Here is a 57,671-nt window from a genome sequence, read left to right on the forward strand (position 1 = left end):
ACCAGCGACTAAATCAAGGCCTGAAACCTCTGCTGAAGTTGTGGTCGGAAAAGTTTGAATATCTGTTAGGTCATGGTCTACATCGTTGGTGTCGAATGCAAAAAGAGAATAGCCATAAACAACCTGATTGGCAGCAATGCCCAACTCGGAAAATGAAACCGCAACACCTTGTATTACCTGAGCGGTTTGACCCGCGATAACTCCTGTATTTAAAAGAGGAAGTGGATTTTGCCCCACCGTTTGCCGTCTTAAAATCAGGTAGTCGTTATAAACAGCCCCAATTTGAGGCCAATCAGTATCTTCAACATCTACTAAATTACTGTAAGAAGCGGGGTTCCCATTAACATCTAGGGAAGTAATTGCCGCAATTTTTATGTCGTCATTGCCCCCTCTTTCAATTACTGGAAAAACAGCATTGTTCGGTGCACAAGTCACTATTCCTGTATACCAAATCACATCTACACGTTCTGTTTGAGCTTGAATACTGCCAGAAGCTTGATCGTCCACATTTACCAGAATATTGTCATAGCCTGAAATAAGGCTACCTGTTTGATATATCGCATCGGCATCCTCCACTTCTTCTCCATCCAAATTCAGTTCTGTAGTTCCAAAAAGAAATGGGTAATCAATATTATTTAAGGTATACCAAATGTTAACGAAAGTACCGCCATCGGTTCGCTGAAGAATGAGCGTATCGGGAGCCAAAAAGTTGGAAAAAGTACTTGAATTGATCGTATAGCTATTCAGAATATAGTCTGTTCCTATACCATAATTTACAATGTAAGTTTCACCTCCATTAATATCATTTCCAGCATCACTGGGCGCAGTGGCGCTATACGATGAATTGGGAGGGTTCACCGTTGTGACGTTAAAACTCGATATGCCACTTTGGGCAAAAGTTTCTCGTTGATGATCTGTACCTAGTGCTAAAACAACCCACAGAGATCGTAGAAAGCACAACCTTGCAATAGTTCTTATCTCTAACATTGAATTCACATTTTGTGGGTGTGAAAAGCATTGTTAGGTTGAGGTGATAAGATTTTCTAATCTAAAGCAGTAAGGTTTCTGGTTGAGGTTTCTTATAAATGGTTATCGTCCTTTACATACGTATTTTCTACCTAGATCGGTTTCAATAACCATACTTTATTTTGAAAAAATAAAATTCAACACCTCATATCACTATGTAAAAAAGAAATAATCAAAATAATTAGCTTATACTAATCTTAAAAATAGAAAAGGCTACCTCTTTCGAAGTAGCCTTTCTAATGGATTATAATTTCTGAGAATTATTGATTGGCTTGAGCCGCTGCTTTAGCGCTAGCCTTAGCTCTAGCAAACTCTTGCTCTCTTTCTGCAGTTTTAGTCAAAGTGTTTTTGCTCAAATCCACAACAATTGGAGTTGCCACAAAAATCGAAGAATAAGTACCTACAATAATACCTACCAAGAAGGCAAAAGAGAAACCTCTCAATACTTCACCACCAAACAAGAACAACACTAAAACTACAATCAAAGTAGTCATAGAGGTAATCAATGTACGGCTAATAGTGCTGTTGATAGAAGAGTTGAAAGTTCCAACCAAGTCCTTTGAACCTTTAAGCTGAAGCGTTTCACGAATTCTATCGAACACAACCACGGTATCGTTTATCGAGTAACCCATAATGGTCAGCAAGGCACCAATAAATACTTGGTCTACTTCGAAGTTTATACCGAACAAACCAGCAATTGCGAAAGCTGAAAGCACAATCAAAGCATCGTGAACCAAGGCAATGATAGCACCAAGCGAGAATTGCCATCTACGGAATCTAATTAAGATGTATAAGAAGATAGCCAAGATTGAAAGGCCAAACGATTCGATAGACGACTTCTTGATATCATCAGCAATGGTTGGGCTTACTTTAGAAGAACCTCCAATTGTAAATTGACCTGGGCCAACATCCGTAGTTCCATCAATAAACGTTTTACCAGTTGCCTGAGCAATTCCTTCAGTCAATACATTTTTCACTTCTTCGTCTGCTTCAACAAACTCGTCTTCAATTTTGTAAGAAGTGGTTACTTTCAAGGTATTGTTATCGTTGTAAGTTTTCACTTCAATACCCGCGTTTTCAAACACGTCCATTCCAGAAAGTGAAGCTTTTACTTCAGAAGCTACAACAGCCTCATCGAAGCTAACGATATAAGAACGACCTCCTTTGAAATCAACACCTAATCTTAAACCATTGGTTGCCATAAGAATGATACCAATAGCGATTACGATACCTGAAGAAAGGTAAGCCAATCTTCTTTTACCCAAGAAATCGATGTTTACGTGAGTTAACCAACCTTTAGACATTGGCGTATCGAAAGAAAGTTTGCTATCGTTACCCTTTTTGGTCATCCAAGTAATGATTACTCTGGTAATGAATACCGCAGAGAAGAAAGAACAGATAATACCGATCATCAACGTAACGGCAAAACCTTTTACAGGACCTTGACCCAAGAAGTAAAGAATAACACCTGTTAAGAAGGTAGTAACGTTAGCATCGATAATTGAGCTGTATGCTTTCTGATAACCTGACTGAATAGCTTGTAGTAATGGAGTTCCATTACCCAATTCTTCCCTGATTCTTTCAAAGATCAGTACGTTCGCATCAATCGACATACCAATGGTAAGTACAATACCTGCGATACCCGGTAAGGTTAAAGCCGCACCAAGGTTTGCTAAAATTCCAAGAATGAAGAATACGTTGAAAAGCAAAGCTACGTTTGCCACGATACCACCTTTAGCATAGTAGAAAATCATGAAGATTACTACAATCGCCAAACCAGCTAAAATAGAAGTTACACCTTGCTTTTGAGCTTCAATACCCAAGGTTGGTCCAACTACAGCCTCTTCAACTATTTGAGTTGGAGCTGGAAGAGATCCTGCTTTAAGAATATTTGCTAAGTCAGAAGCCTCATCAGGTGTAAAACTACCACTGATTAAAGAGTTTCCGTCAGCAATTTCAACGTTTACATTTGGTGCAGTATAAACGTAATTATCCAAAGAAATAGCTACTCTTCTACCGATGTTAGAAGCAGTAAGGTTTCTCCATTTTTTCGCTCCCAATGCATTCATTTGCATGCTTACAGCTGGCCTCATATATTCGTCTAAAGATTGACGAGCATCTGTAATTACTTCACCAGTAAGTGGAGACTCTCCATTTCTACCTGTTTTAATGGCGTGAAGTTCAAGAAGTTCAGTCTCCTCAAGTGGCTTCACAGACCACATAAACTTCAAGTTTGAAGGGAATAATTTTGTGATCGCTGGGTTCTTTAATATGTTGTTGATTTGAGCTGTATCAGCCAACTGGTAGTAGAAACCAACATATGGCCCCTGGCGCATTAAAGAGAAGAATTTAGACTGACCTGGATTGGTCAAATCTTCTTCAGCATTTGCAGTAGTATCGCCTTCAGCTAATTGTTGCTCAAGAGAAGATTCTTGATCGTTAACTGGCTTCAATTCAGAAGTTAAATCGGTTGAAGAAGCCGTTGATTTTTCAGCAGCTTCGATTTTCAATGAAGTCTCGTTGATTGCCGACAAGGTTGATGAGATTTCTTGGGCGTTGAAAACTTCCCAGAATTCCAACTTAGCCACACCTTGCAAAAGGTTTCTTACCCTTTCTGGGTTATCTACACCTGGTAATTCGATTTGAATTCTACCTGTTCCTTCAAGTCTTTGAATATTTGGCTGAGAAGTACCGAAACGGTCAATTCTAGTTCTTAAGATTTGGAAGGCACGGTCGATAGCGTTGTCAACTTCTTCGTTGATCACGTCCATTACTTCAGCATTTGAAGAACCGAACTCAATTCTACCTCTGTTAGCTGCATTAGCGAAAATTTTGCTCAGCTGACCTCCGTTGGTAACGTCAGTGTAAGCCTCTTCGAAAAGATCAGCGAAAGGCTTATCGCTTCCTTTTTTAGCAGCTTTTGCTTGCTCTATTGCTTGTCTGAATTGAGGGTCCTTGCTGTTTCCTGCTAAACCTTCGATAATCGCTACTGGAGAAACTTCCAAAGTAACGTGCATACCACCTTGAAGGTCAAGGCCAAGGTTCAGTTCGTATTCTTTGATTTCTTGGTAAGTGAACTCAGCGCCAAGAATATTCAATACAGGTTGTCTCCAGATAGAATCAAGGTAAGCCTGTTTTTTAGTTTGGTCTACAACTCCTGCCTCGTCTTTAGCATATTCGAGGGCATCCTTCTGAATACCTCTTGAATAGAAGGTAATTCCAAGATAGTAGAGACACAATGCCGTAATGACGATCGTCAAAAAGACAATGGTATTCTTATTTTTCATTAGTGTTTATAATTTGTATTAAAGATTGTTTCCTGTTAAAGTTTGCTTCAGAATTACATAAGAAGCATTTGTACTAAGTGTTAGCACAGTATTTTCCAAAAAGAGATGCAGAAAAGCACCCAGAAATCAGGGTGCGTTTGGCGATATAATCTGCCGGAAAAGGTTTTTATAGAGTGGCGAATCGTACAAAGGCACAACCGGGTAGGTTTGCTCTATTTCGTTTGATTGCCTGACTACGTCATAAATAAAAACAGGAACAAAAGCCTCGAGCTGAATAGCAGCCGAAGGCAAGGCTAGCTCACAAGTATATTCGTAAACTGCTGATTGTTGATCGTCTGAACTGTCGTCAGTAGCTTGTCCATCGTCTGTGGTTGCTTCAATTTCAGCATTCACCTGATCGCAATGGAAATCGATCACTTCTTGAGAAACCACAAAAGCAGCCACAACAATCCCTAGCACATATAGCAGAGATCTTTTAAGGGCCGATATTTTAGATGTGATACTCATTAAGCGCGTCAAATTTATAGAATAGATTTAGAAATCCATCTATTACGCCTTTATTTTCGATGCAACAAAAGCCTTAACCACTTCTAATGCATTGCCAAAGTCAGTATTATTAGGCACAACAATGTCTGCGGCCTCTTTATGAGGAGCAATATATTTTTGATATGAAGGCATAATGTGATTCTCGTATTTGTAAAGAACATCATCCGCATCGTAGCCACGCTCTACTCTGTCTCGGGTCAATCGTCTTTGCAGTTTGATGTAGTCCTTAGCGTCCACAAAGATTTTCAGATCGATAAGCTCAGCGATTTTCTGATAATGGAAAATAAAAATACCTTCTACCAAAATCACCGGAGCGGCCTTTCTAATCAAGCTTTTCGGCTTTACTGCAGGGTTATTGAAAGTATATTCCTGCTTTTCTACAGATTCCCAATTGCTAAGTGCAGATAAATCACTCGCAAAATGCTCATAATCAATTGACTCTGGACGGTCGAAATTAAACTCTCCGTTTTTATCAACTAATTGATGTTCTCTGGGTCTGTAGTAGTCATCCTGCGATATACTGGTTACTCCCTCATCGAAACTTTCCAACAACGAACGCAAAAAACGCGTTTTCCCCGAACCACTTCCTCCTGTGATGCCGATGATATAAGGCTTATTTTCAGACATTTTGCAAAAATAAAAACCTATCCCGATATACGCTGTCTGGTTTTCAAAAAATTAATCAACTTATCGAAAGCTCTCTTTCTATGGCTGATTTCATTTTTGATAGAAGAAGATAATTCACCAAAGGTTTGATCGTAGCCCACTGGCTGAAAAATAGGATCGTAACCAAAGCCTCCTTCTCCTTGTTTCTGTTTTGTGATTTGGCCTTCTACAATACCATCAAACTGAAACTCTTCTCCGTTTTCGATATAGGTGATCACAGTTCGGAATCTTGCCGCACGGTTATCTTCCGCTTCTAAAGCATGAAGTACCTTCTGCATATTTTTTTCAGAGCTTCTTTCTTCGCCTGCATATCTCGCAGAATAAACACCAGGCTCTCCACCCAATGCATCAATTTCTAAACCAGTGTCGTCAGCGAAAACAGCCACTTTATAATTTACATAGACATGATTCGCCTTCTGAAGGGAATTACCTTCCAGCGTATCCTGAGTTTCTTCAAGTTCTTCTGTGCAACCAATTTCTTCCAAAGAAACCAATTCAAAGGCATCGCCCAGCATTTCAGATATTTCCTTAAGCTTATTTCTATTGTTGGTGGCAAAACAGATTTTCATATTACTTGAGTTTATATATAAAAAAATGGACCGCCAAGGCAGTCCATCTTCGTTTGTTTTATTTCTCTATTAGCGTCTAATATTCAGCACCTGAACTTCAAATTTCAAATTTGCACTAACAGGAATTTCACTTCCGTAGGGTGGGTTTTTGCCATAAGCCAAAACCGAAGGAATGTATAAAGTAGCCACAGCACCCTCGTTCAACAACTTGAAGCCAATATCCCAGCCTTGAATTACGGTACCTTGATTAACAACAAACCAAAAGGATGATCCGCCAACATTGGTATCGAATTCAGTTCCATCAAGCAAATAACCAGTGTATTTAACCTCAACATCATCTCCATAAGCGGCATTTGGCCCCGTTCCTTCTTGATGAATAACATAGCGAATACCGCTAGAATGTACTTGAGCTTCGATGTTATTCTGAGCCAAATACGCTTCAATCAAAGTTGTATCCTGAATAAACTGTTCTTCGCTATCGTAAATCTCATCTTCTTTACAAGCGGAATAGCCCAAAAGGATGATTCCCAACAACATTACCCTACCGAGTGCTTTCATAGAATTTATAACTCTAAATTATTTTACGTCAACTACTTCCAGTTCGAACTTCAATACTGCATTGGCAGGAATTGGGCTACCTGGTCGTGCAGTTGGGCCATAAGCCAAACCTGAAGGAACAAACATAACCGCAGAACCACCTTTGCTCAACAATGGCACTCCAAGGTCCCAACCTTGAATTACGCTTCCTTGACCTACTACAAATTCATAAGGAGCATAAGTTCTTCTTGGGTTTTTAATTCCATTTTCTTCTGCAAGAGCTTCGTTAGAAGTGTCGATCAAAGTTCCGTCTAACAAACGAACCTCATAATCCACCTTAGCCGATTGCCCAACTTCTACATTTGGTCCTGAGCCCTTTTTCTTCATGATGTAGTAAATACCATCTTCAGTGTTTTCGGCTTCTAGGTTATTTTCTTTCAAATAATCTTCGATAATCTGCTTATCCTTTTCAAGTTGCTCGCTGTATTTTCTTTCAGCTTCTGCTTGAGCTCTTTCAATAAAAACTTCTTGCTTATCAACGTCTAAAACGCGGATGTTCATATAAATTGATTCGGTAGTATCCATGCCCATAGTTGGCATGCCCGTAAGCTGAGAATATTGCATAAGGCTAAATTTAACCTGAACGCTATCGCCTACTCCACAATTCACTAATACATCGCTAAGCATTGGAGGTGTTCCTTGTCTTGGGTCGATGATGAAACCACCTTCTTGACGAGGCTCTGCAATCACAGAATCTTTATAAACACTTTTAAGCTCAATCATCATGGCGTCACCTTCCGCAGGTTTTTTGCCATCGCTATCTTCTAATTTTCTGTAAGAAAGGCCAGAATCGAGCTTAACGAATGGCTTATCGGAAGAACATGCCGACACGACAGCCACCATTAACATTACTATTACAATATTTTTCATAGTCTTCATCTTAGTTTAAGTTGAGTTATTAACTCTTCAGTTTGGTTATTGAAACGGCAATATTAATTAGAATTTGATTCTATATCCAACTGGGTTTTATAGTCTTTTAGAACTTCTTTGAACTTATCGACCGTTTCGGACAAAGTCCATTCTGTTCTACCACCAGCTGCGTTTCTGTGGCCTCCACCATTGAAGAAATTTGCCGCAATTTCGTTGGCGGGAAACTTGCCTATAGACCTGAAGGAAATTTTAATGCCTTCCGCACTTTCTTTAAATAAAGCTGCCAGCACAATGCCGTTTAGCGACAGCGCATAATTTACAATACCTTCTGTATCACCGGTTTTAGATTCAAATCTCCCCAACTCTTCTTTAGTAATGGCAAAGAAAGCGGTATGGAATTCAGGCATTACTTCCAGCTTTTCGCTCAAAGCAAAACCCAAAAACTTCAACCTATTGAGTGAATTTTTATCGTAAACGTATTTGGAAACCTTAGCATTGTCTGCTCCGAGGCCAATCAATTCTGCCACAACTTCGTGAACATTCTTAGTGGTGTTCGGATGTCTAAAGCCTCCCGTATCCGTCATGATACCGGCATAAAGGCATTCGGCAATATCTTTATCAATTAAGGTTTTATCTCCCAACTGAACGATCAAATCATAGCACAATTCACAGGTGGAAGCCGCATGAGCATCCCACAAGCGATAATCGGCAAAATCTTCCGGATCAAGATGGTGATCGATGTTAACCTTGAAAGCCTTGGCCTCTCTAACCATTTCGCCCAATTCGTTAATTCTACCGAGGGTAGAGAAATCGAGCGTAACAATAGTATCGGCTTCGCTAATAAGCTGAGAAACTTGAGCTGATGTTTCGCCTGAAAAGACCAGGACATCATCGTTACCTTTCATCCAATACAGAAATTCCGGATAATCACTTGGCGTGATAACCTGAACAGAATGTCCTTTTTTGATGAGGTAGTTGGCCATACCCAAAGAAGAACCCAAAGCATCAGCATCGGGCTTGTGGTGAGTGGTAATCACCACTTTGTTGGGTGTTTTTAGCTGGTTTATTAAAGAGTTTATATCCCGCATTAACAACAAATACTGCCGAAGCAGTATGAAAGTCAGTCGGCAAAGTTGAAAAGAATAAGATTCAAAAACAATCATTTTAACGGGCTTTAACGTAATGTTAAATCGGTTAAAATATTAAGAATCAGGTTAGAGCAATTGGATTAATCTTCTATTTTTGCAGCCGAATTTTGAAAACACTAATATTTATTAAATAGAATGGCAACAAACAGAACGTTTACAATGATTAAGCCTGACGCAGTAGAAGCAGGCAACATTGGTGGAATTTTGAAGATGATCGAAGAGGCGGGATTTAAAATTATCGCCATGAAATATGTTAAACTTAGCGCTGATATTGCCGGTAAGTTCTATGAAGTACACAAAGAAAGACCTTTCTACGGAGAGCTTTGCGAATACATGTCTTCTGGACCAATCGTAGCGGCTATTCTTGAGAAAAACAATGCTGTTGCTGATTTCAGAACCTTGATTGGTGCTACTAACCCAGCTGAAGCTGCTGAAGGTACAATCAGAAAAATCTATGCTAAGTCTATCGCGGCCAATGCAGTTCACGGATCAGACTTTGACGAAAATGCTCAAATCGAAGGAAGCTTCTTCTTTAGCCAATTCGAAAGATTCTAATTGCAGAACAATCAAAATATGGAAAGCGGCTAAATGCCGCTTTTTTTATTTCTTCTCTCCGATCTCTATTTCATTTTCCACCTCTTGTAGCCATTCTGAAAGCACCGCGTATTCTATAGAAAGCTTTTGAATGGCATTCATTCTAGCCTCAAAGCCACTTGGACTGGTCGTTGATAACGAAGTGTTTAAAAGCAGCACATGATCATCTGTTTTAGTCGCCCTTAACTGTGCAACCATTTTAGCAGCATCCCAATAGGCATAAGGTTTTCCGCTTAATTCTGCCGTAAACATCATTCGCGGGTAATTCTGGGCTTTAATATTCTGATAAGGCGAATATTCCATCATGGAATTAAAATCCTTTTTCTTGTCTACACTACCCCATTCTATATGTTCCGATGAAGACGGTGGATACAATGCATCTAAAAACAAACTTGGCAAATCCATTATGGCTGCGTTAATAAAGGCACCTGCAAATAAGTCTGGTTTTCTATTGATAACATCGGCCACAAGTACACTTCCGGCATGTTCGCCCTTAGCAAAATACTTTCTTGGGTTGCCTATTTTTTCTTCTTTGAAATACCCAACCGCATCTTCAAAATCATAAATGGAAGTTTTCTTATTCAAACCCTTAGCTTGATTACTCCAATCTTCACCCAGTTCATTCCCCCCTCTCGTATGTACAAAAGCGAAAATAAATCCAGCATTGATCAATGGTGTTATTGCTTCATCATATTTAACCTGAACGCCATTTCCATAAGCCCCATATGCCTGAAATAAAACAGGGCGTTCTTCCAACGATTTCATTTTGGGACTACCCATATAAACTATTGAAACTGGTATTTGAGCTCCATCGCGAGCCGTTGCCCAAACCAACTTAGTTCTGGAAAAAATCTGGCTCAAAATCATTCCGGCAGTCAATGATTTATCTTCCTTGAAATCTCTAGTCCGCATATTGTACCTCTTCAGTCGAGATGATTTATGAGGCGATGCCTCCGAAAAAACGAGCGTATCTGAATCAAATTTATAGTTGCCATTTAACTCATAAACGCCTAATGTTCCGATCAAATCCTTAACACGATGAACTTCTCCTGAATTGAGGTTTTTCACTTCAATGTATTCCTTCATTTGCTCCGATTTGTGAAGGACTAACCAATCTTTAAACACTTCATAACCCTTGAGTATCACCTGATCGGTTGAAGCAGCTACTAATTCCAGTTTGGAAAGATTAAAATCAGCAGTATCTGCCACCATAAGTTTTCCATTTGGTGATTCATGATTGGTAAAGACATACATTTTATCATCAACTGGATTAAATCGATAGTACGGTGCACCCGTTGTTGACTCATGGATTAACTTAAACCGAAATGGCTTCTCATTTCGCGCTACATAGATTTTAGCCTCTTCTAGACCTTGATTTATAATGAAGATAAAATCTTGATTTTTAGACCTAACCACCGACAGTTGCCTTGACCTATCGGGTTCGATCATGAAAGAACTGTCATTCACAAATTCGGCCCCCAATTCGTGATAATAGATAGCATATCTTCTGCCTGACTGATTTTTCAATATGTAGAAAAACCCTTGTGAATCGTTAGACCAAATAACGTTGTTGATATTGCTGATGGAATCTTTCAGCACTTCACCAGAAGAAAGATTCAAAATGCTGGCTCGTGTTTTTCCATCACCAACCGTATCCATATTTAAAAGCAGATATTGATTGTTATGGCTGAATGAAAATTGATTGAATTGGAAAAACTCAACACTATCGGCTATTGAATTTAAATCCAGCACTTTTTGTGGCTTTGCTTCTGGCCTATCCCTTCTTCTATATAGCGTTTTTTGCGAATTTCCTTCTTCGTAAAGGGACCAATACCAATAATCTCCATTGAGCACAGGCACAGATTCCTCTTTTTGGTCAGAAGCATTCCAAATTGAAGCCGAAATGTTCCTGATATTCTTCTTCAAAGGAATCAGGTAATTTTCCAGATACTTATTTTCGGCTTGCAGATAATCCATAATGCGAGCATCTGATTTAGGATTTTTATTTATGAACCAGCCGTAATTATCTTTCATGCTGATGTCATGAATCTGCAAAACATCTGGATCAATTGGTGCAACTGGCGGCTTCAGATTCTCATCACGCATATGCTTCATGGAAAACTGTTTTTCCAAAGTGTTTTCCTCTTCCATATCTTTTCTGATACTGGCATCGATTTTCGCCACTGGATTTTCTAACTCATATTTCTTCCAAAAGTCAGGGTTGTATTCTATGGCATAATCGTACAGAAAATTTGAATCGTAATTCGAAAAGCTTTCGCGTTGAGAAATGGACTTTGTTTCAGAAGCCGGATTGGTTACGAAAATTTCTGCAATAGTAGCGTAAGGAGTAGTTTGATTTTGAATGGTGTCTTTATAAATAAACTCGTCAATTCTAGAAAGCTTATCTAAATACCAGTGATCCTTTCCTTCCTTAAAAGAAACATCGATGGCATATCCGTAGTGCTTGATTTCTTGAGCTCCCAAATTACAGATATGGCGCCTGTATTTCTGATCGACATGGTAAGACACCCTTTTGATTGCGAAACTTTCTTGATCGATATGAATAGTGCCCGATAAAATATACGTTCTACTGAACCGCTTACCCTGCTCTTGATACTGCTGTATTTTCTCCAAACTAAAGGGTGGAATAGTAGGCTCAAATGTGACTACATAATCCCAAGTGCCATCTTCATTCAAGTTTTCATGAGCTGAATATTTATAAAATTCATCATTCTTTTTGTCCATAAAATAACTAAGGTACCTTACCACATCTTTGCTCAATGTACCCAGTGGCCCAGCCTCGATATTGGCCTCCATTGATTCCTTCGTCAGATTTAAACTTGACCTTGCATCATGAATCTTCACCTTATCATTCCTGTCCGTTCGATGCCCAAAATGATCATGCAAACGTGATCCCCAATCTTGATTCATGATCATTAGGCTAGAGATAACACCCATATTTCCGCCTTTGCCACCCCCCATAATCACGCTGCCACCATATTGTAAAAATCGCTTTCCTCGGTAACCTGTTTGCTCGAAAGTGAGAGCCGCATCGGCAAATTTTATGGTTGCTCCGTTTTCAATCAGGCGCTCACGATAGTAAGCATCAAACGTGTGGGTTTTCTTATCATAGTTGCTTTTAATCTTCCGAATAGCCTTCCTAAGAATCTTTTTTGCATCAAGTTCCTTCCCATTTGAAACGACTACATCGTCTAAGGATTCAACATGGAATTCCAGAAAAACCTGATTAGGTTCTGAAGTTGAAAGTGTGGCAATGGCTATCTCTTTGGTGTTGTAGCCTACACACGAAAACTGAAGGGTATCAGAACGATAATTCCTCGGTATTTTTACAGAAAAACTGCCGTCCTCTTCAGTGATTGTCCCCAAATGTGTACCCTTTATCCTAAGAGTAGCAAAAGGAATAAGTTCGTTCGAGCCCTGTTCAAAAACCTTCCCTTTCAGATAAAAGTCACGCTGAGCCAGCGCTGAATGGGGTATGATAATGAGACCAAGAAAAGAGATAAATACAAAAGTTATTGACCAATAAAACTTCATGATTTAGATTTTACACATAAGTATAATCCTTTATGAAATAAATATTAGCCTATTTAATCCTTTTTAACTTATTCTTTCTTGATTGCATCAGCATGATGCCCAAAAATCCTCTTGATCCAGGCAGGTAAAATTAGAGCTCCGATAATTAGGTAGGGATAGTAGGTGATAAACCTCCATACTAAACTTGCTCCGAAGGAATAATTGCCCAAAAATTGCTCGAAGAACGCAGGAAATATATACTCTGCTGTACCCGCACTGCCTGGGGTTGGGGAAACCAACATCATTACCCACATGGTTAAATGCCTGCCCATTATTAAAATGTGATCATCGAAGGTTAAGGGTACAAATCCAGCAATTATAATATTCAATACAGCAAATTTGGTAAGCCAAACCGCGTAGGTTATCAGCACTAGTTTAATCCAATAGCCCATTTTTCGATGTCGGAATTCCTTGGAAGCCTCCAGAAGTTCTTCTGCTCTATGCGTCAAATTGAGTTTCCACCTTCTTAAATATCTCCAATTGGCAATTTTGATCAAAAGCCGATTGATAAATGAAGGGAAGATCAGCAAAGCCAGCATCATGAACACAAAATAGAAGCAAGAAACCCCAATGCTTAAATAAAAGAAGTAAGACAGGCTGCCTCCTAATTCAGCTTGAACTTTCGCAGAATTGGGCAAAGCTGCGCCTTCTGTGAGGTACATAAAAAGAGGAGAAGCGGTTAAAAAGAAGAAGTTATCCAACAAAGCCAAAAGCATAGCAAAGGCAACGGCCTTTCCTATTCCCACACCATGTTTATGAATAATGAAAATTACAACGGCAATGGGGCCGATTAGTGGGGGAACAACCGCCAAAGCGAACTCCCAGAGAAAAACGATTCGTAATGACTGGGAAAGACTAAAAGATTCCGCTCCTAAGGTTTTCACCCGAAGGGTATTCATAAAATCTTTGAAAAGAAGGCACACCAGAGCTGCGGCCAAGGCAAGTCCGGAGATTTCTCCAATAGCCAATAAAGATTCTTGGTTGATGCTATCATCGCGCAAAGCGATAAAAACCACGATTCCTAAGCCCAGTATAATCGGGATCCAGACTTTTCGGGGGTTCAGCGTACGTAAGGCATGTTTTGGGTCAATGGCCATTATTGGTCGACAAGCTCTTCTTCAATTTTCTCTATCCAAAAATTATTGAAGCCTTCACCCAAATGCATGGTAATTACCCGCATTTGCAAAAGATCCAATATGGAGAGAAAATTAAAAATCACGGCAATTTTATTGGGTTCAAACTCTATAAGCTGTGTAAAGGACAAGCGAGAGTTTTCCTCCAACTTATTAAGCACAAACTCCCTTTGCCCTGAAATTGTGTAAGGGTACTGAACCACTTCATGCTTGGGCTTACTTTGCTCCAATTCATAACGGCTCAACACCTTTTGATACACCCTTAACAATTTATAGAGGTCAAGGTTTTGAAGTTCCGATTCCACATTATTGCCTTCTGCCAGCTTTTTGAGCTCCTTAACCACGTTGCCACGGCTTTCCATTTCCATGCGGTCCGACTCCATTTGGCTTAGCGTTTCCACAACGGACTTGTATCGCTTGTATTCCAACAAATGCCTTACGAGTTCTTCCCGAGGATCTAGTTCATTTCCTTCTTCATCTAACACCGGGCGAGGTAAAAGCATTTTGGCTTTGATGCGCATAAGTGTAGCCGCAACCAAAATAAATTCACTGGCCACCTCCACATTCATCTGCTCCAAATGGTGCATGTAGTCTAAAAAGTCCTTGGTTATTTTATGAATGGGAATATCATGAATATCAAGCTCATCTCTTTGAATGAAAAAGAGCAGAAGATCGAAAGGACCTTCGAAAAGCGGTAATTTTATTTCGAAACTCAAAGTTTGGCCTAGCTTGTTGATCAAATATAGAAGCTTTGGCTCAATAGGGCAGAGGAACTGGAATAATTTTCTAATTTTGTACTCTTGAAAAAATCCGGCTAAACAATTGGCACGTATTTATGTTTTTTAGTCATTCATTTCAAATCGTATGTTAATCGAACCCGGACCGCTGCTCAGAAACATTGATTCTCCTGAAGACCTCAAAAAGCTGGATCAGGCCAGTTTAGTCCAGGTTTGTGATGAATTAAGGCAATATATCATAGATGTTGTATCCGTTTATGGCGGCCATTTTGGCGCTTCCTTAGGCGTGGTAGAACTCACCGTAGCCCTACATTATGTATTCGACACCCCTAAAGATCAATTGATTTGGGATGTTGGCCATCAGGCTTATGGCCATAAAATTCTTACAGGAAGAAGAGACAACTTCATTACCAATAGAATTTACAAAGGCCTTTCAGGTTTCCCGAAAAGAAAAGAAAGTGAATATGACACCTTCGGTGTTGGGCACTCTTCTACCTCAATTTCGGCAGCCTTGGGTATGGCCATGGCCAACCAGTACAAGCAAGAACAATCGCCAACATATTGCAGTAATTGGTGACGGTGCCATGACTGGCGGATTGGCTTTTGAAGGCATGAACCATGCAGGCGACACCAATGCTAATTTATTGATTGTATTGAACGACAACTGCATGTCGATTGACCCAAATGTGGGCGCTTTAAAAGACTATTTAACAGACGTTACTACTTCGCACACTTACAACAAAGCGAAGGATGAAGTTTGGAAAATGCTCAGTAAGTTTTCCAAATTCGGCAAAAGTGCACAAGAAGTAATTTCAAAGGTTGAGCATTCAATGAAGTCTTTGTTATTGAAGCAAAGCAACTTGTTCGAATCTTTGAATTTAAGATATTTCGGCCCTGTTGACGGCCATGACGTTCACCACTTAACCAGTGTAATGAACGATTTGAAAGGCATTCCTGGCCCTAAAATTCTTCACTGCGTAACCGTAAAAGGTAAAGGCTACAAACCTGCAGAAGAAGGAAACGCTACGAAATGGCATGCCCCAGGTAAGTTCGATAAAGTCACTGGTGAGGTTTTCAAAAAGATAATTGACAAACCTGAGCCACCTAAATACCAAGATGTATTTGGACACACTTTGGTAGAATTGGCCGAAAAGAACGACAAAATCATGGGAATTACGCCAGCAATGCCGTCTGGTTCTTCCATGAATATTATGATGAAGGCCATGCCCGATCGTGCTTTCGATGTAGGTATTGCCGAACAACATGCCGTTACATTTTCTGCTGGATTAGCTACGCAAGGATTGATTCCTTTCTGTAATATTTACAGCACCTTTATGCAAAGGGCTTACGATCAGGTAATTCACGATGTATGTATCCAAAACCTACCTGTCAATTTCTGTTTAGATAGAGCTGGTTTTGCCGGAGCCGATGGCCCTACTCACCATGGCGCATACGACATTGCCTATATGCGTTGCATCCCCAATATGATTATCGCTTCTCCAATGAACGAAGCTGAATTGAGGGATATGATGTACACTTCTCAGTTGCCAAGGGAAGGTGAAGCCTTTACCATTCGTTATCCACGAGGACAAGGCGTTATGCCTGAATGGAAAACTGAAATGGAAAAAATGACCATTGGAACAGGAAGAAAAATTGCAGACGGTAAAGAAGTCGCGATCCTAACCATTGGCCACATTGGAAATTACGTATTTGATTCTAGAGCACTTTTAGAGAAAGAAGGACTTACTCCCGCGCATTACGACATGCGTTTTGTAAAACCTTTAGACGAAGAGCTTCTTCACGATATTTTCAAGAATTTCAAGAAAGTAGTAACCGTAGAAGATGGCTGCATAGTTGGTGGTTTTGGCAGCGCTATCTTAGAATTCATGGCAGAAAACGGATATCAAGCCCAAATCAAAAGGCTGGGAATTCCAGATGCTATCGTGGAGCATGGCACTCAAGAACAACTTCATTCAGAATGTAATTTCGATGCTATTGGCATTGCCAATGCAGTTAGAGATTTAGCAGGAGTAAAAGCAGCCCCAACTGCTTATGCCAAAAATTAAAGCATCGATTCAAGGAAGCGGCTTTCCGGTGGTTTTCATTCATGGGTTTTGCGAGAACAAAGCTATGTGGTACCCGTTTGTAAAACCGCTTGAAGAGCATTATCAAATCATTTGCCCTGATTTACCTGGTTTTGGAGATTCCGAGATTTTGAAAGAAGGTTTTAGCCTAGAAGATATTGCTGACGAACTTGCTTCATTTCTGACTTCAATCAATATTGAAAAAGCCATCTTCATTGGGCATTCTTTGGGAGGCTATGTAGCCCTAGCTCTAGCTGAAAATCACCCAGAAATGACACAAGGTTTGGGGCTATTCAATTCAACAGCCTTTGCCGATGATGATGAAGGCAAACACCGAAGAGACAAAGCCATTTTGTTCTTAGATAAACATCCCGTCCCAAAATTCATTGAACCATTCATTCCCTCTCTTTTCTATTCTAAAAGAAAGGATGAACTAGCCGAAGAAATTCAAAAAGCTACTGAAATAGGCCTAGCCAGCGACAAAGATGCCATTGTGGGTTATACCCTAGCAATGAAGCATAGGAAAGACCGCTTTGAGCTCTGGAAAAACATTTCCGCCCATTGTCTATTTATTGGTGGCGCAAACGATAGCCGAGTGCCTTTACAAATGGCTGAAGAACACATTGAAGAAAGGACGAATGTAGATGGCTACATTCTACCCGAAACCGCGCACATGGCAATGCATGAACGACCAACGGAAAGTCTTCAAATGATCAAAGACTATCTGTTGAAAGTTTGCTGATGATGCGAGTTAAATAGCTTGATCTAATAAAGAAGAAAGGTCGCGATTAGTCATCACTCCGGCCCTTTTCCACAATTCCTTCCCTCCTTTGAAAAGCATCATGGTTGGAATACTACGAATGCCAAAACGTTGAGCAATCGGCTGGTTTTTATCCACATCGATTTTAATGATTTTCACTTTGCCATCATACTTAGTCGCAACTTCTTTCAGCACCGGAGCCATAGCCTGACAAGGCCCACACCAATCAGCATAAAAGTCTATCAAAACTGGAGTTTCCTGAGAAATAAGGGTGTCGAATTTTCCTTTCATGGCTTAAAATTTACGCATATAAAACTCCAAAAATAATCGAAATGTTCCTCAGTTGCTTTCAGCGATAATCACCAAGCATTTTTCTGAATTCTCGAAAATTATTCTTTCCGTTTGGAACCATTCTTTGAGGGTCAAACGTTTGTTTAAAGATTTTAATTAAACGTTTGTTTAATTTTTGAAATCACTGAAAATTTGCAGTATGGAACTGAATGAAAAAAAGGTCAAAATCCTGGAAGTTGCCGAAGAGCTTTTTGCTCAAAACGGCTTTTCAGGCACTTCAGTGAGAGAATTGGCAAAAGCCTCTGGTGTAAACATCGCCATGATTAACTACTACTTCGAAAGTAAGGAAAAGCTGCTCATGGCCATATTTCATTACAGAAGCGACTATTTGAAAAGCCGAATCGAAGATTTAATGAATGATTCTGTGCTTTCGAATTGGCAAAAACTAGACTTCCTTATTGATGAGTACATTCTGAAGTTCACCAGTAATAAATCGCTTCATCGCATTATTCTTCGCGAACAAGGTCTTGGCAACAATCAGGAGCTCATGGACTTCATCAACGAGCGAAAATTGAAGCACTTCCATATCATTTGCGACTTCATTAAAAAAGGTCAAGAGAATGGTGATTTCAAAGCAGATGTGGACACTGTAATGCTCTACACCATTCTGCCCAGCATCACCAAACATATGATGTTTAATGAAGATTTTCTTCAATCGATACTAAAACAAGAAACTGGCGAAGAACCCGCTGAAGGAGAACTCGCAGATAAAACCAAAAACTACATTAAAAAGCTATTCCGACTAATTCTTGAGAAAAATTAAAATGAGAATATTTTACATAAGCATTTTGTCCATAGGGCTGTTGAGCATCCAACTAAACGCTCAGCAAGTAAAAAACCTAAGCTTATCCGAGGCGATAAGTTCTGGACTAGAAAGCAGTAAGCAAGTAAAGTTTGCGCTTTCTAAAATGAGAGGAGCCGAAGCGAACACGCTAGAAATGAAGGAAAAAAGACTTCCTGATTTTGCCTTATCGGGTCAATATCTTCGGTTGAACACGCCAAACGTATCCATTAGCAAAGGCCTTTTGGGCGATGATAATTCTGGCGGAGGAAGTGGAAGCGGAAATGGCAGCAATAGCATGGTAACGCCAAAATACGTAATGCTGGGCTCCGCAAACATGACTCTTCCCCTATTCACCGGTTTCAAATTGAAGAATGGGCTTGAGTTTGCTACATACCTAGAAAAAGCTGCTGCTTTAGATGCTGAATCACAACAAAGTGAAGTCATCAACAACATTGTTCAGGCTTACATCAACTTATACAAGGCCCAAGCCGCTGTTGACATTGTGAAAGAAAATTTGGAGCGTTCTAAGCAGCGAGTTAAAGACTTCACAAACATGGAAGCCAATGGAGTAATGGCAAAAAATGATTTGTTGAAAGCTCAGTTAATGGAGTCAAATACTGAATTGGCTTTGATTGAAGCGGAAGACAACGCAAGCATTGCCAACTTCAACATGAATTTGCTTTTGGGTTTTGACGAAAACACCCAGCTTCAACTGGATGCATTATCTGATTTAGAGATGCCATTGGCTGCAAATCAAACAGAATGGCTTTCTGATGCCATCGCCAATAGAGATGACCTTAAGGCCGCAGAGCAAAGAGAAAAAGCAAGTCAAACTGCTATTAAAACAGCAAAAGGAGCATATTATCCATCGGTTGCTTTAACCGGAGGGTACATTGCCGCTGATTTGGACAATATGCTTTCGGTTACCAATGCGCTAAACATTGGATTGGGCATCAGCTTTAACATCACGGATATTTTCAAAGCAAAAACCCACATTAAGCAAGCGGAAGAACAGCACTTGCAATCGCAGCTCGCTCAAGAGCAAATCACCGATCAAATCAAAAGCCAAATATTTAAAACACTTACGCTGTATCGTCAAAGCATTCAGCGCATCGATGTTTACACAACGGCTATTGATCAAGCTGAAGAAAACTACCGAATCGTGAAAAACAAACACGATAACAATTTAGCCACTACCACAGAATTGCTAGATGCCGATGTGGAGCAGTTTCAGGCTAAGCTGAACCTTAAATATGCAAGAGTGGATGCCATTGCCGCTTACACTCAGTTACTACAAGCTGCCGGTCAACTGGACGTGGAATCTGCCAACAAGCTGACCCAGCAATAATTACGAATACCATGGAAAGAAATACAAAATCTGATAACGAAACATTAGCCAACGGCACAGGAAATATGGAAGCTCAAACCCAAAAGAAGAAAAAGAATAAAAAGTTCGGAGTTGTTCTCCTGATTATAGTCGTAGTTGGAGGAGCTGCTGGCTACTACTTCTACCAACATTCCCTTCGTCATGAAACCACCGAAAACGCACAGATAGAAGCTAATATTAGCCCTGTAACTTCAAGAGTTTCTGGCTACATAGAGAAAGTATATGTGCAAGACAACCAAAGAGTAAAAGAAGGCGACACACTTATTGTGTTAGACAATCGCGATTTCCTTATCAAAGTAAGAGAATCTGAAGCTGCTTTGGAGATAGCTAAAAGCAATTTAGAAGTAGCAAAAAGAGGCGTTACTGTGGGCAGAAGCCAGAACAATACTGCAGATGCTTCTATTCTAGCAGCCGATGCCAATATTGAAGCTGTGAAAGTTGAATTGTGGAGAGCCGAGAAAGATTACGAGCGCTACGCGAACTTGTGGAAAGAGCACAGCATTACTGAACAGCAATACGAGCAGGCATTAGCAGCAAAACAATCTGCTGAAAAGCGTTTGGATTTACTTCAAAAGCAAAAAGACATTGCCCTGAAGCAAAGCAAAACCAGCGGTTACCAAACCAACGTAACTGCCAGCCAAGTTGCCGTTGCTGAAGCAAACATTAAACAACGTGAAGCTTTGTTAGAAGAGGCAAAATTGAACCTTTCCTACACTGTGATTACAGCCAAAATGGACGGTCAGCTTTCTTCAGTAGATATTGAACCTGGTCAATTGATTCAAGCGGGACAATCGCTATTCAATGTGGTAAACACCGATAACTTTTGGGTTGTGGCCAATTTCAAAGAAACCCAGTTTAGCAGAATGGTGCCTGGTCAGGAGGTAGATGTAGAAGTCGATGCCTTACCAGGCCATTCATTCAAAGGAAAAGTAAGCTCATTCTCGCCTGCTACAGGAAACAAATTTGCGCTTTTACCAGCGGATAATGCTACAGGTAACTTCGTGAAAGTGGTCCAGAAAATCCCAGTAAAAATCACGTTCGAAGACAATCAAGATCCATACTTGGCCAAACTAAAAGCAGGTATGAATGCTGAAGTAGACGTTCACATTGAACAATAAAAAAAGCACGCATGACAAATGCTGATTCATTAGTAGAGTACGGGTGGAAGCGTGTGATTATCACAATCACCGCTATACTCTGTGCGCTGCTCGAAATTGTAGACACCACCATTGTTAACGTTGCATTGAATGATATGCAAGGTAACCTTGGCACAACCATCAGTGAGTTGGGCTGGGTAATTACCGCATACGCCATTGCCAATGTTATCATTGTGCCTATGACCAGCTGGCTTTCGCAGCAGTTTGGGCGTAGAAACTATTTTGCGGCCTCCATTGCCATATTTACCATAGCTTCATTTCTCTGTGGTAATGCAACGAACATTTGGGAATTGGTAGCATTCCGTTTCATTCAAGGTTTAGGCGGTGGAGCTCTTTTGGTTACCGCGCAAACCATTATTACGGAAACCTATCCTCCTGAAAAAAGAGGAATGGCGCAAGCGCTTTACGGTATGGGTGTAATTATAGGACCAACACTTGGGCCTCCACTTGGCGGTTATATTGTTGACCATTTCTCTTGGCCTTATATATTCTACATCAACTTGCCATTGGGAATTATTGCATTTTTCCTTACGCTTCAGTTTGTGAAAAGCCCAAGATATTCCGCAAAAACGACAGCCAAGCAAGTAGACTGGTGGGGTATTATTTTCTTGATTATTGCAGTAGGATCCCTTCAGTTTGTACTTGAAAAAGGTCAAGAAGAAGATTGGTTTGAAGATAGCATGATTGTATTCTTCTCCGTGACCGCTTTCTTAGGATCGTACCTGTTTATTTGGCGCGAACTCACCTACGAACATCCTATTGTGAATCTTCGGGTTTTGAAGAACAAGAACCTAAGTGTCGGTACCATCATGACTTTTGTACTCGGTTTCGGACTGTTTGGTTCAACCTTCATTATACCGCTATATACGCAGTCGGTTATGGGTTGGACAGCCACGCAAGCTGGTCTTCTGTTGATTCCGAGTTCACTGACAACGGCCTTTATGATGCCTATTATTGGGCAGATGCTGCAGCGTGGGGTTCCGCAGAAATATTTAGTTGCCATCGGCTTCTTTATATTCTTCCTATACAGTTTATGGTCGCACAATGTGTTGACGAACAGTACGGGATCGGAACATTTCTTCTGGCTTCTGATTGTGCGAGGAATTGGTTTAGGGTTACTTTTCGTGCCGATTACCACGCTTTCGCTCTCAACACTTAAGCCACAAGAAATTGGCGATGGAGCTGCTTTTACAGGGATGATGCGTCAATTGGGAGGATCGTTTGGTATTGCTTTGATTACGACATACATGTCTCGCCAGAGAATATTCCACCGCTCCAATTTGGTAGAACACCTTGATGTAACTCACCCTCAAGTGCAGGAGAGAATTGCCGGCCTTACCCGAAGTTTTATGCAAAAGGGCTTCACCTTTGATAAAGCACATGACCAAGCACTGAAACTTATAGACGGAACGGTAAACCAACAGGCTGCGGTACTTTCTTATATGGACGTATTCTTGGGAATCGGGATTGTATTCCTGCTTTGTATTCCCTTTGTATTGATGATTAAAAAAGGCGCTGGGAAAATATCACCTTCCTCAGCAGCTCATTAAAAAACATGAGCAGCAAACGGCTGCTTCAGTTACCCAAAAAAGAAAGGTTTTTCGCTTCAACTTACTTACCCCTTGAACCGAAAATACCTTTCTGGGTAGCTAATTTTTCTATTCGTATCTCAAACTATCCACTGGATTTGACTTAGCCGCACGCATGGTTTGAAAGCTTACGGTTACAAGGGCAATCGCAAAAACCATTAGAGCTGGAATCGCAAAAATGTACCAGTACAAATCGATTCTAAAAGCAAAACCATTCAACCATTTCTCCATACCATAGTAAGACAGCGGAATAGCCAAGACTACAGATACTAAGATCAACTTTAGAAAATCCGTTGAAAGCAATTGAAGTATGCTTGGAATTGAAGCTCCTAAAACCTTTCTGATTCCGATTTCCTTTGTCCTTTTTGCCGTCATAAAAGCTGCCAAGCCAAACAAACCTAAGCAAGCCACAAAAATTGCCAAGCTTGAAAATACGGTGAATACGCTTCCGAAACGTTGATCGGCTTTATATTGCTCATTAAAACTATCATCTAAAAAGAAGTACTCAAAAGGATTTCCGGGAAAGAATTGAGTCCATTTTTCTTCAGTTAAAGAAACAACCTTTGTTGTGTTTGCAGCATTGTACCGAATAGAGTAATAGTTACTCGCATCGGGAATCATTCTAAAAATCAGCTGGTCGTAATCTTCCTTTAATGAAGCCTGGTGATAATCTTCAAACACACCAATTACGGTGTACACATCGCCCCAAAAATCAATTTTCGCATTAAGTGCTTCTTCAGGCTCTTTAAAACCCAACTGTTTTACGGCAGATCGTGAGAAAAGAACTTTAGAACCCTCATCTCCAAAACTCTTATCGAAGCTGCGGCCTGCGATTACTTCAACATCATAGGTTTCTATAAAGTCATAACCCACTCCAATCACACGGTACTGCTTTCCTTCGGTATCAGGTTGGCCTTGCATTTTTATTCCTCCCGCATTCCAACTCACGGCCCTACCAGGCACAGCAGTACTCACCACTACATTTTCCACATTTGCATCAGTTTTCATCACATCGCGAAAGGCAGAAAGCTTTTCCTGATAGGTAGAATCTAAAACGCTTGGCCCTTTTATCACTAAAGTTTGATCAATATCTACACCCAAATCCTGATTTCGCATAAAGGAAATCTGTTCATAAACCGTGTATGTTCCAATGATCAAACCCACTGAGGCCATAAATTGAAAAATCACCAAGCCTTTCCTTAGCCAGGCCCCTCCTTTGCCAGAAACGACTCCACCCTTTAATGTATCCACTGGTTTGTAAGAAGAAAGAACCAATGCTGGGTACAAACCCGAAAGAAACGTTCCGATAAGAAAAAGAGCCGCCAAACCCAGCCAAAAGCCTTGTTGAGTAAATAAAGCTAACGACATCGGCTGATCAGACAATTTGGAAAATCCTGGAAGCGCTAAAATCACAATAACGAAAGCCAACACAACCGCAAACAGGTTGATCAAAAAACTTTCAGTTAAAAACTGACGAATCAATTGACCACGAAGCGAACCCAAAACCTTTCTCAAACCAACTTCTCTAGCTCTTTCCATAGATTTAGCGGTAGAAAGATTGATATAGTTTACCCAAGCAATAATGATAATGAAGAAAGAAATGCCCAACAAAGCATAAACCGCATCTCCGTCTCCATTAACCTCCGCTTCTTCCATATAATTGGAGTACAAATGGATGTCTTTCAAAGGTTGAAGATCAAAATCCATCCATACTTCACTTTCTCTCATTTCATCACCCCATTGCTGATCTACAAAGTCATCAACTTTATTTGCGAAAGTCTGCGCATCCACGCCTTCTTTCAACATAATGTAGTTGAAATAGCCGTCCCAATACCAAACGCGGTTCATATCGGTTCCTCTTTGCCCCTGCGCAATCGTGCTCCAAGAAACCAGAATATCATATTTGAAATGTGAGTTTAATGGAACATCCTCAAAAACAGCCGCAATCTTAATGGGCTGGTTTTTATTGAAATACATGGTCTCCCCTACCACATCTTCCTTTCCAAAATATTTTATTGCCAAACTCTTTGATAAGGCCACCGAAGCAGGTTCTACCAAAGCAGTTTCTCCATTTCCATAAATAATTCTGGTATCGAAAAGCTTGAAAACATCTGGGTTGGCAAAAAACACTCTGTCCTCACGAAACTCAATGTTATCTTTAGAAAATACACCTCCTGTTTTGGTTAATCGTGCATAGGCTTCTACATCTGCTAGGTTCTCTTTCAATAAATACCCAATCGAAACAACTCCCGCAGCCCATTCTGTACTCAACTCTCCCTTCTCGTATCGATTGGTTTTTAACCTATAAATACGGTCGGCATTCGGATTAAAATCCTCGTAGCTCAATTCGTAATTAACATACTGAAGAATAAGTAAACTGGCAGCAATGCCAAGTGCCAGCCCCGTTATATTGATAAGTGAAAAAGTTCGGTTCTTCAAAAGAGACCGAAAAGCCACTTTGAGATAGTTTTTGACCATTTGTTGTTTTGTTAAGGTTTGACTTTAGGGCAATCGCCTACTATATGAAACGATCTTCTTTGCTAACCATTACAACATTGACTTAGCATAATGAGAAAGGTTGCAGCCAAAAGAGCAGAAAATTAAAAAATAGCAAGACATGAATTTGTAAAAGTTTGTCACAAGAATAAAATGACATTAGGGCGACACTTTGGTTAAATTTATGAACCTCATGTTTAAGTCGAAGTCCATTAAACACCTCATCAGACATCTTTTTGCCTTGCTTTTAAGCTTTGCAAAAGTGGAATTTCATGGACAATTCTAATGCAGAGCATTAAGAATCTATTCAAAATAAACTCTTACATAACCCCAGTAAACACTGGATTCAGGCTATTTCAGAAATGAAAAATTGAATTATAAAAAGGGCATAAAAAAAGAGTCACTCCCGTTGGAGCAACTCCCTTTCACCTAAACACCTGGGTAACTAACTACTCATAGTGAACCTCACGGTTCCTATACCCAGACTTATCTTTATCTTTAAAATAAGATGTCTTATTCGTAAAATCTTCTTGAAAAGCTCTTTTATAAGATTCAGGAAGATAAGCTTCTTCCCCTCGACCAAATCCTTTGAGTTCTATAAACACTCAACAGTAATACAAATTTAATAGGATTTTTCATTAAATAAAATTTAACATTGCCGTAAAGAAGATTTTTTTCCACACCTGACAAAACCACAAAAAGATGTGGCTTAAATGCAATGAATTTCCTTACACATATATATTACAACTTAATACATACATTTTTCTTCTCACTAAAAAAATCCAAAGCGTTCCAACCTCCTTCTCTACCAACTCCGCTACTTTTCATTCCTCCAAAAGGGGTACGTAAGTCCCTGACCAACCAACAGTTTACCCAAACAATTCCTGACTTCAATTGAGAAGAAACACGCTGCGATTTTGCCAAGCTACTAGTCCAAACGGTGGCTGCAAGTCCGTATTGTGTGCTGTTGGCCATTTCAAGTACTTCTTCCTCCGAATCAAAGGGCATTATGGTAACTACGGGCCCAAAAATCTCTTCTTGATTGGTTCTGCAGTTAAAGTCTAGGCCTTCAATAATTGTGGGCTCTATATAGTATCCATTAGCACATGCCCCATCCATAAAAACCCTTTTACCACCAGTAAGAATCTCGCCTCCTTCTTGCTTAGCCAAATTGATGTAACTTAGGATTTTGTTCATGTGTCCTTCCGAAACCACAGCACCTAAATTCACATCGTCCGCAGGGTTGCCAACCTTCAGTTTCTTAGTTTTCTCTACAAAAGCATTTTTGAACTTTTCATAGATTGGTCGTTCAATAAAAATTCGGGAACCACAGAGGCAAATTTGGCCTTGGTTAGCGAAACTAGAATGAATTGTGGTTTTTAAAGCTTGTTCAAAGTCGCAATCTGCAAAAATGATATTCGGGTTTTTACCTCCCAATTCCAGCGAAAGCTTTTTGAACATAGGAGCTGCGGTGGAAGCAATCTGCTTTCCGGTGGCCGTTCCTCCTGTAAACGAAATGATCGGGATATCTGGGTGTTCAGCGATTGCCTGCCCCACCTTTGGCCCCAAACCATGCACGATATTCAAAACTCCTTTGGGGAAACCCGCTTCTATACACAATTCAGAAAGCAAAAAGGCCGTCATGGGCGTAATTTCCGAAGGTTTGGCCACTACTGTATTTCCTGCGGCTAAAGCAGGGGCTATTTTCCAAGTGAATAAATAGAGAGGTAAATTCCATGGAGAAATACAGCCAGCAACCCCAATTGGCGAACGTTCTGTGTAATTGAAGGTAACATCGTCCATTTGATGCGCTTCAGTAGATTCATGCAAAATTGCAGTAGCATAGAATCTGAAATTGGCTGAAGCCCTAGGAATATCAACTCTGGTAGCGAGTTTTATAGGCTTTCCGTTGTCTTTCGATTCCGCAGCGGCCAATTTATCCAGGTTCTGATCGATCAAATCAGCGACTTTAAGCATCAATCGTGACCTTTCTTCTCTTGGTGTTTTAGACCAACTTGAAAATGCTGTTTTTGCCGCTTTGTAGGCCAACTCAACATCTTGAGCATCGGAATCAGGAATTTCTCCATAAATCTCTCCTTTTGACGGATCGATATTTTCCAGATACGTTTTACCGACTGGCTCAATAAGCTTGCCTCCTATATAGTTTAATATTCTCTCCATTCTCCTTGAATTACAAGCAACCTGTTCTACCTCCGTCAACAGGCACATTGATTCCGTTGATATAACCTGCAGCTGGTGTGGCCAAAAATGCCGCAGCCGCAGCCACTTCTGAAGGGTCCGCAAATCGCTGAGCAGGAATTTCGGACTTCATCTCAGCCTCAACCTCTTCGATAGTCTTGCTTAATTTTTTTGCTTTGTTTTCAATGATAGAAGAAAGGCGTTGTGTAGCTGTCGCTCCGGGCAATACATTGTTCACTGTAATGCCATACTGACCAAGTTCATTGGCTAAAGTTTTAGACCAATTGCCTACGGCTCCACGAATGGTATTAGAAACACCCAAACCCGGAATCGGCATTTTTACTGAAGTACTGATGATATTTATGATTCGGCCGTACGCTGCTTGCTTCATTCCTGGCACAACGGCCTGAGCTAATATTTGATTGCAGATTAAGTGTTGTTGAAAAGCTGAGAGGAACTCTTCCAAATTGGCATCAATAGCAAGCCCTCCTGCCGGGCCTCCTGTGTTGTTAATCAAAATATGATAAATATTTTCGCCAAAATGTTCGGCCAATACCTGCTTAAGTTCTTCAGGCTTAGAAAAATCGGCCACTAAAACCTTATGCTTTTGCCCTGAAGAATGGAAAAGGTTATTTTTTACTTCTTCCAACTTCTTTTCATTTCTGGCTAGTAGTGTTACGCTCGCGCCTAAATTGGCTAGTTCTTGAGCTATTGCCTTGCCAATACCTTGCGTACTTCCGCAAACGAGTGCATTCTTTCCTTTAAGATTTAAATCCATAAGCTTTGTGTATAGGGTAAAGTTATAAAAATCGCATTAGGCCTGAGTGTTATTTTGTAAATTGGGGCAGAACAAACGGAAAGGAAATGGAAATAAAAAGGCCTTTTAACCTTCATAAATGGATTGAAGAAAATAGAGATTTGTTGAAACCTCCGGTGGGCAACAAAAACCTTTATCCTGAAGGAACAGATTATATTGTAATGATTGTGGCAGGCCCAAATGCCCGAAAAGATTATCATTACAACGAAACTGAAGAACTTTTCTATCAGCTTGAAGGCGAGATTACAGTTAGAATTCAGGAAAACGACAAAGCTGTTGACTTAACCCTTGGGCCTGGAGACATGTATTTGCACCCAGCCAAAGTACCTCATATGCCGGTTCGTTCTGCCGGTTCGATTGGTTTGGTGATAGAAAGGGTAAGGAAACCGGAACACAAAGATGGCCTACTATGGTTCTGCGACAACTGCAACAACAAGCTTCACGAGACTTACTTCCATTTAACCAATATTGAAAAGGACTTTCTACCAAGGTTTAGAGAATTCTACGCCTCTGAAGAACTCCGCACTTGCTCTAGTTGTGGCCATGTAATGGAAACAGACGAGAGATTTGTTAATTAGTCATTGGTCATTGGTCATTGGTCATTGGTCATTGGTCATTGGTCATTGGTGAATGAACGAACTTCTGAAAGAAGAATCTCGTCCCTACTGAAATTTTAAAGTTTACAACCTATGAAACTAGAAGATTTAAGAATCTATAATCAGGCAAATTCGTTGGGAGACAAAATTTGGGCACTGGTTGAACAATGGGACTTTTTCACCAAAGACACAATAGGCAAACAGCTTGTGCGTAGTGCAGATTCAATCAGCGCAAATATTGCTGAAGGCTATGGCAGATATTTCTTTAAAGAGAATCGTAATTTCTGCTTTTACTCAAGAGGCTCCTTACTTGAAACAAAAAACTGGCTTGGTAAAAGCCTTCGCAGGGGATTAATATTAGAAACCGAATATAACCAGCTTTTAAACGAAGCAGAAGAGCTCCATAAATCACTTAACGCTTATATTAAAACCATTGGTAAATCCACCAATGACCATTGACAAGTAGCCAATGACTACAATAAAAATAGACATGCATACTCACATCATTCCTGAGCATCTCCCAAAATGGACGGAGAAGTTTGGCTATGGTGATTTTATACACTTGCACCATCATAAAGAAGGTGCTGCCATGATGATGAAAGGCAGTAAATTCTTTAGGGAAATTCAAGCGAACTGTTGGGATCCTCAGATTAGAATTGAAGAGTACGCCCAATTCAACACTCAAGTGCAGGTAATTTCTACCATTCCGGTAATGTTTTCTTACGATGCCAAACCAACCGATGCCTTAGAAATCAGCCGCTTTCTCAACGATCACATTGCCGATATTTGTCATAAATACCCGAAAAACTACATTGGTCTGGCTACTATTCCAATGCAGGATGAAATTTTAGCCATAGAAGAGCTAGAACGCTGCAAAAACGAATTGGGTCTTCCTGGCATTCAAATTGGCTCGAACATCAACGATAAAAACCTCAGTAGCGATCGCTTCTTCCCTATTTTTCAAGCTTGCGAAGAACTCGACATGTCCATAATGATTCACCCTTGGAACATGATGGGCTTCGGCAGCATGGAGCGTTATTGGCTCCCTTGGCTGGTGGGAATGCCTGCAGAAACATCAAGAGCTGCATGTTCTTTGATTTTTGGCGGAGTAATGGAAAGGCTACCTAATCTTCGGTTTAACTTTTCGCATGCTGGCGGCTCATTTCTTCCTACCATCGGGCGAATAGAACACGGTTTCATGTGCCGCCCTGATTTGGTAGCGTTGGACAATGATATCAATCCAAGAGAATACATCGGGAAATTCTGGGTCGATTCCATTACTCACGATCCATTGATGATGAAGTACATTCTGGAAATGCAAGGCTCAAAACGAATCACCCTCGGTTCTGATTACCCTTTCCCGCTTGGCGATCTTGAAATCGGTGCCTTTATGGAAGAAATGGGACTTGGCGAGGAAACTATAGAAGACATTTTCTGCAATGCCACTTTGGAATGGCTTAACTTGCCGAAAGAACAATTTATCTAAACTACACTTTGAAAAACACAGCCATAACCTATATGGATTCGCCCTTAGGGCCAATAAAAATTGCTGGTGATGCTAACGCCATCAAAATGGTCACCTTTGTGGATGAAATTGGAGAAGAAGGAAGCGGCATTATGCCTTTGGTTATCAGAAAATGCAAGAAACAGCTAACTGAATATTTTCAAGGGCATAGAAAGCAGTTCAACGTACCCGTAGCTCCTGAAGGTACAGAATTTCAGCAGCAAGTTTGGAATGCCCTGATGGAAATACCTTTTGGAATTACCACCACTTACGCCAAGCAATCCGTAAAATTAGGTGATATCAAAAAAATTAGAGCGGTTGGCACTGCTAACGGAAAAAACCCAATCGCCATTATCATTCCTTGTCATAGGGTTATTGGCTCCGATGGAAGTTTAACCGGCTACGCAGGAGGTTTAGACAAAAAAGAGTGGCTTCTGAAACATGAAAAAAGCCTTCCGGGCATGGCTCAAACAAGTTTATTCTAATGCATTACGAAAATACTCTGGCCTTCGCGAAGCAAATGGATGAAAACGATCCATTGAAAACTTACCGCGATCGATTTTATATTCCTCAAGTAAACGGAAAAGACAGCTTTTACTTTACAGGAAATTCCTTGGGTTTACAGCCAAAATCTGCTCGTAGTTTTATTGAAGATGAAATGAAAGGCTGGGAAACTTTGGGTGTAGAAGGTCATTTCGCTTCTAATAAAAGGCCTTGGGCTGAATACCATAAATTCAGCAAAGAGGCTTTAGGAAAAATCGTTGGAGCAAAACCGATAGAAGTAGTTTCCATGAACAGCCTCACAGTGAACTTGCATTTACTGATGGCTTCATTCTATCAACCCACAGCAGATCGTTTCAAAATCATCTGTGAAGCTGGTGCCTTTCCTTCCGATCAATACATGTTCGAAAGTCAGCTGAAATTTCATGGTTATAAACCAGAGGACGCTTTAATCGAACTTACTCCTCGTAAAGGAGAGAACAACCTCCACACAGAAGATATTCTTCAAAAGATAGAAGGAACAGGAAGCGAACTCGCCTTGGTTTTAATTGGTGGCGTTCAATATTACACTGGGCAGTTTTTCGACTTGCAAGCTATTACCGAAGCAGGCCAAAAGGTTGGTGCTAAAGTCGGTTTCGATCTGGCACATGCCATGGGGAATGTTCCCTTAAAACTACACGACTGGAATGTGGATTTCGCGACTTGGTGTTCTTACAAATACTTGAATTCTGGGCCGGGGAATGTTTCTGGTATTTTTGTTCACGAACGTTATGCAAATGACTCTTCTCTCAAAAGATTTGCCGGCTGGTGGGGACACAATGAAGCAGAACGCTTTCAAATGAAGAAAGGCTTTAACCCCATGGAAGGAGCCGATGGCTGGCAGTTGAGTAATGTAAATGTCATTTCTACAGCAGCGCATTTAGCTTCGCTCGAAATTTTCGATGAAGTAGGCATGGATGCACTTCGTGAAAAGAGCCTAAAACTGACAGGTTTTTTAGAATTCCTGATCAACCAACTTAGCGGAGATAAAGGGATTTTTGAAATTATTACGCCTTCCAACCCAGAAGAAAGAGGCTGTCAGCTTTCAATTTTCTTTCATCAAAAAGGGAAACAGCTTTTTCAAGCCTTAACAGAACAAGGTGTAATCGCAGATTGGCGTGAACCTAATGTGATTCGCATTGCACCCGTACCACTTTACAATCGCTTTGAAGACGTTTTTCATTTTGCCAGAATTCTGCAGGAAGCCCTCTAAGGCTTCCCTTTTTATTCTTGGTTACTCTGCGGCAACTTCATCCGTGTCCTTTCTTCGCTTCAGAATTCCAATTCCCGAAGTAAAAAAGATAAAGCCAAGAATGGCGAGAGCCCAAGGGCTCAAAGCCACTATATTTTGATCGAAAATACCTACAACTCCTAAAATCAAACCAATAATACCTAGGCCAGTTAATATGGCTCCCAATGTTTTAATCATAACTTTTAGTTTTCTTTTAAGAATCCAAAGACCATTCCACCGCCCATATGAGCCAAAAAGGGTTCGATGCGTTCAATTTGAGCAACCATTACCGCAAATCGCTGTTGCATAAAATCTACAAAACCCAAAGCTGAATTTCCCGAAACAAGCACTCTTATTCCCCTTTTATCAAGTATAAAAAGCTGAAAAATGATAAATTGGCATGCAATGGAAGGGAAGAAAATAACAATACTCGGTGCCGGATTGGTAGGCACTTTACTTTCTATCTTTTTAGCAAAAAAAGGCTATAAAGTAAGCATTTACGAACGCAGAGGCGACTTAAGAAAAGCTGGCGCAGAAAGCGGCCGATCCATTAATCTAGCGCTGAGCCATAGAGGATTAAAGGCCTTGGAAGCTGTTGGCTTGAAAGAAAAAGTACAGCAAAGTTGCATCCCCATGCCCGGTAGAATGATCCATGACCTTGAAGGAAATCTTGACTTTCAACCTTATGGAAAAGAAGGGCAGTTTATCAATTCTGTATCGCGAAGCGGCCTCAATGCCCTGCTTTTAGATGAAGCTGAAGCAGCAGGGGTTTCTGTTCATTTTCAGCATAAATGCGAGCATGTAGATTTCGATAATGCCACCGCTCATTTTGACAATGGTGTTTCAGTATCTTCAGATTTCATTTTTGGTGCCGATGGTGCATTTTCTGCACTCCGAGCGGCCATGCAAAAAACCGATCGCTTCAACTATTCCCAAGAATATGTAACGGCAGGGTACAAAGAGCTGACCATGCCGCCAACCGCTAGTGGTGATTTCGCCATCGATCCAGGCGCGCTTCACATTTGGCCGCGCGGAAGTTATATGCTCATCGCCCTTCCCAATCTCGATAAAAGTTTTACCTGCACTCTTTTCTTTCCTTTTGAAGGAAAAACCTCGTTCGAAAGCATCAAGACAGAAGAAGATGTAAAGCAATTTTTCAATGCAAATTTCAAAGATGCTGTTCCGCATTTGCCTCATTTGAAAAACGAGTTTTTCACGAACCCAACTTCCAGTTTAGTAACCGTTCGCTGCTCTCCTTGGGTAAAAGGCAATACCGCATTGATTGGCGATGCCGCTCATGCCATCGTTCCCTTTTATGGCCAAGGCATGAATGCTGGGTTTGAAGATTGTTTTGTGCTGAACCAGTTATTAGAAAAACACGGAGACTTGAACAGTGCTTTGTTAGACGAATACCAAGCCTTAAGAATTCCAGACGGAAATGCTATTGCAGATTTGGCGCTTTACAACTTTATAGAAATGCGTGATAAAGTAGCCGACCCAAAATTTATTCTGCAGAAGAAAATTGAGAAAAAGCTCAACCAGCTTTACCCTGAAAAATGGCTCCCTCTCTACCCTATGGTTACTTTTAGCAATTACCGCTACTCCGAAGCTTTAGCTCTTGGCAAAAAACAACAAGCCATTATGGATGAAGTGCTCAGTCAACCTGGCATTGAAGAAAATTGGGAAAGCCTAGATTTTGAAGCGATTATTAGGAAACTTTAGATGTTTCCTTCGTCAGCAAGGAAAGGGTTGAACAAGCTATTTAATCGAATTCTTTCTATGAAACTAAAGGAACCACCAAATGCTCAAAATCTATTAACCCCTTAAATCTGCCATTAATACGACTAAAAAAATGAATACCCTTAGCTAGAGATTAAATCTATTTATTATTCAAAAAAGATTTTTTTTCTTGTTCTAGCAATAAACGAAAACTTATATTTAAAGAATTTATTTTGGCATTAAAACACTAAGCGAAAGAGCTTCCCTCAATTTTTCACGTAAAAACAGGCCTTCGCTTTCTTTATGATGGTCCCTTTTGGTTTTTAGCTTGTCCCATCCTGAAAACCTAAGCTTCTAAATATTGTTTAACTGAATTTTTAAAAGTATTCCAATAGTTGGTTCGTCTCATGAAAGCTTATTACGTCACACGAGTTACATGGATAGTTATTTTATTTAATCTTTCCATAATTCACAATCCACTTTTTGCATTACAAACAAATGACTTAATCTTTAATTCCAATTCTTCAGCGGTAGTAGTAGAAGGGACCACAGACATCGTACTGGATATTAATACAACCGAAGGAAACAATGGAGCAACGGATGTTAATATTCACTATGCTATCACTGGAATAGATGCAGGTAATTTCAAAATAAATACTACGACTGGTGAGCTTAGCTTCACAGAAGCTCCTTATTGGGAGAACCCAGTGGATACTAATACCGATAACATCTACGAATTGACAGTTATCGCCAACAATGGCGGCACCTCAGCAGAACAAAACATCAAAGTGTTTGTGTTCCCAGAAAGCAAGCTCAGAGGCACCGTATTGCCTCTACAGTTGGGCCATACTTTTATGGGGGAAGTAGCAGGTGATTTGCTAGGCCAGTCAATAAGCCTTAGTTCTGACGGAAAAACCTTGGCCTTAGGTGCCGATGGAAATGCTTCTGGCCATGTTAGCCTATATCGCGACAATGATTATGTATGGCTACAGATCGGCAGCGACATTGAAGGGGAAGTAGAAGGTGACAATTTTGGGCATTCGGTCAGCCTGAGTGCCGATGGTAACACCGTAGCCATTGGAGCTTACAACCATAGTAAAACACTTTCTGGATACTATGAGGGATACGTCCGTTTGTATCGCTTTGACGGCTTAGAATGGCAACAGATAGGAAACGATATAGATGGAGAATCCAAAGGCGATCACTCAGGTTTCTCAGTAAGTCTGAGCGCAGATGGTGATGCTATTGCCATTGGAGCCCCTTTTAATGATGGAAATGGGATTGATTCTGGGCAGACACGTCTCTACCGTTATAATGGACTGGATTGGCAGCAAATTGGTAAAGATATCGATGGAAAAGCAGCTGGCGATAATTCAGGCATGGCTGTAGGTCTGAGTGCTGATGGTAGTATTGTAGCTATTGGAGCCAGCGGCAACAATGAGAATGGAAATGATATTGGCCGAGTACGAATTTATTCCTATAATCATTCAGGCTGGAATCAATTGGGCAACGACATCATTGAAGGAGCCTTAAACAATATATCAAGCTACTCTGTTAGCCTGAGTGCAGATGGTAGCACCGTGGCCATTGGCTCATCTTATAATGAAGGAAATGGTGATCAAGCTAGCCATGTAAGACTATACTACTTCAATGGCTCTCAGTGGCAACAGATGGGAAGTGATATTGATGGAGAAGCTGTAGGTAACTATTCAGGTAATTCAGTAAGCCTCAGTGCCGATGGTAGCATCGTGGCCATTGGAGCTCCATATAATGGAGAGAACGATTTTTTATCTGGACAAGCTCGGCTTTTCCGCTTTGATGGTTGGCAATGGAAAAAGTTTGAATTTGATATATTCGGAGAGACCGCGGGGGATCTTTCTGGAAATTATGTAAGTCTCAGTGCCGATGGACGCAGAATAGCTATCGGAAGCCACTCGAATGATGGAAATAGTATTGATGCAGGGCAGGTAAAGGTGTTTGTGTTAAATGAAACAAATATACCCTCACTAATTAATTCTTTACCAGCAAATGGCACTACTGATTTCGAAGGCACAACAATATTTTTGGGTTTCAATACACCACTGGCAAAAGTTTCCGGAACTATATCTTTGAAAGATGCCTCTGACGATTCCGTACTCTGGAGCGTGGGAGTAAACCATCCCTCTGTTGTTGTCAACTTTTCTTTGGTAACCCTGAATTTAAGAAGGCCATTGCCAATGGGAAAAGAAGTGTATTTGAACATTGATTCTAACGCATTTAGGAGTAAGGATGGTATTTTTTTTAAAGGCATTTCAGACAATACCACATTGCGTTTCTTTACCCCTACCCTACCGGCACTGACCTCATCTACACCAACCGATGAAACCACTGAATTTGATGGTTCCGCCATTACCTTAACATTCGACAGGGAAATGGAAAAGGGAACTGGCTCAATCTCAATTCACGATGCCGAAGATGGTTCAGCACTATGGTCGGTCGGGGTAAACCACCCCGATGTGGGCACTGTGGGCGAAACGGCAACGCTAAATCTCAGAAGGCAGCTTCCTACGGACAAGGAAGTCTACTTGAACATTGACCCTACCGCGTTCAAAGATACTCAGGGCCGCTTCTACGCAGGTATCTCGGACCCTTCTACGCTCAATTTCTTCACCACTACCACTCCTAAATTGCTTTCAAGCTTACCTGAAGACAATGCCATCGGCTTCGATGGGTCAACCATATCCCTCACGTTCGACCGTGAGATATACAAGGGCATGGGTACCATCGCCCTAATGGACGCTTCGGACAACTTACAACTTTGGGCCAAGGGGGTGAACCATCCCAACATTTCCATCAATGGTGCTGTAGTTACCCTGGACCTTAAGAAACCGCTGGATGTCAACACAAATGTTTACGTAAATATAGCCCCCACTGCGTTCAAGGATGCCAACGGCAAATTCTTCAATGGGATTTCAGATAACACAACACTCAATTTCAATACCTTGAACAGTGGCGCAGGTTCACCCGCCATGTTAAATGTGAATGAAGGTCGAAATGGCTACAACTATTCAAAAGTATCCGTTTACCCCAACCCTACTTCTCAGGAAGTTTCAATCGAGTTGAACGATGTGGGAGAAGAACCAACCGTGATTATTACCAATCTATCGGGCGTAGAAATGTTCAGGAAAGAAAGGGTCGCCACCCGCCAGTTGAAGGTTGACGTGAGCAGCTACAGCCAAGGCGTGTTCCTGATCTTAGTTAAAACCCAAAACGGTGAAGTGTTCAGGAAGAAAATGTCGGTGGTTAGATAATGAAATAGATTCAGATAAATGATCATAGCTAAAACCAAAGGTCAAACAAGGCCTTTGGTTTTTGGTTAAATTACAACAAGCCATCGTGAACCCACCTCTAAACCGTTGCCATTGAAGAAAATTGGGAAAGTCTGGATTTTGAAGCGGTTATTAGGAAACTTTAGATGCTTCCTTCGTCAGCAAGGAAAGGGTTGAACAAGCTATTTAATCGAATTCTTTCTCTGAAACTAAAGAGTTAATCAATCTTGCTCTTCCTCAGAACAACGGTTACAACGTACCAATTAACACATTGAACGATAAACCATAAACTAACTCCCCATCTCTTTTAAATACTGCCGAGGTGTTTTGCCTGTTACCTCCTTGAACTTTCGGTTGAAATTGGATAGGTTATTAAAACCCGATTCAAAACAAATTTCAGCTACGGATCTATCGCGATTCAACAGCGCTTTACACGCTTGGCTTACACGATATTCATTCAAAAATTGCAAGTACGTTTTTCGGGTGTGTTGCTTAAAATATCGGCAAAAAGCAGTCACACTCATATTCGCTACAGCTGCTGCCTCTTCCAAGGCAATGGCACGCTGATATTGCTGCATGGTAAACCGAAAAATATCATTTAAGCGCTTGCCCTCGACTTCGTTGAGCCGTTTCATTTGCCCTTGATTTGTAAGGAAAGCAAAATCCTGATTCGTGCTCAACTCATTTAAAATCTGCAAGAGCAGAATCATGCGGTTCAAACCTTCCGCTTCAAAAATATCCTGAATCCAGCGACCTACAGTTTTGGCTCCTTCAGCATTCAGTTTCATCCCCTGTTCTGCATGCATCAACAACTGTAGCAAAGCCTTAGACTCTGGCAAGTTTAAAAATTGACTTCCAAAAGTATTTTGGTCAAAGAAGATTGAAAGTGACTTCGCTCTTAAATCACTGTTTTCCTGATAATATCGGGCATCACTTCTAAAAACATGCGGCACGTTAGAACCTATCAAAAAAACATCTCCTGGTTGAAAAGCTCCTAAATAATCACCATAAATCAGGTTCCCTGTGCTCTCTAGGATTACGGTCAGTTGAATTTCAGGATGCTGATGAAGTGTGTCATAAAAGAAAAGCTCATCATCCACTTGAATATGAAATGAGCTCTGTTCTGTTTTCGGTATTTTAAAAGGTAAGGCCTTCATTGATACGATCTATTCCATAAATAGATAAACCAAATTTCAATTTAGCTAAAATCATATCATTTTCTGCAAAAAACAGAAAAGCATATTGATGGCGTCAGCCGTAGCTTTGAATAAATACTACAGTCATTCCGAACCCGTTTGGGAATCCGTCTGAAATTCAGACAGGCCCTGAAACAAGTCTAGGGTGACGAGTAGTTTAAAATTGACAATATCACCATCCTTCCTTTCCGTAGGGAAGACAAATAAGAATAAAATGAAAGTTGAATGGAAAGGGGTATATCCCGCAGTAACCACAAAATTCAAAGAAGACGATACGCTGGATTTCGATATGTTCGAAACCAACATTAAAGCGCAACTAGAGGCTGGTGTTGACGGCATAATTCTAGGAGGAACGCTTGGTGAAGCGAGCTCTTTGATGGAAGATGAGAAGGATGTTTTGGTAAAAACCACCGTTGAAATCGTTGATGGCAAAGTGCCAGTGGTTATGAACATTGCCGAACAAACTACCAAAGGAGCCATTTTGGCGGCTGAAAAGGCGCAAAAAAATGGAGCCAGTGGGCTTATGATGCTACCGCCCATGCGTTATAAGGCCGATGACCACGAAACTGTCACTTATTACAAAGCCGTGGCCAACAGCACCGATCTTCCAATGATGGTTTACAACAATCCTGTAGACTATAAAATTGAAGTGACACTAGACATGTTTGCTGAATTGGCCGAATGCGAGAATATCCAAGCCGTTAAAGAATCGACCAGAGACATTTCGAATGTTACACGAATGATTAACCGTTTTGGCGATCGCTTCAAAATTCTTTCTGGCGTTGACACTTTAGCCCTGGAAAGCCTTTGTATGGGTGCCGATGGCTGGGTTGCCGGTTTGGTTTGTGCTTTTCCTAAAGAAACTGTCGCTATTTATAGGCTTCAAAAAGCTGGAAAACTAGATGAAGCTTTGAAAATTTACCGTTGGTTTTTGCCTTTGTTGGAACTGGATATCAACGCAAAACTGGTTCAAAACATTAAATTGGCTGAAGTTGCTACCGGCATTGGGACAGAGAATGTGAGAGCACCACGATTGCCATTAATGGGCAAAGAAAGAGAACATGTGCTTCAATTGATCGAAACAGGTTTGAAAAACAGACCTGAATTACCAGACTATTTAAACCTATAAAATGATTCAAGGAACCAACTTTATTGGAAACACAGCCTCTAAAGAAGGCCAACCCTATTTGACCGCTTTTAATCCTGCTGATGGAAGCTTATTCTCCGAGCAGTTTTACATCGCTACTCCTTCGGAAGTTGACGCTGCTGTTGAAAAAGCAGCTACCGCTTTTGATGTTTACAGTCAAATGCCAGCAGCACAAAAAGCCGATTTTATTGATGCCATTGCAGATGAAATCATGGCTTTAGGCGATGAATTGGTAAAAAGAGCTTGTGGCGAATCAGGTTTGCCCGAAGGCAGAATTCAAGGTGAAAGAGGTCGAACTTGTGGTCAATTGAAAATGTTTGCTTCGCTTGCAAGGGAAGGTTCTTGGGTAGAAGCTACAATCGACACGGCTCAACCTGAAAGGCAACCTGCTCCTAAACCAGATTTGCGTAAAATGCAAACTGCCATTGGCCCAGTTGTAGTATTTGGAGCCAGCAATTTCCCTTTGGCGTTTTCTACTGCGGGAGGAGACACAGCCTCAGCTCTAGCAGCAGGAAACCCTGTCATTGTGAAAAGCCATGAATCACATTTAGGCACTAACGATTTGGTTTGCCAAGCCATTTTGAAAGCCGCTGAAAAAACGGGAATGCCCGATGGCGTGTTTTCCATGGTAAATGGTGGAATTCCTGTCGGTCAGCAACTGGTTCAACATACTTTGGTAAAGGCAGTAGGCTTTACGGGTTCATTCAAAGGAGGCAAAGCACTTTATGACCTAGCCACACAACGCCCCGAACCTATTCCTGTGTATGCCGAAATGGGCAGTGTAAACCCTACTTTCATCTTACCTGAAAAATTAGCCGAAAACCCGGATGTGTTGGGCAAAGTCATGGCGGCTTCTGTCACTTTGGGCGTTGGCCAGTTTTGTACCAACCCAGGCTTGATTGTGAGCCTTCAATCGAAAGGTCTTTCTGCATTTTCTCACGCTTTGGCGGAAGCTCTGGAGGCTACTGCGCCTGCTTCAATGTTAAATGAAAAAATTGCCCATTCTTACTATGCCAACCGAGCGGAATTACTGGAAGAAGAAGGCGTTAAAGTAAATGGCAATTCTGAAAAAGCAGACGGTAACTTCGGAAAAGCTTTAACCGCAAGCGTTTCCGCTTCTACATTTCTGGAGAACCCAAAGCTTCAGGAAGAGGTTTTTGGGCCTTTCACGCTTCTAGTGATTTGTGATAGCGAACAAGAAATGGAAGCCGTTGCTCAATCCTTACAGGGGCAGCTTACGGGTACTTTAGCCGCAACTGAAAACGATTTGGTGAGCCATTCCAAAGTAGTTAGAGTCTTAACGCAAAAGGTGGGCAGAATTCTGTTTAACGGAGTTCCCACTGGGGTTGAAGTTTGCCCTGCCATGCACCACGGAGGCCCATTTCCTTCCACTACCGATGCTAAGTTTACTTCCGTAGGAACGGACGCTATTTATCGTTTCACCCGACCTATTGCTTATCAAAACTGGCCAGATTCACTTCTGCCATTAGAGTTGCAAAACGGCAATTCAATGGGGATTTGTAGAACCGTTGATGGCGAAAAAACAAAGGCAGCACTTTCTTAAAATGAACTTTATAACCGCTGAAGAAATTGAATCAGTTTTCAGTTATCAGGAATTTATCCCGATACTGAAAGCTGCGTTTACCCAAGATTACGAAGTTCCTCAGCGGCATCATTATGAATATGGCAATGGAGTGGGAGAAAACACTTCCACTCTTTTGATAATGCCTGCTTGGAGTAATGGAGAATTTGTAGGCATAAAAACAGTAACCGTTTCACCATACAATGGGCAGTTCAATTTGCCTTCTATTCAAGGCGTTTACACTTTGATAGAGGCCAAAAATGGACTTGTAAAAACGTTGATGGATGCCAAAAGCCTTACCGTAAAAAGAACGGCCGCTACTTCAGCCTTAGCTTCGAGTTTTCTTTCTCGGGAAGATTCCAAAACGCTTCTTATGGTCGGAACGGGAGCATTAGCACCTGAACTTATAGAAGCGCATTGTGCCATACACCCAATAGAAAAGGTGATGATTTGGGGAAGGAATTCTTCAAAAGCTCAAAAAGTGAAGGATGAAATCAGATCACTTAATGTGGAGGTTGAAGTGGTTGAAAATCTGGAAAGCTCAGTTTCACAAGCTGATATTATTTCAGTCGCCACTTTAAGTTCCGAACCATTGATATTTGGAAAATGGCTCCAACCGGGCCAGCATTTGGACTTGGTGGGCGCTTATCGGCCCGACATGCGAGAAGCTGATGACTTGGCACTTTCCAAATCTTCCGTCTTTATCGATCATCAAGGAGCACTTAAAGAATCTGGTGATTTGGCCATCCCCATTAAACACGGAATCTTCTCAACAGAAATGGTGAAAGGCGAACTAAAAGAATTATGCAAAAAAGAAGAAACGGCCAGAACCAGCAACCAGGAAATAACGCTTTTTAAATCCGTTGGGCATGCCTTAGAAGATTTAAGCGCAGCGCTCTATATTCTAAAGAAATTAATGAGATAAGGGGAGAATTGAAAAATGTGATAATGACTTAGAATGAAGCTATCAAAAACAAAAACGCCTGAATAACAAAAAAGTACCTTCGTATTGAATGTGTTTACTCTTTAAATTGATTTTGTAAATCACCAACATAAGTCTGACATGGAAAAAGAAGAGTTCATTACAGCATTTAAAGCAAGGACTAAAAAGCTGGCGGTTTCAATAATCCAATTTTATGGCAACATGAAAAAAACAGATGCCACCTATATTGTCGGAAAACAACTTGTAAGATCAGCTACTTCTACCGCTGCAAACTATAGAGCCGCATGTATAGCAAGATCTCAAGCTGAATTCTTTGCTAAAATATCTATTGTTACCGAAGAAGCAGACGAAACCTTATTCTGGTTAGAAGTAATTGAAGAGTCTAATATGGCAGCAACCAAAGACGTTCAACCTTTAAAAAATGAAGCCTTAGAAATTCTAAAGGTTGTATCCAGAGCACGCAAAAATGTAAAAAGATAATATTCATTAATTCATTTACTCCTTATATCACTAACTCATTAATTCACTCACCCAATAACTCATTATCCTATTAAATGAAAACCAAACGATTCTTTTGCATTGATGCGCATACTTGCGGTAATCCTGTAAGGCTGGTAGCTGGCGGTGGACCATTGCTCCAAGGCGCTAACATGAGCGAAAAAAGGCAGCACTTTCTCAAAGAATTTGACTGGATTCGCAAAGGATTGATGTTCGAACCTCGCGGTCATGATATGATGTCGGGCAGTATTCTTTATCCCCCTTCTGATCCTGCGAACGACATTGGAGTTCTATTTATCGAAACGAGTGGATGTTTGCCAATGTGCGGTCATGGCACTATCGGCACGGTTACTATTATGCTTGAAGAAGGACTGGTAACGCCTAAAAAGCAAGGCGAACTTCGTTTGGAAACCCCTGCAGGACTTGTTCTGGTAAGTTATCAGCAAGAAGGCAAAAAAATCACTTCCGTTAAATTGACCAATGTTCCTGCTTATTTAGCAGCTGAAAATCTGGAAGCAGAATGCGACTTACTTGGCAAGTTTAAAGTGGATGTTTCCTTTGGCGGGAATTTCTATGCCATAATCGATCCTCAAGAAAACTATCGGGATATGGCAGATTACACTGCATTGGAATTGATTGGGGCCAGCCGACAAATTCGTGAATATATGAACAAGCATTATACTTTTGTTCATCCTGAAAACCCAACCATCAACGGACTTTCTCATGTGCTATGGACAGGCGAACCTACACAAGAAAATTCTACTACCCGTAATGCCGTTTTTTATGGTGAAAAAGCCATCGATAGATCGCCCTGTGGAACAGGAACTTCTGCCCGAATGGCGCAATGGGCTGCAAAAGGAAAACTGAAAAAAGGAGATGAATTTGTGCATGAAAGCATTATCGGGAGCCAATTTGTTGGCCGCGTTGAAGACACGACCATATTAGGTGAGAAATCCGCGATCATTCCGAGCATTGAAGGTTGGGCCAGAATCACAGGCTACAATACCATCTTAATAGATGAGGAAGATCCTTACGCGTTCGGCTTTTCAGTAATTTAATTAATTTTCATTCGGTTTAAAGCCTCAAAATTCTCTTTCGATCCAAGTTTTCTTCGAAAGAGAGTTATCGAGAAGAAGGTCATAATTTTTGGAGAATCTAAGGTATGCAAAGCAAAAAAGTAATTGTTGTTGGAGCAGGAATAGTTGGGTTGAGTACTGCTTATGCCTTGCAGAAAAAGGGCATTGAGGTTACCGTTATTGACAATACCGATGGCAATAACAATTGCTCATTTGGCAATGCGGGCTATGTTTCTCCTAGTCATATTGTGCCTTTGGCTTCTCCCGGCATTATCAGTCAGGGACTGAAATGGATGTTGAACCCTGAAAGTCCGTTTTACATTAAGCCTAGGCTAAATGCAGATTTAATCCGTTGGGGACTTCTGTTCAAAAAAGCGAGTACGCAAAAACGGGTCGATGCCGCAGTTCCTGTTCTCAATGAACTGACCATTCAAAGCAAAAGCATTTATGAAGCCATTCTAGCCGAAACCCAGATTGAAGCAGGCTATTCCGATGATGGTTTGCTCATGCTTTGCAAATCAGAAGAAAGTCTTCATCACGAAGCTGAAGTCGCCCATATTGGTGATAAATTAGGCTTGGACACAGCGGTACTTTCAGCCCAAGAAACAGCTGATTTAGAGCCTGGAGTTGAGTTTGACATCACGGGCTCAGTACTATTTAAGTGCGATGCTTGGATGACCCCGAATGCTTTTATGGCTGGTTTCAAAAGCCACCTTCTTTCTAAAGGAGTTCAGGTTAAATACAACACCAATGTGCTGGGCTTTGAAAAGAACAAAAATCAAATCACTGGTATAAAAACCAATAATGGCATTTTTACAGCCGATGAATTTGTAATCGCTACGGGATCATGGTCGCCTGATTTGGTTAAATCATTGGGCATCAAAATACCATTGCAAGCGGGAAAAGGCTACAGCTTCAATGTCGAAAAACCGATTGTTAAACCTAAACACGCTTCAATTTTGGTAGAAGCGAGAGTTGCTACTACTCCCTTGATTGAAGGTATGCGATTCGCTGGAACAATGGAAGTTTCAGGCACACAACTGAATATCAACCCTAGAAGAGTGCAAGGCATTGTGAATTCCATCAGCCAATATATGCCTCAATTTGCCGAACAGGATTTCAGTAAAATAGAACCTTGGGCAGGATTGAGGCCTTGCACCCCTGATGGACTTCCTTACATTGGACGAGCTCAAAAGTATAAGAATCTCTTGATCGGAACAGGCCATGCCATGCTTGGTTTTACCCTCGGACCAATTACGGGCAAGCTTTTGGCAGAAGAAATTACGGGAGAGAAAAAGACCATTGAAAGCCCCTTAATTCAAGTGGACAGATACCAATAAGAACCGAAAATCAAGTTTTCCAGACCTTTTCAATGTTTTAGACTTGGAAATGTAAACATTCGATAACATTTTTCAGTAATTAACTAAAACCATTTTACCTCAACCCCATAACCACACAAGGTTTAAGTTTGAAGGTTTAATCTATGGGGAAATCAGTAATTGTTATCGGGTCTGGTGTTGCGGGGTTAGCTACGGCCATTCGGTTGGCGGCTAAAGGACATATCGTATCGGTTTTCGAAGCCAATAGTTATCCAGGAGGGAAATTATCAGAAATCAGATTGGGAAAATATCGATTTGATGCAGGCCCCTCTTTGTTTACTCTTCCTGAAGAAATTGAAGAACTGTATAAGCTCTGCGGTAAAAATCCAAAAGAGCACTTCGATTACGCTAAGCTAGAAGTTACTTGCAACTATTTCTACCCAGATGGCACTGAAATCAAAGCCTATGCTGAAAATGGGGCTTTCATAAATGAAGTTCACAACCAAACCGGTGAACCGAAAGAAAACTTAAGCTTGGCACTGGAAAAAAGTGAGTTCTTGTATCAGAACCTCTCCCCTCTCTTTCTGAAAAACACCCTTCACAAAGTCGGCACTTGGATCAACGGAAATGCATTAAAATCGTATCTCCGAATTCCTCAATTCGATTTTAACAAGAGCATGAACGAAGTAAACGAAAAGCGATTTACTTCTGACAAAGTAGTTCAGCTTTTCAATCGATATGCTACTTACAATGGCTCTGATCCTTATCAGGCTCCAGCTACCATGAATATCATTCCCCACCTAGAGTTCGGAAAAGGTGCTTTCTTCCCGAAGGAAGGGATGCACCAAATCACACAATCGCTATTTGAGTTAGCAAAAAGTGCCGGGGTGAAATTCTACTTCGATACGCCTGTGATCAAAATCGTAACGCACAACAAGGAAGCAAAGGGAGTTGACACAAAATTTGGCTTTCACAAAGCGGATCGCGTGGTAAGCAATATGGACATTGTGGGTACTTATGAAAAACTTCTGAAAGGAAGACCTAAACCAAGTCGTTTGCTCAAGCAACCCAAGTCGAGCTCTGCCTTGATTTTCTATTGGGGAATTAAAAAGAACTTCCCAAATCTAGATCTTCATAACATTTTCTTCTCGCAGAATTATAAGCAAGAATTCGATCACATTTTTCAAAAAGGAACCATTTATGATGACCCGACTGTCTATGTGAACATCACTTCTACCTTAAAATCAGATGATGCTCCAGAAGGTTGTCAAAACTGGTTTGTCATGATCAATACGCCCAACAATCAAGGTCAAGATTGGGATAAATTAATATCTGAAGCAAGATTGAATATTCTAAAAAAACTCTCTGCTTCTCTAAATGAGAATATTGAAAATTTGATTGAAGAAGAAGATTATCTCGACCCAAGGCGCATTGAATTGAGAACTTCTTCGGCTCAAGGTGCTTTATACGGCAATAGTTCGAACAACAAATTTGCTGCATTTCTTCGCCATCCGAATTTCAGCAAGCAAATTAAACATCTGTATTTCTGTGGTGGAAGTGTTCACCCAGGAGGTGGAATACCTCTGGCCCTTTCCAGTGCTAGAATCGTTTCCGATAACTTCAAATAGTTTTACCTCATTGTAACGAGCGTAGAATCTGAAGGCTCTAAGTTTTTGGCATAGAGCATTCTGTACTGATCGTAGCGCTCCAAAATCTTGGTTACGTAATTAACTGGTTCGTCTCCGCGACAGTATCCGTATCTGACAACAGGATCAGCGTAAAACTCATCCTTCATTTTAGCAACTAAGTAATCAGCAACATTACCTTCCCATTTTTGAGGATCCTTACCGTATTTTTTGGCTAACCGAACGGCATCCATCACATGGCCCTGACCTACGTTGTAAGAAGCTAAAATAAACTTCAATCTTTCATTTGGATCGTTCACTTTATCGTGCCAAAACTCTTCCAACCATTCCAGAAACTCCTTCCCTCCTTCTACATTCTGTTCAGGATCAAAAGGATCACCAACATTATACCTTTCAATTGAAGTATCTGTAAGCTGCAAAAGGCCTTTGGCGCCAGCCCAAGATTCTACTGAAGGATCAAACTTGGATTCTTGATAAGCGAGTGAAGCCAATAAAATCCAGTCTACATCTAGATCTTCAGCTGCGGTTTTGAAAAGGTGATCGTATGGTGAAATACTAGTTCCACCAACCGAGCTAAAATCACTCTGCGCTCTTATGTTCTGAGATTTTCTATACTTGAAATAACGGTTGTAAATAATGTTGAAATCAGGAGTTCGCTTCATGTTAGCCAACCATGTGTTGACCGTATCTTTCAACTCAGGTGCATTTTTTCTAACCGCCCAAGCAATACGTTGCGGAAAACTAATGGCCGTTTCTACATCCAAATCGGGATAATAAGTAGCATTGATCATGGCTACGTCCTCATCGGCTACGGTATAATCAATTTCTCCCGAAACTACCTTCTTAATCAACGATTCGGTATCTAACTGCCCTGGTTCTTCGATGATCACAATATCTTCTCCGATTTCATCTGAAAGATTTTGTAAGCGGGCGGAAAAGGCAGAACCCTTTCTGGTGTGCACTTCTTTTCCTCCTAAATTCAAAGGATTTCGAATCAGTGATTCTTCTATTTCGTGAAGTTTAAGCTTTCGCCAGTTCTTTGGCTTTCTTTGGACTAAAACTTGGCGAACCTCATTGTAATTATCTGTGAAGGCCACTTTTTGAGCCCGTTCCTTCGTTACCGTGAGGTGATAAGCCATAATATCGGCTTCACCCGAATTAATCATTTGGAACGCTTCATCTAGGTCTGAAGTAAGTTGAATCTTCAAAGCGAGACCTAAATCTTCTGCCATTCTGGATAGTAATTCGTATTCGTAGCCCATCGGTTCGCCCCGATAAATGAAGTAGCCTGTAGAGCTATTGTCCACAACGGCTATCAATGTGCCACGTTCTTTAACCTGATCGAAATCAAATTGAACTGGCTGCACTTTAGGTTCTTCTTGAACTAGAGCAACCGTTGAATTTGACGTGTTTTTCCTACAGGAAGAAACAAATACGAATGCGACTATTAAGAAAAGTTTGAGTGTAGTAGACTTTCTTTTTATCATATTCTCTCCCGATGGTGAGCAAAAATCCAAACTCGCTAAAGCGACAAATAGTTCAGATTCAGGGAGATAAAATATTCAAAAAAATTTAAAAGATACGTAAATCAGTGATTAATCACTGATTTACGTTATTTCCTGCAAGCCTTTTTAATTCAATTTCGGCCAGCTTTACATTGTATTGTGCGGTTATTTTTCTGATTTCAGCTTGTACTAAATTCACTTGAGCTTCGCGAAGTTCCACGGCATTTGAGTTACCTACTTTGAATCGCTCCAAAGCGATATCGTAGTTCTCACGAGCCACTTCTAAGTTTTGCTCTTCAAGCATTTTCAGTCTAATGCTGTTCTCGTAATTGATGTAATTTTTGCGCAAGTCAGATTCTAGAGAAAGTCTCAAATCCTCCATCTGCAAATCGTTCAGCTCTATTTGGATCTTTGCGTTCTGCTGTCTTCTTTTCAAGTCAAAGCCATTGAAAATAGTCCAAGAAGCACTAATTCCATAACTGGTACCTGAAGAAATGTTGCTTAATACCGCACCTGCATCAGAGTTTCTGTTGTTATATGAATAGCCAAAATTCACCCCAATGGTAGGGAATTTCTGTGCATTCACTTCCTTAATCTGTAAGTAGCTCACATCCCGATTTCTCTGAGCTCTAATAATGGCAGGGCTTAATTGAGCCGAAGCTAAGAGATTATCAATCGACAATTCTTCATCGGCTTCGAAGCTACTCTCAATGTCATAAACAGTTTCCAAATCCTGTCCCAAAAGCCTGTTCAACTCTACACTTACATTGTAAATAAGTTCTTGTTGAGAAAGTAAATTGGACGAATCAGCATTGTAATCTACCTGAGCTTGAAGAAAAACTAACTTAGAAGCCTTACCTACCTCATATCGAGTTTGGGCCAAATCCAATCTCTGACGGCTCAAATCCAACGCATCTTGAAAAACTCTAAGTCGCTCATTTTCCAAAACCACACGGTAGAAAGCATTTGAAATTAAGGCGATGTTGTTTTCAATTTGAACTCGTAAATCGTCTTCACCTAACAGCGCCTGATTTTTCAATCTTTCTCTGGTTACAAACATCCCCAAACCGTCAAAAATAGTCCAGTTTAGTTGAGGGGAAACGTTAAAGTTATTAGTAGAAGCATTTTTAATCTCATTGACTTCATTGCTTCTAGCCAATTGCTGAGTTACATTTTGCTCACTAAAACTTTTACTAGCAGTAACGCCAAACGTTGGCAAAAGGGCACCGTAGCTCAAGTCATAATTGTTCTGGCTGATTTCGGCCGTTTTACGCGATACCTTGATGGCCATATTATGTTCCAAACCAAGCTGAACCGCATCTTGAATAGTTAAATCAGTTTGGGCATGGGCATAACCCATAGCCCCAAGCATAAATATTATTAGTAATCCTATTTTCATAATTACACGTTGACTCTGGCCAGCCTACTTTGTTTACTAGTGAAATATGTGTACACCGCTGGAATAACATAAAGGGTTAGAATGGTAGAGAAAATCAAACCACCGATAATGGCTACCCCCATGGAAACTCTACTTTCAGCTCCTGCCCCCAATGCCAAAGCAATAGGAAGAATACCCAAAATGGTCGAAAGTGAGGTCATCAAAATTGGCCTGAACCTTGATTTGGCGGCTCCTAAAACGGCCTCTCTTACATCCATTCCCTGAGCCTTTCTTTGATTGGCAAATTCCACGATAAGGATACCGTTCTTGGTCACCAAACCAACCAACATGATGATACCAATCTGGCTAAAGATGTTCAAGGTTTCTTGATATCTCCAAAGCACAAGAAGTGCTCCTGCCAATGCCAATGGCACGGTAAACATGATGATTAAAGGATCTACAAAGCTTTCGAACTGAGCTGAAAGAACCAGATAGATTAGAATCAAAGCGAAAGCAAAAGCGAAGTACAATGAATCTGTACTATCTCTAAATTCTCTTGATTGACCTGCCAAATCCGTAGTGAAGGTATCGTCTAGAACCTCTTTGGCAATTTTGTCCATGGCTTCAATACCTTGACCTGTTGTAGTTTTACCCGCAAGGTTGGCCGATATCGTAGCCGAAGCAAATCTATTGAATCGGTACAATTGTGGAGGAGAACTTCTTTCTTCCAAAGTCACCAGATTATCCATTTGGATAAGTTGTCCATCCGAAGATCTTACATACAAGGTTCTCAAGTCTAAAGGATCATTACGGTTATCTCTGTCTACCTGGCCGATGATTTGGTATTGCTTGCCTGCCATGATAAAGTATCCGAAACGTGTTCCTGCCAATCCTAACTGAAGTGTTTGAGCTACATCGCGGATGGAGATACCCAAGGTGCGGGCTTTTTCGCGATCAATTTCTATACTGATTTCAGGTTTGGTAAACTTCAAGTTCAAGTCCACAAAGCTGAATTCAGGCGATTCTTTCGCTCTTCGCATAAACTCAGGAAGCACTTCTTTCAGCTTATCTAAGTTTTGAGCTTGAATTACGTACTGAACAGGGAAACCCCTCGCACTTCTACCTCCAATGGTTGGCGGCTGAGAAAGGAATGCCCTTGCATTGGTATAGTTAGAAAGTATCGGTGTAAAGTCGTCTAGAATCTGTTGCTGACTACGTTGGCGCAATTCTTTATCCACCAACTTGATGGTAATTCTTGCTGAGTTGGTAGAACTCGATCCAAAACCTGGGGAAGTTACCGTAATCAGAGCATCAACTTCTGGAATGTGCTTATCAACCGCAGCCACAACGCTGTCTACATAGGCATCCATGTATTCAAAAGTTGCACCTTCTGGGCCCGTTGCACTTCCGCTCAAAGAGCCTCTGTCTTCCAAAGGAGCAATTTCTTCGGAAATTCTATTGTTCGTTAAGAAGAAAGCGATAAGACCTCCCGAAAGTAAAATGATCACAAAAGCCATCCATCTTACATTCATAAATGCATCCAGAGAATTGTTATAAGCTTTATTGAATGACAAAAAGAAAGGCTCAGTTTTGGTGTAGAACCAGTTATGCTTCTCTCTCTTCTTCAACAGTTTAGAACTCATCATTGGCGTTAGTGTAAGCGCCACAAAGGATGAAATCACCACGGCTCCTGCCACTACAATACCAAATTCACGGAATAATCGACCAGTTAAACCTTGTAAGAAGATTACAGGCATGAATACCGCAACCAAAGCCACTGTAGTTGAAATTACCGCAAAGAAAATCTCGTTGGTTCCAGAAATACTCGCATCGATAGGTTTCATTCCACCTTCAATCTTAGAGTAGATATTTTCCAGAACTACAATCGTATCATCCACTACCAGACCAATCGCCAAAACGATTCCCAATAGGGTAAGTACGTTTACAGAGAACCCGAAAATATACATGATAAAGAATGTACCGATAAGGGAAATCGGAATGGTCATTACAGGAATAATGGTTGTTCTCCAGTCTCTTAGGAATAAGAAAATGATGACAACAACTAGTGCAAAAGCAACCATAATGGTTTGCTGCACCTCAGTAATGGATTCTCTGATATATTCAGTATTGTCAAAGCCCATTCCCAATTCAATATCTTCAGGAAGGTCTTTCTTAACAATCTCAAGTCTTTTGTAGAAGTTATCGGCAATCTCAATTTGGTTAGAACCTGGCTGATTAATCACCGCAATACCCACCATTGGAACACCATCTCTTTTCAAGATTGTTCTTTGATTTTCAGGTGCCAATTCAGCTCTACCAATATCTCTGAAGCGAACAATCTGACCGTTCTGTTCTTTAACAATAAGGTTGTTAAATTCTTCTGGCGAATTAATTCTACCCACCGTTCTTACCGTAAGTTCAGTGTTAGCCCCCTCAACAGAGCCAGAAGGAAGCTCAACATTATCTCTATTTACAGCATTTTGAACATCTATGGGCGTGAGTTCATAAGCAGCAAGCTTTGCGGGATCCATCCATAAACGCATTGAGTAACGTTTTTCACCCCAAACCTGAACCGAGCTGACTCCTTGGATGGTTTGAACCCTTTCCTTTAAAACATTCTCTGCAATTTGACTCAGTTCAAGAAGACTTCTTTTCTTGCTAGAAATATTCAAGAAAATGATTGGGCTGGCATCTGAATCGGCTTTACGTACGGTTGGAGCTTCAACATCAGGAGGGAGTCTTCGCACTACACCAGAAACCTTATCACGAACGTCATTGGCAGCAGCTTCAAGGTCAACCCCCAGTTCGAATTCAGCAGAAACCGAGCTTCCCCCATCTCTACTGGTTGAAGTCAAGGTTTTGATACCTGCAATACTGTTGAGCGCTTCTTCAATAGGTTCTGTAATCTGCGCTTCAATAATTTCTGCATTCGCTCCAGTATAACTGGTAGAAACGGAAATAATAGGCGGATCCACACTTGGGAATTCCCTGACCCCAAGGAAACTAAAGCCTATGATCCCGAAAATTACGATGATGATGTTCATCACCAAGGCGAGTACGGGACGTTTAATACTTACGGTTGATAAACTTGCCATTTTAGCGGTTTAAGGATGAAATGGATACTGACGAACCTTCTCTAATTTCCAGCAATCCTGAAGTGATTACTGTATCCTGCGGGCTAATTCCGTCCAAAATCTGAACGGCATCTTCTGTTCTCATACCGATAGTTACCGTCTTAGATTCTACTTTGCCACCTTTGGCTAAAAACACTTTGTGGCCGTTCAATTCAGGAATTACCGAAATGGTTGGTACCATAAGGGCATCGTCCACGGTTGACATAATCAGTTCAATTCTTGCAAACTGACCTGGTAAAAGCTTCCCATCTTCATTGCTGCAAATGGCTCTCAATCTTAAAGTTCGAGTGGTTTGATCAATTTGAGGTTCGATAGCGTAAACTTCGCCTTTGAATGTTCCATTGGCAGCTTCTGTAGTAAATGTAATTACATCACCAGGATTTACTTCTCCTGCATATTTTCCTGGAATTGAGAAATCAAGCTTTACAGGATCGATGTTATAGAAGTTAGTGATGATAGTATTGTTGGTAATATAAGCTCCTTCACTGATTTGTCTCAAACCTAAGGTTCCATTAAAAGGTGCTATAATCTGAGTCATTGCAATTTGGGCTTCTAATACTTTGATATCAGCTTCTGTGGTATTCAAAGTAGTAAGCGAAATATCATATTCCTCTTGGCTAATCGCTTCTTTGTCGAGCAAAAGTCTTTGACGCTTTTCAGTTTCCTCAGCTAGTTTTTTACTGAATTTCAGTTTTTCAAGCTGAGCCAAAAGCTGGTCATTCTTAAGGCTAACCAAAACGGCTCCTTTTTTCACTTTCTGGCCTTCTTTGAAATGGATTTTTGTTACCAACCCAGAAACCTCACTTTTCAACTCAAGCAACTCATTGGCCAGAATAGAACCAGTTACTTTGATTTTATTTTCAAGAAATTTCGGGGTCACCACTACTCCACTTACCGGTAGTGACGATGGACCACGAGCAGAAGATTGAGCTGCAGCTCCCGCATCAGGCTTTGTGCCAAAGACTTCATCCATTCGAGGATATATGGCCCAAGCCACCACAGCCAATATGATGATCACAACTACAATGATCCTTGACGTTTTACTCATTATTATGTCTAGTTAAGGGTAAACTTTGCGTTTGTACTAACGCTATTGATAATTCATTAAATTCTATGAGCGAAAGAACGTAAGCTTTAAAACTACAGTTCCTGATAATATTTAACCCTTTCAATTTTTGATGTGAATCCATTAAGATTCCCTTTGAAAGGCTAACCCTAAGCCCAAAAAGCACCTGCCAAGCTTTGCCATGAGTCTCGGAATCAATCAGCGCGTTTCGGTATGTTGGACAATAAAGCAAGATTAAATATGCTTTAGCAAAAGTACAGTGGTGGGTATTAATATGCTTTACCACTCAACAGGTTTAACGACATATAATAAAAAAACCGCTTCAGCTAGCTGAAGCGGTTTCTCTTATAAGTTCAAATTTGAATTAGTTATTGTTCAAAACCCACTCACCGTTGGTTCTGATAAATGACCAGTTCTCAGTTGTAGTAGCTCCATTGTAAATCACAACAGTAAGAACATATTTCTGTCCTTCGTCAGTTACAAACCCTCCGCTATCCAAAAGGAACGAAAGTGCTTCAATCATTTGGTCATCGCTCCATGCAGTTCCTCCACCAGTTCTGTTGAAGTTACCGTAAGATGCTAAGTTATCACCACGTGGAGTACCTCCAAATTCAGTTCCGATTTTAGTATAATCAGCACCTTGAAGTGTGTACTTGATTGTGTTATCTGGAACCCACTTAGTGCCATCATGACCAAAGTTTAAGCTCTCCATAGTAGTTTGGAACATATCGGCATAAATCACCCATTTTCCATCTACGTAAGTATAATGAGCTACATCGTTTTTAGCTCCGCTGCTGTAGTAAGTATACTGTACAAGTTTAGACTCACCTTCTTTTGCAAATGGGAACCACTGTGGCAAGTAAGCTGGGATTTTCTCTTCAGCTTCAGTATCACTGCTAAAGTTAGCATATGGCTCTTGGAAGAAACCAGTGTAAGAATCTTCTGGAAGAATATAAGCATAAACCCAACCGTAAGGACCTGTTTTCACCACTCTACTGGTGATGGTTTCAGTGAAACGACCATTGTAGTATTTGTGAGTTACATCAAGGTATGTTCCTCTTGAAGCAGTTGGATACTTGTAATCAGCAAATTTAGGAAGATCAGCCTCTAGGTTATCGAAGTTACCATAACGGTAGTTCAATGCAGCATAATCATCACTAGAAACAGTTACTTCAATAGCGTCACCGTTCAAATATGGTGAGCTACCATTGTAGTAAGCATAAGTTACCAAAGCACTAGAACCTTTACCCAATTGTGGGTATTTCATGTCCAAAATCATTGGGATGTAAGTACGAGGCTCATCTGGAGCGTCAAAGTTTTTGTAGTTAGCGATTCCGCTAGCTCCATCAACATCTTCCAATAATTCATAATCTTCGTCAGACAGAGTGAAAACTAAGTCTGCTTGAACACCTTGTGATACGCCTGGTGCGTTATCCAACTCATCGAAAACTTCGTCAAGTGGGTTGCAAGACACCAATACTAAGGCAACTAAAGCGGCCAAATATTTAAAAGAATGTTTAATATTCATCACGTTTCTTTTTTCGCTATTGATTAAAATTTCACTTTAATACCACCAGTCCAGGTTCTTCCTTGACCGAACCATACGGTAGAAGTCGCTGCATCGTGGTTAGAACCATCATTTGCATCCATGATGTAAGTAGTATCGAACAAGTTGTTCACGTTACCGAACAAACTAGCATCGAACTCGCCCAATTTGAAATCGAATCTCAATCTTAAGTCAACAGTGCTGAAATCAGGTAATTTCCATGCTTCAATTTTGTTAGTCTCACCCTCTCTTGTAGTTGGGTCGAAAGAAGCATAAAGGTTACCAAAGTAGTTATAGTCTGCCGAAATTTTAACATTTGAAACCAAGTTGTAAGAAACACCTAGGGCTGCAGTAGTTTGAGCAGCGTCACCTACTTTAAGACCACCAATGTTCAAGTCGAAAGGCTGACCAACAGGAGCGTTGTTAGCGAAAAGCTGAACATTTTTAAGGTCGTTTTGCCAAGTGTAATCACCTAAAGAAGCCATACCAGTGAATGACAAGGTTGAAATTGGTCTCCATGCCATGTCGATTTCAACACCTTGGTGAAGAGCGTTCACACCCTGAAGGTTAGCGTACTGATCTTGGCCATCAAGTGTTTGAGGTAATCTCTTAATGAATACTCTGTCTCTCCAGTTAGTTCTGTAAATGTTAACGTTAGCAGTGAAAGTTGTGCTTCTGTAACCGTAACCCAATTCGTAACTCAAGATTTTCTCGTTAACAGCATCCTTGTTGATTGTATTCGTGTTGTTTTGGAATACACTGTTAAAGAAAGGAGCCTTCTCGAAGTAACCTAAGTTAGCGAAAACGTGGTTGTGGGAATCAAGATTGTAGTTGGCACCACCTTTAGTTTGGAAGCCCATGAAGTTTTGGAAATCAGTCTCTTGGTTAGGATCAGAATCCAAATACTGGAAGTAATCAATTCTCTTATAACCAGTATTTGAGATAGCACCTGAGAAGAAAGCCGAAAGCTTATCTTTAGAGTATTCTAACTGACCGAAAGCTCCAGTCCAATGCACAATACCATCATTGTAATAGCTATACTTATCGCCAACTTTAACCAATTTGTTAGGATGGTTAACATCACCGTTATCAATATAGTAGTCAGCACCCAAAAGGTTAGTCATTTCAGTGAAGTGAATACCTTTGTAAGATCTCAAATCAAGACCAGCTAAAAGCGTAAGGTTTTGGTTCAATTCAGTAGAGTAAGTACTCAACATTCCGTACCATTTGTGGTCGTTTCTCGAAGCTCTCAAAGCAACGCTTGCACTTCCGTCAGGGTTTTGAAGGTTTTGAGCAACCAAAGCATCAAGGTCAACTGGGCTATAAGTTCCAGCAGTTCTAGGAGCAGTAATAGTACTAAAGTTCAAAGTACCCCCTCCTCCTCCAGTTCCTGAAGACAAGTAAACAGCAGTAGACAATTCAGACTTCTCGTTGATAGTCCAGTAGTGGTTCAAAGAGAATTGAGGCTTGTGGTAGAAGTTATCTTCGATAGAAACAATTTCACCATTCAAGTATCCGTAATCAGGGTTGAATTTTTTAGGTTCAGGAGCATTTCTCCAGAAATCGATACTAGCTTTTGATTGACGCTGTCCGTGTCTTTGAGGGGCACCAAAACCTGTCAATGACAACATGTGGTTGTTGTTGATTTTCTTAGTTACGTTGAAGAAGTAGTTGTAACCTTCAAAGTAAGTTCCATCTACATAACCGTCACCAGTAGTTTTAGCACCAGAAATTGTTACCGCCCAATCAAACTCAGTTAAACCTGTAGAAACAGCGAAAGATGTCTTTTTGTAGTTGTTGTTACCAATTGAGAAAGCAACGTTTCCACCTTCTTGAACATCAGTAGTTTTAGTTACAATGTTGATAGTACCACCAATAGAAGGTACAGCAACTTTAGATGCTCCTAAACCTCTTTGAACCTGCATTTGGCTAGTAACGTCAGTCAAACCAGCCCAGTTAGACCAGTATACTGTTCCGTTCTCCATATCGTTAACAGGTACACCGTTAATCAATACTGCAACGTTCTGAGAGTTGAAACCTCTAAGGTTAATTCTTGAGTCACCAAAACCACCTCCTTGTTTAGTAGCGTAAACACCAGGAGTTGATTTCAATAATTCAGGGAACTCTTGGTTACTAGCTCTTTCTACAATTTGAGCAGAATTGATAGTAGAAATAGCAACTGGAGTTTTTCTTTCAGTAGCAACTGAAGCAATTACTTCAACAGAACTCAAACCTACTTCTGAAGGGCTAAGGCTGATATCACCAAGGTCTAAATCTTGGTTAACTTCCTTTACAAGTTCCATAGTTTCGAAACTGATAAAGCTGATTCTTAAAGTAACAGTACCT

Annotated in this window: 44 protein-coding genes and 1 pseudogene (2 of these 45 cut by a window edge); 21 read left to right on the forward strand and 24 right to left on the reverse strand. The window is 40.7% G+C overall.

Features of this window, described 5'->3' with window-relative positions:
• From ACXACJ_RS14820 to ACXACJ_RS14855, 8 genes are all read right to left on the reverse strand, one after another.
• A protein-coding gene (locus tag ACXACJ_RS14820) for a DUF8202 domain-containing protein (protein WP_475135246.1) crosses the window boundary here: on the reverse strand, positions 1 to 987 show its beginning. 4,572 nt of this gene lie to the left of the window's left edge; the window shows 987 of its 5,559 coding nt (coding positions 1-987); the start codon lies at positions 985 to 987; its stop codon lies off the left edge, out of view.
• Positions 988 to 1,286: 299 nt separating this feature from the next.
• Positions 1,287 to 4,313 (reverse strand): protein translocase subunit SecDF, encoded by a 3,027-nt coding sequence (gene secDF, locus ACXACJ_RS14825; RefSeq protein ID WP_475135247.1) that lies wholly within the window; start codon positions 4,311 to 4,313, stop codon positions 1,287 to 1,289.
• 126 nt (positions 4,314 to 4,439) lie between these two features.
• The gene (locus ACXACJ_RS14830) at positions 4,440 to 4,820 is read right to left on the reverse strand and encodes a hypothetical protein (RefSeq protein WP_475135248.1); all 381 of its coding nucleotides are present in this window, start codon (positions 4,818 to 4,820) and stop codon (positions 4,440 to 4,442) included.
• A gap of 42 nt (positions 4,821 to 4,862) precedes the next feature.
• Positions 4,863 to 5,486 carry a uridine kinase family protein gene (locus ACXACJ_RS14835; protein WP_475135249.1) on the reverse strand — a complete coding sequence of 208 codons (624 nt, stop codon included), beginning with the start codon at positions 5,484 to 5,486 and terminating at the stop codon, positions 4,863 to 4,865.
• A 17-nt stretch (positions 5,487 to 5,503) separates the two neighbouring features.
• A complete protein-coding gene (locus tag ACXACJ_RS14840; RefSeq protein WP_475135250.1) occupies positions 5,504 to 6,094 on the reverse strand; it encodes a non-canonical purine NTP diphosphatase in 591 nt (196 codons plus the stop codon).
• A gap of 69 nt (positions 6,095 to 6,163) precedes the next feature.
• A complete protein-coding gene (locus ACXACJ_RS14845) occupies positions 6,164 to 6,652 on the reverse strand; it encodes an FKBP-type peptidyl-prolyl cis-trans isomerase (protein ID WP_475135251.1) in 489 nt (162 codons plus the stop codon).
• 18 nt (positions 6,653 to 6,670) lie between these two features.
• Positions 6,671 to 7,561: an FKBP-type peptidyl-prolyl cis-trans isomerase gene (locus ACXACJ_RS14850; RefSeq protein WP_475135252.1), complete on the reverse strand. Its 891-nt coding sequence runs from the start codon at positions 7,559 to 7,561 to the stop codon at positions 6,671 to 6,673.
• Positions 7,562 to 7,623: 62 nt separating this feature from the next.
• The gene (locus ACXACJ_RS14855) at positions 7,624 to 8,649 is read right to left on the reverse strand and encodes a DHH family phosphoesterase (RefSeq protein ID WP_475136786.1); all 1,026 of its coding nucleotides are present in this window, start codon (positions 8,647 to 8,649) and stop codon (positions 7,624 to 7,626) included.
• Between the two features lie 195 nt (positions 8,650 to 8,844).
• Here ACXACJ_RS14855 and ACXACJ_RS14860 point away from each other — a divergent pair, with 195 nt between their 5' ends.
• The gene (locus tag ACXACJ_RS14860; RefSeq protein WP_475135253.1) at positions 8,845 to 9,264 is read left to right on the forward strand and encodes a nucleoside-diphosphate kinase; all 420 of its coding nucleotides are present in this window, start codon (positions 8,845 to 8,847) and stop codon (positions 9,262 to 9,264) included.
• A 45-nt stretch (positions 9,265 to 9,309) separates the two neighbouring features.
• On the opposite strand, the gene ACXACJ_RS14865 is transcribed toward ACXACJ_RS14860, so the two are convergent.
• The 3 genes from ACXACJ_RS14865 to ACXACJ_RS14875 all read right to left on the reverse strand — a co-directional run bounded on the left by ACXACJ_RS14865 (position 9,310) and on the right by ACXACJ_RS14875 (position 14,746).
• On the reverse strand, positions 9,310 to 12,858 hold the full coding sequence (locus tag ACXACJ_RS14865) for a prolyl oligopeptidase family serine peptidase (protein ID WP_475135254.1): 3,549 nt from the start codon (positions 12,856 to 12,858) through the stop codon (positions 9,310 to 9,312).
• A 68-nt stretch (positions 12,859 to 12,926) separates the two neighbouring features.
• A complete protein-coding gene (locus ACXACJ_RS14870) occupies positions 12,927 to 13,994 on the reverse strand; it encodes a lysylphosphatidylglycerol synthase transmembrane domain-containing protein (RefSeq protein WP_475135255.1) in 1,068 nt (355 codons plus the stop codon).
• The gene (locus ACXACJ_RS14875) at positions 13,994 to 14,746 is read right to left on the reverse strand and encodes a segregation and condensation protein A (protein ID WP_475136787.1); all 753 of its coding nucleotides are present in this window, start codon (positions 14,744 to 14,746) and stop codon (positions 13,994 to 13,996) included. Before ACXACJ_RS14875 ends, ACXACJ_RS14870 begins: the two co-directional genes overlap by 1 nt.
• A gap of 148 nt (positions 14,747 to 14,894) precedes the next feature.
• Here ACXACJ_RS14875 and dxs point away from each other — a divergent pair.
• Positions 14,895 to 16,833 (forward strand): annotated as a pseudogene (gene dxs / locus ACXACJ_RS14880) (1-deoxy-D-xylulose-5-phosphate synthase).
• The gene (locus ACXACJ_RS14885) at positions 16,820 to 17,593 is read left to right on the forward strand and encodes an alpha/beta fold hydrolase (RefSeq protein ID WP_475135256.1); all 774 of its coding nucleotides are present in this window, start codon (positions 16,820 to 16,822) and stop codon (positions 17,591 to 17,593) included. Before dxs ends, ACXACJ_RS14885 begins: the two are co-directional and overlap by 14 nt.
• A gap of 9 nt (positions 17,594 to 17,602) precedes the next feature.
• On the opposite strand, the gene trxA is transcribed toward ACXACJ_RS14885, so the two are convergent.
• On the reverse strand, positions 17,603 to 17,902 hold the full coding sequence (gene trxA / locus ACXACJ_RS14890) for a thioredoxin (RefSeq protein ID WP_475135257.1): 300 nt from the start codon (positions 17,900 to 17,902) through the stop codon (positions 17,603 to 17,605).
• Between the two features lie 199 nt (positions 17,903 to 18,101).
• Here trxA and ACXACJ_RS14895 point away from each other — a divergent pair, with 199 nt between their 5' ends.
• From ACXACJ_RS14895 to ACXACJ_RS14910, 4 genes are read left to right on the forward strand one after another with little or no spacing between them, the layout of a single operon-like run.
• Positions 18,102 to 18,725, forward strand: coding sequence for a TetR/AcrR family transcriptional regulator (locus ACXACJ_RS14895; RefSeq protein ID WP_475135258.1), 624 nt, complete (start codon positions 18,102 to 18,104; stop codon positions 18,723 to 18,725).
• Between the two features lies 1 nt (position 18,726).
• On the forward strand, positions 18,727 to 20,094 hold the full coding sequence (locus ACXACJ_RS14900; RefSeq protein WP_475135259.1) for a TolC family protein: 1,368 nt from the start codon (positions 18,727 to 18,729) through the stop codon (positions 20,092 to 20,094).
• Between the two features lie 11 nt (positions 20,095 to 20,105).
• The gene (locus ACXACJ_RS14905; protein ID WP_475135260.1) at positions 20,106 to 21,251 is read left to right on the forward strand and encodes an HlyD family secretion protein; all 1,146 of its coding nucleotides are present in this window, start codon (positions 20,106 to 20,108) and stop codon (positions 21,249 to 21,251) included.
• An 11-nt stretch (positions 21,252 to 21,262) separates the two neighbouring features.
• Positions 21,263 to 22,840 carry a DHA2 family efflux MFS transporter permease subunit gene (locus tag ACXACJ_RS14910; RefSeq protein WP_475135261.1) on the forward strand — a complete coding sequence of 526 codons (1,578 nt, stop codon included), beginning with the start codon at positions 21,263 to 21,265 and terminating at the stop codon, positions 22,838 to 22,840.
• Positions 22,841 to 22,948: 108 nt separating this feature from the next.
• Here ACXACJ_RS14910 and ACXACJ_RS14915 read toward each other — a convergent pair whose 3' ends face one another.
• The 3 genes from ACXACJ_RS14915 to ACXACJ_RS14925 all read right to left on the reverse strand — a co-directional run bounded on the left by ACXACJ_RS14915 (position 22,949) and on the right by ACXACJ_RS14925 (position 28,352).
• On the reverse strand, positions 22,949 to 25,357 hold the full coding sequence (locus ACXACJ_RS14915; protein ID WP_475135262.1) for an ABC transporter permease: 2,409 nt from the start codon (positions 25,355 to 25,357) through the stop codon (positions 22,949 to 22,951).
• A gap of 759 nt (positions 25,358 to 26,116) precedes the next feature.
• Positions 26,117 to 27,556 (reverse strand): aldehyde dehydrogenase, encoded by a 1,440-nt coding sequence (locus ACXACJ_RS14920; RefSeq protein ID WP_475135263.1) that lies wholly within the window; start codon positions 27,554 to 27,556, stop codon positions 26,117 to 26,119.
• Between the two features lie 10 nt (positions 27,557 to 27,566).
• Entirely contained in the window at positions 27,567 to 28,352 is a 786-nt protein-coding gene (locus tag ACXACJ_RS14925) for an SDR family oxidoreductase (RefSeq protein ID WP_475135264.1), read from the reverse strand.
• A gap of 86 nt (positions 28,353 to 28,438) precedes the next feature.
• On the opposite strand from ACXACJ_RS14925, the gene ACXACJ_RS14930 reads away from it, so the two are divergent.
• The 5 genes from ACXACJ_RS14930 to kynU all read left to right on the forward strand — a co-directional run bounded on the left by ACXACJ_RS14930 (position 28,439) and on the right by kynU (position 32,244).
• The gene (locus tag ACXACJ_RS14930) at positions 28,439 to 28,969 is read left to right on the forward strand and encodes a 3-hydroxyanthranilate 3,4-dioxygenase (RefSeq protein ID WP_475135265.1); all 531 of its coding nucleotides are present in this window, start codon (positions 28,439 to 28,441) and stop codon (positions 28,967 to 28,969) included.
• A gap of 111 nt (positions 28,970 to 29,080) precedes the next feature.
• Positions 29,081 to 29,446 carry a four helix bundle protein gene (locus ACXACJ_RS14935; protein ID WP_475135266.1) on the forward strand — a complete coding sequence of 122 codons (366 nt, stop codon included), beginning with the start codon at positions 29,081 to 29,083 and terminating at the stop codon, positions 29,444 to 29,446.
• Positions 29,447 to 29,456: 10 nt separating this feature from the next.
• Positions 29,457 to 30,473, forward strand: coding sequence for an amidohydrolase family protein (locus ACXACJ_RS14940; RefSeq protein WP_475135267.1), 1,017 nt, complete (start codon positions 29,457 to 29,459; stop codon positions 30,471 to 30,473).
• An 8-nt stretch (positions 30,474 to 30,481) separates the two neighbouring features.
• The gene (locus ACXACJ_RS14945) at positions 30,482 to 30,976 is read left to right on the forward strand and encodes a methylated-DNA--[protein]-cysteine S-methyltransferase (protein WP_475135268.1); all 495 of its coding nucleotides are present in this window, start codon (positions 30,482 to 30,484) and stop codon (positions 30,974 to 30,976) included.
• Positions 30,976 to 32,244 (forward strand): kynureninase, encoded by a 1,269-nt coding sequence (gene kynU, locus ACXACJ_RS14950; RefSeq protein WP_475135269.1) that lies wholly within the window; start codon positions 30,976 to 30,978, stop codon positions 32,242 to 32,244. Before ACXACJ_RS14945 ends, kynU begins: the two co-directional genes overlap by 1 nt.
• Positions 32,245 to 32,265: 21 nt before the next feature.
• On the opposite strand, the gene ACXACJ_RS14955 is transcribed toward kynU, so the two are convergent.
• Together ACXACJ_RS14955 and ACXACJ_RS14960 are read right to left on the reverse strand one after the other, a co-directional pair.
• Positions 32,266 to 32,460 carry a hypothetical protein gene (locus ACXACJ_RS14955; protein WP_475135270.1) on the reverse strand — a complete coding sequence of 65 codons (195 nt, stop codon included), beginning with the start codon at positions 32,458 to 32,460 and terminating at the stop codon, positions 32,266 to 32,268.
• A 5-nt stretch (positions 32,461 to 32,465) separates the two neighbouring features.
• On the reverse strand, positions 32,466 to 32,612 hold the full coding sequence (locus ACXACJ_RS14960) for a hypothetical protein (RefSeq protein WP_475135271.1): 147 nt from the start codon (positions 32,610 to 32,612) through the stop codon (positions 32,466 to 32,468).
• Between the two features lie 37 nt (positions 32,613 to 32,649).
• On the opposite strand from ACXACJ_RS14960, the gene ACXACJ_RS14965 reads away from it, so the two are divergent.
• Positions 32,650 to 33,984 (forward strand): FAD-dependent oxidoreductase, encoded by a 1,335-nt coding sequence (locus ACXACJ_RS14965; RefSeq protein ID WP_475135272.1) that lies wholly within the window; start codon positions 32,650 to 32,652, stop codon positions 33,982 to 33,984.
• Between the two features lie 404 nt (positions 33,985 to 34,388).
• The gene (locus ACXACJ_RS14970; protein ID WP_475135273.1) at positions 34,389 to 37,271 is read left to right on the forward strand and encodes an Ig-like domain-containing protein; all 2,883 of its coding nucleotides are present in this window, start codon (positions 34,389 to 34,391) and stop codon (positions 37,269 to 37,271) included.
• Positions 37,272 to 37,579: 308 nt separating this feature from the next.
• On the opposite strand, the gene ACXACJ_RS14975 is transcribed toward ACXACJ_RS14970, so the two are convergent.
• Positions 37,580 to 38,446 carry an AraC family transcriptional regulator gene (locus tag ACXACJ_RS14975; protein WP_475135274.1) on the reverse strand — a complete coding sequence of 289 codons (867 nt, stop codon included), beginning with the start codon at positions 38,444 to 38,446 and terminating at the stop codon, positions 37,580 to 37,582.
• Between the two features lie 253 nt (positions 38,447 to 38,699).
• On the opposite strand from ACXACJ_RS14975, the gene ACXACJ_RS14980 reads away from it, so the two are divergent.
• From ACXACJ_RS14980 to crtD, 7 genes are all read left to right on the forward strand, one after another.
• Complete coding sequence (locus ACXACJ_RS14980) at positions 38,700 to 39,614, forward strand: dihydrodipicolinate synthase family protein (RefSeq protein WP_475135275.1); 915 nt, start codon at positions 38,700 to 38,702, stop codon at positions 39,612 to 39,614.
• A 1-nt stretch (position 39,615) separates the two neighbouring features.
• Entirely contained in the window at positions 39,616 to 41,196 is a 1,581-nt protein-coding gene (locus tag ACXACJ_RS14985) for an aldehyde dehydrogenase (NADP(+)) (protein ID WP_475135276.1), read from the forward strand.
• A 1-nt stretch (position 41,197) separates the two neighbouring features.
• A complete protein-coding gene (gene lhpI, locus ACXACJ_RS14990) occupies positions 41,198 to 42,139 on the forward strand; it encodes a bifunctional Delta(1)-pyrroline-2-carboxylate/Delta(1)-piperideine-2-carboxylate reductase (protein WP_475135277.1) in 942 nt (313 codons plus the stop codon).
• Positions 42,140 to 42,277: 138 nt separating this feature from the next.
• Positions 42,278 to 42,637 carry a four helix bundle protein gene (locus ACXACJ_RS14995; protein WP_475135278.1) on the forward strand — a complete coding sequence of 120 codons (360 nt, stop codon included), beginning with the start codon at positions 42,278 to 42,280 and terminating at the stop codon, positions 42,635 to 42,637.
• Between the two features lie 74 nt (positions 42,638 to 42,711).
• Positions 42,712 to 43,713 carry a 4-hydroxyproline epimerase gene (locus ACXACJ_RS15000; protein ID WP_475135279.1) on the forward strand — a complete coding sequence of 334 codons (1,002 nt, stop codon included), beginning with the start codon at positions 42,712 to 42,714 and terminating at the stop codon, positions 43,711 to 43,713.
• A 104-nt stretch (positions 43,714 to 43,817) separates the two neighbouring features.
• The gene (locus ACXACJ_RS15005; protein WP_475135280.1) at positions 43,818 to 45,071 is read left to right on the forward strand and encodes an NAD(P)/FAD-dependent oxidoreductase; all 1,254 of its coding nucleotides are present in this window, start codon (positions 43,818 to 43,820) and stop codon (positions 45,069 to 45,071) included.
• A gap of 143 nt (positions 45,072 to 45,214) precedes the next feature.
• Positions 45,215 to 46,678, forward strand: a complete 1,464-nt coding sequence (gene crtD / locus ACXACJ_RS15010) for a 1-hydroxycarotenoid 3,4-desaturase CrtD (RefSeq protein ID WP_475135281.1) — start codon at positions 45,215 to 45,217, stop codon at positions 46,676 to 46,678.
• A gap of 2 nt (positions 46,679 to 46,680) precedes the next feature.
• On the opposite strand, the gene ACXACJ_RS15015 is transcribed toward crtD, so the two are convergent.
• The 6 genes from ACXACJ_RS15015 to ACXACJ_RS15040 form a co-directional block, all read right to left on the reverse strand.
• Positions 46,681 to 48,183, reverse strand: coding sequence for an MltF family protein (locus ACXACJ_RS15015; RefSeq protein ID WP_475135282.1), 1,503 nt, complete (start codon positions 48,181 to 48,183; stop codon positions 46,681 to 46,683).
• 112 nt (positions 48,184 to 48,295) lie between these two features.
• Positions 48,296 to 49,600 carry a TolC family protein gene (locus tag ACXACJ_RS15020; protein WP_475135283.1) on the reverse strand — a complete coding sequence of 435 codons (1,305 nt, stop codon included), beginning with the start codon at positions 49,598 to 49,600 and terminating at the stop codon, positions 48,296 to 48,298.
• A 2-nt stretch (positions 49,601 to 49,602) separates the two neighbouring features.
• A complete protein-coding gene (locus ACXACJ_RS15025) occupies positions 49,603 to 52,674 on the reverse strand; it encodes an efflux RND transporter permease subunit (RefSeq protein ID WP_475135284.1) in 3,072 nt (1,023 codons plus the stop codon).
• A gap of 1 nt (position 52,675) precedes the next feature.
• Positions 52,676 to 53,761, reverse strand: coding sequence for an efflux RND transporter periplasmic adaptor subunit (locus ACXACJ_RS15030; protein ID WP_475135285.1), 1,086 nt, complete (start codon positions 53,759 to 53,761; stop codon positions 52,676 to 52,678).
• A gap of 382 nt (positions 53,762 to 54,143) precedes the next feature.
• Positions 54,144 to 55,307: a hypothetical protein gene (locus ACXACJ_RS15035; RefSeq protein WP_475135286.1), complete on the reverse strand. Its 1,164-nt coding sequence runs from the start codon at positions 55,305 to 55,307 to the stop codon at positions 54,144 to 54,146.
• Between the two features lie 23 nt (positions 55,308 to 55,330).
• A protein-coding gene (locus ACXACJ_RS15040; RefSeq protein ID WP_475135287.1) for a TonB-dependent receptor crosses the window boundary here: on the reverse strand, positions 55,331 to 57,671 show its 3' portion. 209 nt of this gene lie beyond the right edge of the window; only the last 2,341 of its 2,550 coding nucleotides appear in the window; its start codon lies off the right edge, out of view — the gene reads right to left on this strand; its stop codon occupies positions 55,331 to 55,333.

The organism is Roseivirga sp. AWQ4_251 (assembly GCF_056158225.1).

Bases quoted from the DNA above. Each gene is read 5' to 3' on its own strand.
- secDF (WP_475135247.1), bottom strand. From the start codon at position 4,313: ATGAAAAATAAGAATACCATTGTCTTTTTGACGATCGTCATTACGGCA.
- ACXACJ_RS14830 (WP_475135248.1), bottom strand. From the start codon at position 4,820: ATGAGTATCACATCTAAAATATCGGCCCTTAAAAGATCTCTGCTATAT.
- ACXACJ_RS14835 (WP_475135249.1), bottom strand. From the start codon at position 5,486: ATGTCTGAAAATAAGCCTTATATCATCGGCATCACAGGAGGAAGTGGT.
- ACXACJ_RS14840 (WP_475135250.1), bottom strand. From the start codon at position 6,094: ATGAAAATCTGTTTTGCCACCAACAATAGAAATAAGCTTAAGGAAATA.
- ACXACJ_RS14845 (WP_475135251.1), bottom strand. From the start codon at position 6,652: ATGAAAGCACTCGGTAGGGTAATGTTGTTGGGAATCATCCTTTTGGGC.
- ACXACJ_RS14850 (WP_475135252.1), bottom strand. From the start codon at position 7,561: ATGAAAAATATTGTAATAGTAATGTTAATGGTGGCTGTCGTGTCGGCA.
- ACXACJ_RS14855 (WP_475136786.1), bottom strand. From the start codon at position 8,649: ATGCGGGATATAAACTCTTTAATAAACCAGCTAAAAACACCCAACAAA.
- ACXACJ_RS14860 (WP_475135253.1), top strand. From the start codon at position 8,845: ATGGCAACAAACAGAACGTTTACAATGATTAAGCCTGACGCAGTAGAA.
- ACXACJ_RS14865 (WP_475135254.1), bottom strand. From the start codon at position 12,858: ATGAAGTTTTATTGGTCAATAACTTTTGTATTTATCTCTTTTCTTGGT.
- ACXACJ_RS14870 (WP_475135255.1), bottom strand. From the start codon at position 13,994: ATGGCCATTGACCCAAAACATGCCTTACGTACGCTGAACCCCCGAAAA.
- ACXACJ_RS14885 (WP_475135256.1), top strand. From the start codon at position 16,820: ATGCCAAAAATTAAAGCATCGATTCAAGGAAGCGGCTTTCCGGTGGTT.
- trxA (WP_475135257.1), bottom strand. From the start codon at position 17,902: ATGAAAGGAAAATTCGACACCCTTATTTCTCAGGAAACTCCAGTTTTG.
- ACXACJ_RS14895 (WP_475135258.1), top strand. From the start codon at position 18,102: ATGGAACTGAATGAAAAAAAGGTCAAAATCCTGGAAGTTGCCGAAGAG.
- ACXACJ_RS14900 (WP_475135259.1), top strand. From the start codon at position 18,727: ATGAGAATATTTTACATAAGCATTTTGTCCATAGGGCTGTTGAGCATC.
- ACXACJ_RS14905 (WP_475135260.1), top strand. From the start codon at position 20,106: ATGGAAAGAAATACAAAATCTGATAACGAAACATTAGCCAACGGCACA.
- ACXACJ_RS14910 (WP_475135261.1), top strand. From the start codon at position 21,263: ATGACAAATGCTGATTCATTAGTAGAGTACGGGTGGAAGCGTGTGATT.
- ACXACJ_RS14915 (WP_475135262.1), bottom strand. From the start codon at position 25,357: ATGGTCAAAAACTATCTCAAAGTGGCTTTTCGGTCTCTTTTGAAGAAC.
- ACXACJ_RS14920 (WP_475135263.1), bottom strand. From the start codon at position 27,556: ATGGAGAGAATATTAAACTATATAGGAGGCAAGCTTATTGAGCCAGTC.
- ACXACJ_RS14925 (WP_475135264.1), bottom strand. From the start codon at position 28,352: ATGGATTTAAATCTTAAAGGAAAGAATGCACTCGTTTGCGGAAGTACG.
- ACXACJ_RS14930 (WP_475135265.1), top strand. From the start codon at position 28,439: ATGGAAATAAAAAGGCCTTTTAACCTTCATAAATGGATTGAAGAAAAT.
- ACXACJ_RS14935 (WP_475135266.1), top strand. From the start codon at position 29,081: ATGAAACTAGAAGATTTAAGAATCTATAATCAGGCAAATTCGTTGGGA.
- ACXACJ_RS14940 (WP_475135267.1), top strand. From the start codon at position 29,457: ATGACTACAATAAAAATAGACATGCATACTCACATCATTCCTGAGCAT.
- kynU (WP_475135269.1), top strand. From the start codon at position 30,976: ATGCATTACGAAAATACTCTGGCCTTCGCGAAGCAAATGGATGAAAAC.
- ACXACJ_RS14955 (WP_475135270.1), bottom strand. From the start codon at position 32,460: ATGATTAAAACATTGGGAGCCATATTAACTGGCCTAGGTATTATTGGT.
- ACXACJ_RS14965 (WP_475135272.1), top strand. From the start codon at position 32,650: ATGATAAATTGGCATGCAATGGAAGGGAAGAAAATAACAATACTCGGT.
- ACXACJ_RS14970 (WP_475135273.1), top strand. From the start codon at position 34,389: ATGAAAGCTTATTACGTCACACGAGTTACATGGATAGTTATTTTATTT.
- ACXACJ_RS14975 (WP_475135274.1), bottom strand. From the start codon at position 38,446: ATGAAGGCCTTACCTTTTAAAATACCGAAAACAGAACAGAGCTCATTT.
- ACXACJ_RS14980 (WP_475135275.1), top strand. From the start codon at position 38,700: ATGAAAGTTGAATGGAAAGGGGTATATCCCGCAGTAACCACAAAATTC.
- ACXACJ_RS14985 (WP_475135276.1), top strand. From the start codon at position 39,616: ATGATTCAAGGAACCAACTTTATTGGAAACACAGCCTCTAAAGAAGGC.
- lhpI (WP_475135277.1), top strand. From the start codon at position 41,198: ATGAACTTTATAACCGCTGAAGAAATTGAATCAGTTTTCAGTTATCAG.
- ACXACJ_RS14995 (WP_475135278.1), top strand. From the start codon at position 42,278: ATGGAAAAAGAAGAGTTCATTACAGCATTTAAAGCAAGGACTAAAAAG.
- ACXACJ_RS15000 (WP_475135279.1), top strand. From the start codon at position 42,712: ATGAAAACCAAACGATTCTTTTGCATTGATGCGCATACTTGCGGTAAT.
- ACXACJ_RS15005 (WP_475135280.1), top strand. From the start codon at position 43,818: ATGCAAAGCAAAAAAGTAATTGTTGTTGGAGCAGGAATAGTTGGGTTG.
- crtD (WP_475135281.1), top strand. From the start codon at position 45,215: ATGGGGAAATCAGTAATTGTTATCGGGTCTGGTGTTGCGGGGTTAGCT.
- ACXACJ_RS15015 (WP_475135282.1), bottom strand. From the start codon at position 48,183: ATGATAAAAAGAAAGTCTACTACACTCAAACTTTTCTTAATAGTCGCA.
- ACXACJ_RS15020 (WP_475135283.1), bottom strand. From the start codon at position 49,600: ATGAAAATAGGATTACTAATAATATTTATGCTTGGGGCTATGGGTTAT.
- ACXACJ_RS15025 (WP_475135284.1), bottom strand. From the start codon at position 52,674: ATGGCAAGTTTATCAACCGTAAGTATTAAACGTCCCGTACTCGCCTTG.
- ACXACJ_RS15030 (WP_475135285.1), bottom strand. From the start codon at position 53,761: ATGAGTAAAACGTCAAGGATCATTGTAGTTGTGATCATCATATTGGCT.
- ACXACJ_RS15035 (WP_475135286.1), bottom strand. From the start codon at position 55,307: ATGAATATTAAACATTCTTTTAAATATTTGGCCGCTTTAGTTGCCTTA.